Origin of the sequence: Virgibacillus siamensis, from assembly GCF_900162695.1 — a bacterium.
Lineage (GTDB): Bacteria > Bacillota > Bacilli > Bacillales > Amphibacillaceae > Lentibacillus > Lentibacillus siamensis_A.
Window position 1 is genome coordinate 1608592 of sequence record NZ_FUIH01000007.1, and the last position, 57671, is coordinate 1666262.

General features: G+C 40.9%; 59 protein-coding genes, 2 tRNA genes, 1 pseudogene and 2 other annotated features (2 of these 64 only partly in view). Of the genes and pseudogenes, 7 read left to right on the forward strand and 55 right to left on the reverse strand.

What is annotated here, in order from left to right; genetic code table 11:
* On the forward strand, positions 1-1184 hold the 3' portion of the coding sequence (gene spoVB / locus B1K71_RS11915) for a stage V sporulation protein B (protein ID WP_077327182.1). Its footprint begins 370 nt before the window's first position; the window shows 1184 of its 1554 coding nt (coding positions 371-1554); its start codon lies beyond the left edge, outside the window; the stop codon is at positions 1182-1184.
* Positions 1185-1618: 434 nt separating this feature from the next.
* On the opposite strand, the gene B1K71_RS11920 is transcribed toward spoVB, so the two are convergent.
* On the reverse strand, positions 1619-2920 hold the full coding sequence (locus tag B1K71_RS11920) for an ArsB/NhaD family transporter (RefSeq protein WP_077327184.1): 1302 nt from the start codon (positions 2918-2920) through the stop codon (positions 1619-1621).
* A gap of 225 nt (positions 2921-3145) precedes the next feature.
* On the opposite strand from B1K71_RS11920, the gene B1K71_RS11925 reads away from it, so the two are divergent.
* Positions 3146-3499, forward strand: a complete 354-nt coding sequence (locus tag B1K71_RS11925) for a TIGR04086 family membrane protein (protein ID WP_245799260.1) — start codon at positions 3146-3148, stop codon at positions 3497-3499.
* A 102-nt stretch (positions 3500-3601) separates the two neighbouring features.
* Here the strand turns inward: B1K71_RS11925 and yajC are convergent, their stop codons facing one another.
* From yajC to B1K71_RS12055, 26 genes are all read right to left on the reverse strand, one after another.
* Entirely contained in the window at positions 3602-3862 is a 261-nt protein-coding gene (yajC, locus tag B1K71_RS11930) for a preprotein translocase subunit YajC (protein WP_077327187.1), read from the reverse strand.
* An 18-nt stretch (positions 3863-3880) separates the two neighbouring features.
* Positions 3881-5020 carry a tRNA guanosine(34) transglycosylase Tgt gene (tgt, locus tag B1K71_RS11935; protein WP_077327189.1) on the reverse strand — a complete coding sequence of 380 codons (1140 nt, stop codon included), beginning with the start codon at positions 5018-5020 and terminating at the stop codon, positions 3881-3883.
* A 22-nt stretch (positions 5021-5042) separates the two neighbouring features.
* The gene (gene queA / locus B1K71_RS11940; RefSeq protein ID WP_077327191.1) at positions 5043-6071 is read right to left on the reverse strand and encodes a tRNA preQ1(34) S-adenosylmethionine ribosyltransferase-isomerase QueA; all 1029 of its coding nucleotides are present in this window, start codon (positions 6069-6071) and stop codon (positions 5043-5045) included.
* 17 nt (positions 6072-6088) lie between these two features.
* Positions 6089-6286, reverse strand: a complete 198-nt coding sequence (locus B1K71_RS11945) for a DUF2905 domain-containing protein (protein ID WP_077327193.1) — start codon at positions 6284-6286, stop codon at positions 6089-6091.
* A complete protein-coding gene (gene ruvB, locus B1K71_RS11950) occupies positions 6286-7287 on the reverse strand; it encodes a Holliday junction branch migration DNA helicase RuvB (protein ID WP_077327195.1) in 1002 nt (333 codons plus the stop codon). The genes B1K71_RS11945 and ruvB overlap by 1 nt, the downstream gene beginning before the upstream one ends.
* Positions 7288-7303: 16 nt before the next feature.
* Positions 7304-7909 carry a Holliday junction branch migration protein RuvA gene (gene ruvA / locus B1K71_RS11955; RefSeq protein WP_077327197.1) on the reverse strand — a complete coding sequence of 202 codons (606 nt, stop codon included), beginning with the start codon at positions 7907-7909 and terminating at the stop codon, positions 7304-7306.
* A gap of 118 nt (positions 7910-8027) precedes the next feature.
* Positions 8028-8759: a YebC/PmpR family DNA-binding transcriptional regulator gene (locus tag B1K71_RS11960; protein WP_077327199.1), complete on the reverse strand. Its 732-nt coding sequence runs from the start codon at positions 8757-8759 to the stop codon at positions 8028-8030.
* 68 nt (positions 8760-8827) lie between these two features.
* Entirely contained in the window at positions 8828-9379 is a 552-nt protein-coding gene (locus tag B1K71_RS11965; protein WP_175631901.1) for a YhcN/YlaJ family sporulation lipoprotein, read from the reverse strand.
* A 66-nt stretch (positions 9380-9445) separates the two neighbouring features.
* On the reverse strand, positions 9446-10192 hold the full coding sequence (nadE, locus tag B1K71_RS11970; protein ID WP_077327203.1) for an NAD(+) synthase: 747 nt from the start codon (positions 10190-10192) through the stop codon (positions 9446-9448).
* A 126-nt stretch (positions 10193-10318) separates the two neighbouring features.
* Complete coding sequence (gene safA / locus B1K71_RS11975) at positions 10319-11197, reverse strand: SafA/ExsA family spore coat assembly protein (RefSeq protein ID WP_139343327.1); 879 nt, start codon at positions 11195-11197, stop codon at positions 10319-10321.
* A gap of 143 nt (positions 11198-11340) precedes the next feature.
* Positions 11341-12192 carry a prephenate dehydratase gene (gene pheA, locus B1K71_RS11980; RefSeq protein WP_077327207.1) on the reverse strand — a complete coding sequence of 284 codons (852 nt, stop codon included), beginning with the start codon at positions 12190-12192 and terminating at the stop codon, positions 11341-11343.
* A 28-nt stretch (positions 12193-12220) separates the two neighbouring features.
* The gene (gene obgE / locus B1K71_RS11985) at positions 12221-13501 is read right to left on the reverse strand and encodes a GTPase ObgE (protein WP_077327209.1); all 1281 of its coding nucleotides are present in this window, start codon (positions 13499-13501) and stop codon (positions 12221-12223) included.
* A gap of 11 nt (positions 13502-13512) precedes the next feature.
* The gene (locus tag B1K71_RS11990; protein ID WP_077327211.1) at positions 13513-14040 is read right to left on the reverse strand and encodes a Spo0B domain-containing protein; all 528 of its coding nucleotides are present in this window, start codon (positions 14038-14040) and stop codon (positions 13513-13515) included.
* Between the two features lie 91 nt (positions 14041-14131).
* On the reverse strand, positions 14132-14422 hold the full coding sequence (gene rpmA / locus B1K71_RS11995; protein WP_077327213.1) for a 50S ribosomal protein L27: 291 nt from the start codon (positions 14420-14422) through the stop codon (positions 14132-14134).
* 13 nt (positions 14423-14435) lie between these two features.
* The gene (locus B1K71_RS12000; RefSeq protein ID WP_077327215.1) at positions 14436-14765 is read right to left on the reverse strand and encodes a ribosomal-processing cysteine protease Prp; all 330 of its coding nucleotides are present in this window, start codon (positions 14763-14765) and stop codon (positions 14436-14438) included.
* Positions 14766-14776: 11 nt separating this feature from the next.
* Positions 14777-15085, reverse strand: a complete 309-nt coding sequence (rplU, locus tag B1K71_RS12005) for a 50S ribosomal protein L21 (RefSeq protein ID WP_077327217.1) — start codon at positions 15083-15085, stop codon at positions 14777-14779.
* A gap of 13 nt (positions 15086-15098) precedes the next feature.
* Positions 15099-15174, reverse strand: a sequence feature (ribosomal protein L21 leader region).
* Positions 15175-15244: 70 nt separating this feature from the next.
* On the reverse strand, positions 15245-16105 hold the full coding sequence (locus B1K71_RS12010; protein WP_077327219.1) for a site-2 protease family protein: 861 nt from the start codon (positions 16103-16105) through the stop codon (positions 15245-15247).
* The gene (locus B1K71_RS12015) at positions 16095-16871 is read right to left on the reverse strand and encodes a M23 family metallopeptidase (protein WP_077327220.1); all 777 of its coding nucleotides are present in this window, start codon (positions 16869-16871) and stop codon (positions 16095-16097) included. Before B1K71_RS12015 ends, B1K71_RS12010 begins: the two co-directional genes overlap by 11 nt.
* 141 nt (positions 16872-17012) lie before the next feature.
* The gene (gene minD / locus B1K71_RS12020; RefSeq protein WP_077327222.1) at positions 17013-17810 is read right to left on the reverse strand and encodes a septum site-determining protein MinD; all 798 of its coding nucleotides are present in this window, start codon (positions 17808-17810) and stop codon (positions 17013-17015) included.
* On the reverse strand, positions 17803-18489 hold the full coding sequence (gene minC, locus B1K71_RS12025; protein WP_077327224.1) for a septum site-determining protein MinC: 687 nt from the start codon (positions 18487-18489) through the stop codon (positions 17803-17805). The genes minD and minC overlap by 8 nt, the downstream gene beginning before the upstream one ends.
* Positions 18490-18527: 38 nt before the next feature.
* Positions 18528-19073, reverse strand: a complete 546-nt coding sequence (gene mreD, locus B1K71_RS12030) for a rod shape-determining protein MreD (protein WP_175631902.1) — start codon at positions 19071-19073, stop codon at positions 18528-18530.
* The gene (gene mreC / locus B1K71_RS12035) at positions 19073-19960 is read right to left on the reverse strand and encodes a rod shape-determining protein MreC (protein WP_077327227.1); all 888 of its coding nucleotides are present in this window, start codon (positions 19958-19960) and stop codon (positions 19073-19075) included. Before mreC ends, mreD begins: the two co-directional genes overlap by 1 nt.
* Before the next feature lie 12 nt (positions 19961-19972).
* On the reverse strand, positions 19973-21010 hold the full coding sequence (locus tag B1K71_RS12040) for a rod shape-determining protein (RefSeq protein ID WP_077327229.1): 1038 nt from the start codon (positions 21008-21010) through the stop codon (positions 19973-19975).
* 240 nt (positions 21011-21250) lie between these two features.
* Entirely contained in the window at positions 21251-21940 is a 690-nt protein-coding gene (gene radC, locus B1K71_RS12045) for a RadC family protein (protein WP_077327230.1), read from the reverse strand.
* A gap of 168 nt (positions 21941-22108) precedes the next feature.
* On the reverse strand, positions 22109-23032 hold the full coding sequence (locus tag B1K71_RS12050) for an SPOR domain-containing protein (protein ID WP_077327232.1): 924 nt from the start codon (positions 23030-23032) through the stop codon (positions 22109-22111).
* Between the two features lie 117 nt (positions 23033-23149).
* Positions 23150-24463 (reverse strand): bifunctional folylpolyglutamate synthase/dihydrofolate synthase, encoded by a 1314-nt coding sequence (locus tag B1K71_RS12055; protein ID WP_077327234.1) that lies wholly within the window; start codon positions 24461-24463, stop codon positions 23150-23152.
* 94 nt (positions 24464-24557) lie between these two features.
* Between B1K71_RS12055 and B1K71_RS12060 the strand changes: the two genes are divergently transcribed.
* Both B1K71_RS12060 and B1K71_RS12065 read left to right on the forward strand, forming a co-directional pair.
* Positions 24558-25469 (forward strand): ATP-grasp domain-containing protein, encoded by a 912-nt coding sequence (locus B1K71_RS12060; RefSeq protein WP_077327236.1) that lies wholly within the window; start codon positions 24558-24560, stop codon positions 25467-25469.
* Complete coding sequence (locus B1K71_RS12065; RefSeq protein ID WP_077327238.1) at positions 25462-26325, forward strand: ATP-grasp domain-containing protein; 864 nt, start codon at positions 25462-25464, stop codon at positions 26323-26325. Before B1K71_RS12060 ends, B1K71_RS12065 begins: the two co-directional genes overlap by 8 nt.
* A gap of 31 nt (positions 26326-26356) precedes the next feature.
* Here B1K71_RS12065 and B1K71_RS12070 read toward each other — a convergent pair whose 3' ends face one another.
* On the reverse strand, positions 26357-28999 hold the full coding sequence (locus tag B1K71_RS12070) for a valine--tRNA ligase (RefSeq protein WP_077327240.1): 2643 nt from the start codon (positions 28997-28999) through the stop codon (positions 26357-26359).
* A 100-nt stretch (positions 29000-29099) separates the two neighbouring features.
* Positions 29100-29333 (reverse strand) — a binding site (T-box leader).
* Between the two features lie 113 nt (positions 29334-29446).
* On the opposite strand from B1K71_RS12070, the gene B1K71_RS12075 reads away from it, so the two are divergent.
* Entirely contained in the window at positions 29447-29635 is a 189-nt protein-coding gene (locus tag B1K71_RS12075; protein WP_077327242.1) for a hypothetical protein, read from the forward strand.
* On the opposite strand, the gene B1K71_RS12080 is transcribed toward B1K71_RS12075, so the two are convergent.
* From B1K71_RS12080 to hemA, 8 genes are all read right to left on the reverse strand, one after another.
* Positions 29632-30639, reverse strand: a complete 1008-nt coding sequence (locus tag B1K71_RS12080; protein ID WP_077327244.1) for a phosphotransferase — start codon at positions 30637-30639, stop codon at positions 29632-29634. The genes B1K71_RS12075 and B1K71_RS12080 overlap by 4 nt on opposite strands.
* A 99-nt stretch (positions 30640-30738) precedes the next feature.
* Positions 30739-31740, reverse strand: coding sequence for a stage VI sporulation protein D (spoVID, locus tag B1K71_RS12085; protein WP_077327246.1), 1002 nt, complete (start codon positions 31738-31740; stop codon positions 30739-30741).
* Between the two features lie 169 nt (positions 31741-31909).
* Complete coding sequence (gene hemL / locus B1K71_RS12090; protein ID WP_428848873.1) at positions 31910-33148, reverse strand: glutamate-1-semialdehyde 2,1-aminomutase; 1239 nt, start codon at positions 33146-33148, stop codon at positions 31910-31912.
* A gap of 77 nt (positions 33149-33225) precedes the next feature.
* Positions 33226-34209: a porphobilinogen synthase gene (gene hemB / locus B1K71_RS12095; RefSeq protein ID WP_077327250.1), complete on the reverse strand. Its 984-nt coding sequence runs from the start codon at positions 34207-34209 to the stop codon at positions 33226-33228.
* A gap of 6 nt (positions 34210-34215) precedes the next feature.
* On the reverse strand, positions 34216-34977 hold the full coding sequence (locus tag B1K71_RS12100; protein WP_077327252.1) for a uroporphyrinogen-III synthase: 762 nt from the start codon (positions 34975-34977) through the stop codon (positions 34216-34218).
* Positions 34977-35906 (reverse strand): hydroxymethylbilane synthase, encoded by a 930-nt coding sequence (hemC, locus tag B1K71_RS12105; RefSeq protein WP_077327254.1) that lies wholly within the window; start codon positions 35904-35906, stop codon positions 34977-34979. Before hemC ends, B1K71_RS12100 begins: the two co-directional genes overlap by 1 nt.
* 10 nt (positions 35907-35916) lie before the next feature.
* Positions 35917-36747, reverse strand: a complete 831-nt coding sequence (locus B1K71_RS12110) for a cytochrome C assembly family protein (protein WP_077327256.1) — start codon at positions 36745-36747, stop codon at positions 35917-35919.
* A gap of 13 nt (positions 36748-36760) precedes the next feature.
* Positions 36761-38125 carry a glutamyl-tRNA reductase gene (gene hemA / locus B1K71_RS12115; RefSeq protein WP_077327258.1) on the reverse strand — a complete coding sequence of 455 codons (1365 nt, stop codon included), beginning with the start codon at positions 38123-38125 and terminating at the stop codon, positions 36761-36763.
* Positions 38126-38330: 205 nt separating this feature from the next.
* On the opposite strand from hemA, the gene B1K71_RS12120 reads away from it, so the two are divergent.
* Positions 38331-38813 carry a LiaI-LiaF-like domain-containing protein gene (locus B1K71_RS12120; RefSeq protein WP_077327260.1) on the forward strand — a complete coding sequence of 161 codons (483 nt, stop codon included), beginning with the start codon at positions 38331-38333 and terminating at the stop codon, positions 38811-38813.
* Positions 38814-38852: 39 nt separating this feature from the next.
* Here the strand turns inward: B1K71_RS12120 and B1K71_RS12125 are convergent, their stop codons facing one another.
* The 17 genes and pseudogenes from B1K71_RS12125 to B1K71_RS12205 all read right to left on the reverse strand — a co-directional run bounded on the left by B1K71_RS12125 (position 38853) and on the right by B1K71_RS12205 (position 55925).
* Positions 38853-39593 (reverse strand): amino acid ABC transporter ATP-binding protein, encoded by a 741-nt coding sequence (locus tag B1K71_RS12125; protein WP_077327262.1) that lies wholly within the window; start codon positions 39591-39593, stop codon positions 38853-38855.
* 15 nt (positions 39594-39608) lie between these two features.
* Positions 39609-40262: an amino acid ABC transporter permease gene (locus B1K71_RS12130; RefSeq protein WP_245799262.1), complete on the reverse strand. Its 654-nt coding sequence runs from the start codon at positions 40260-40262 to the stop codon at positions 39609-39611.
* Positions 40263-40323: 61 nt separating this feature from the next.
* Positions 40324-41124, reverse strand: coding sequence for a transporter substrate-binding domain-containing protein (locus tag B1K71_RS12135; protein ID WP_175631903.1), 801 nt, complete (start codon positions 41122-41124; stop codon positions 40324-40326).
* 317 nt (positions 41125-41441) lie between these two features.
* The gene (yihA, locus tag B1K71_RS12140; protein ID WP_077327266.1) at positions 41442-42023 is read right to left on the reverse strand and encodes a ribosome biogenesis GTP-binding protein YihA/YsxC; all 582 of its coding nucleotides are present in this window, start codon (positions 42021-42023) and stop codon (positions 41442-41444) included.
* Complete coding sequence (gene lon, locus B1K71_RS12145) at positions 42010-44340, reverse strand: endopeptidase La (protein ID WP_077327268.1); 2331 nt, start codon at positions 44338-44340, stop codon at positions 42010-42012. The genes yihA and lon overlap by 14 nt, the downstream gene beginning before the upstream one ends.
* 236 nt (positions 44341-44576) lie before the next feature.
* Complete coding sequence (clpX, locus tag B1K71_RS12150; RefSeq protein WP_077327269.1) at positions 44577-45854, reverse strand: ATP-dependent protease ATP-binding subunit ClpX; 1278 nt, start codon at positions 45852-45854, stop codon at positions 44577-44579.
* A gap of 366 nt (positions 45855-46220) precedes the next feature.
* Positions 46221-47513: a trigger factor gene (tig, locus tag B1K71_RS12155; protein ID WP_077327272.1), complete on the reverse strand. Its 1293-nt coding sequence runs from the start codon at positions 47511-47513 to the stop codon at positions 46221-46223.
* A gap of 138 nt (positions 47514-47651) precedes the next feature.
* Positions 47652-48632 carry a tetratricopeptide repeat protein gene (locus tag B1K71_RS12160; protein WP_077327274.1) on the reverse strand — a complete coding sequence of 327 codons (981 nt, stop codon included), beginning with the start codon at positions 48630-48632 and terminating at the stop codon, positions 47652-47654.
* Between the two features lie 322 nt (positions 48633-48954).
* Positions 48955-50751: pseudogene (ggt, locus tag B1K71_RS12165) on the reverse strand (gamma-glutamyltransferase).
* 325 nt (positions 50752-51076) lie between these two features.
* Positions 51077-51150 (reverse strand) — tRNA-Arg (locus tag B1K71_RS12170).
* A gap of 3 nt (positions 51151-51153) precedes the next feature.
* A tRNA-Gly gene (locus tag B1K71_RS12175) sits at positions 51154-51224 on the reverse strand.
* 130 nt (positions 51225-51354) lie between these two features.
* Positions 51355-51873 (reverse strand): metallophosphoesterase, encoded by a 519-nt coding sequence (locus B1K71_RS12180; protein WP_077327276.1) that lies wholly within the window; start codon positions 51871-51873, stop codon positions 51355-51357.
* Between the two features lie 20 nt (positions 51874-51893).
* Entirely contained in the window at positions 51894-52481 is a 588-nt protein-coding gene (locus B1K71_RS12185; RefSeq protein WP_077327278.1) for an XTP/dITP diphosphatase, read from the reverse strand.
* 6 nt (positions 52482-52487) lie between these two features.
* Positions 52488-53246, reverse strand: coding sequence for a ribonuclease PH (gene rph / locus B1K71_RS12190; RefSeq protein WP_077327280.1), 759 nt, complete (start codon positions 53244-53246; stop codon positions 52488-52490).
* 198 nt (positions 53247-53444) lie between these two features.
* Entirely contained in the window at positions 53445-54530 is a 1086-nt protein-coding gene (locus B1K71_RS12195) for a GerMN domain-containing protein (RefSeq protein ID WP_077327282.1), read from the reverse strand.
* Between the two features lie 104 nt (positions 54531-54634).
* The gene (gene racE, locus B1K71_RS12200; protein WP_077327284.1) at positions 54635-55450 is read right to left on the reverse strand and encodes a glutamate racemase; all 816 of its coding nucleotides are present in this window, start codon (positions 55448-55450) and stop codon (positions 54635-54637) included.
* A gap of 22 nt (positions 55451-55472) precedes the next feature.
* Complete coding sequence (locus tag B1K71_RS12205; RefSeq protein ID WP_077327286.1) at positions 55473-55925, reverse strand: MarR family winged helix-turn-helix transcriptional regulator; 453 nt, start codon at positions 55923-55925, stop codon at positions 55473-55475.
* 330 nt (positions 55926-56255) lie between these two features.
* Between B1K71_RS12205 and B1K71_RS12210 the strand changes: the two genes are divergently transcribed.
* Positions 56256-56480 (forward strand): helix-turn-helix domain-containing protein, encoded by a 225-nt coding sequence (locus B1K71_RS12210; RefSeq protein WP_010651078.1) that lies wholly within the window; start codon positions 56256-56258, stop codon positions 56478-56480.
* Positions 56481-56564: 84 nt separating this feature from the next.
* On the opposite strand, the gene B1K71_RS12215 is transcribed toward B1K71_RS12210, so the two are convergent.
* Together B1K71_RS12215 and sdhB are read right to left on the reverse strand one after the other, a co-directional pair.
* The gene (locus B1K71_RS12215; protein WP_077327288.1) at positions 56565-57008 is read right to left on the reverse strand and encodes an acyl-CoA thioesterase; all 444 of its coding nucleotides are present in this window, start codon (positions 57006-57008) and stop codon (positions 56565-56567) included.
* An 89-nt stretch (positions 57009-57097) separates the two neighbouring features.
* Positions 57098-57671, reverse strand: partial view of a succinate dehydrogenase iron-sulfur subunit gene (sdhB, locus tag B1K71_RS12220; protein ID WP_077327290.1) — the 3' portion only. Its footprint extends 191 nt past the window's final position; only the last 574 of its 765 coding nucleotides appear in the window; the start codon falls outside the window, past its right edge — the gene reads right to left on this strand; it ends in the stop codon at positions 57098-57100.

The following is a 57671-nucleotide window of genomic DNA, read 5'->3' on the forward strand; positions in this document are numbered from 1 at the left end:
TAATTGCAATCAGCCCCATTATTCCAATCATTGCTGTCTCTTCCGTGCTGAAGGGGTATTTTCAGGGAAGACAAAATATGAAACCCCAAAGCTATGCACTTGTGATTGAACAGGTTGTCCGGATAACATGTGTTGCCCTTTTTATAAAATTACTGCTGCCATTCGGGATTGAATATGCGGCAGCTGGTGCAATGTTTAGTGTCATTATGGGGGAACTTGCCTCATTACTGTTCCTTGTATTCCTTTTTAAACGAAAGAAAATCGTTAAAGTCCGCCATAAATTTTTGGGTTATGTGAAATCAAGCAAAAACACTGTAAAAGAACTCTTTTCGATTGCACTTCCAAGCACCGGCAGCAGAATAATCGGTTCGATTTCGTATTTTCTGGAACCGATCATTGTTGCGCAAAGTCTGATGCTGGCAGGGATATCAAGCAGTATGGCAACGAAACAATACGGTGAATTAACAGGTTACGTCATGCCATTATTGTTATTACCGACTTTCATAACACAGTCACTTTCCATCGCCTTAGTACCTGCTATTTCGGAGGCGGATGCTCAATATAATAAAAAATTGATCCATTACCGGATACACCAGTCAATTCGCATCTCATTTGCTTCAGGAGGCATCGCAACAATTGTTTTGACATTATTTTCTGTTCCAATCCTAACATTTATGTATGGAACCGATGATGCAAGCAAAATGATGATCCTAATGGCACCATTTTTTATTTTATTATACCTTCAACCTCCGCTGCAATCAGCACTTCAAGCACTTGATCTTGCAAAACCGGCAATGTGGAACAGTCTGATTGGTGCAGCTATTAAATTTTCTGTCCTGTTCTTCCTAGCTTCCAACCCGAAATTTGGGATAATGGGTGCAGCTATTGCCATGTCAGTCGGTGTTGTTCTCGTAACACTTCTGCATTTGGCAAGTCTTTATAAAGAAATAGGATTTAAGATTCCACTAACAGATTTATTAAAAATGGGCTCATTGCTTTTTCTGACCTGGCTTGCAGGTGATACTCTCAAAAATCTGTATAACGGTTTTAATTCAAATTTGTTTCTGCTCATATTTATCATTTTAATATTAGGTGTCCTCTATATCGGATTTCTTTTTATTTTAAAGTTTATTACAAAAGAAGAACTGAAACAAATTCCATTTCTGCAAAAATGGCTAACGTGAAAAGAAGCTGGGAGATATCAAAAAATGTAATACAAAAGATGAACAATTCGAACATGCGGAGGGAAAGTCTGAAATTAATTGTTGGAAGGTTGATTTCTTCCGGGGGACGGTTGATTCCTTTGTCTTGAAGGTTGATTTCATTTTGGGACGGTTGATTCCTCATCTTGAAGGTTGATTTCTCCCGGGGGACGGTTGATTCCTCATCTTGAAGGTTGATTTCTCCCGGGGGACGGTTGATTCCTCATCTTGAAGGTTGATTTCTCCCGGTAGACGGTTGCCCCATCTTGAAGATTGATAGAACGATTTTTGCCTCCATGTAAGCTTGAGAAAGAAGAAATTTTTCCTGTTCGCCTATAAATCCTCATGAGTGGTTTAATAACCGCAGTATCACCCCTGCTTGTTCTGGCGAAATAAAGCCATCCATGGCAAGTTCCTCATAAACTTTCGGACATATACGGAATTAAGTAACGGATAAAAATATAGATCGTCGATATGACAAGTGAAAAGATGACAAATGGAATCCCATAAAGCATAAACCTGATAAATGGAATTTTTTCCCCCTCACCTTCTGCAAGCCCTGCCACAACAATATTGGCGGATGCGCCCACAAGCGTTGCATTCCCCCCAAGACACGCCCCAAGTGCCAATGACCACCAGATGGGATCAAGATAGACAAGGCCATACGACTCAAATTCCTTAATCACGGGAATCATGGCTGCTACAAATGGAATATTATCGATAACTCCTGAAAACAATCCCGAAACCCATAAAATCAGTAGCGCCGTTTTGGAAAAGTCCCCATCTGTAAACAAAACAATCACACGTGCCATTTCATCAATAATTCCTACTTCGCGAAGACCTCCAACTAATGCAAACAATCCAATAAAGAAAAATAATGTTACCCATTCCACCCTGCTTAAAATTTGTTCCGTTGAGATTTCTTTCTCTGTAAGCAGCAATAGCAGCACTGCACCGCTGATAGCAATAATAGTTAAATTCACATGGAGGAAAGAATGCAATAAAAAGCCGAGCAATGTCATTGCCAATACAGCGATGGACTGGTAAAGCATCGGGGTTCTGACAAGATAACCAGCTGCATCCAGTTCAAGCAAGTTTCTGACATTTGATTGTCCCGCCTTCAACGATTTTCGGAACAGAAAAAGTAACATTCCGACCATCGACACAAAAATCACAAGAGCAACAGGTGCTAAATGATTCACAAACGATAAAAAAGTTAAATGATCAACAGCCTGTCCAATCATAATATTTGGCGGATCACCAATCAACGTCGCTGTACCGCCTATGTTTGAACTGAAAATAATCATAAGCAAATAAGGGAATGATTGCAATTTTAATTGTTTCGTAATTTTTAGGATGATCGGCACAAAAATCAGGACTGTTGTGACATTATCTAATAAAGCAGAACCAAACGCCGTTAAACACCCAACCCCCACGAGCAATGGTACAGGCGCGCCTCCAACTTTTTGGGCAAATCGGATTGCAATAAATGAAAAAAGTCCGGTCCGCTCTGTAATTGAAATTAGAACCATCATGGAAAACAACAATGCAATCGTGTTCCAATCAATATATGTTTGAAACATATCATGAAGGGAGTAAACTCCCGAAATAAGCAACAGGACACCGCCAAGCATTGCTATAACTGCCCGATTATACTTCTCCATCATAATAAATACATAACTTATTAAAAATATGATTGTTGCCAGCAGAACATCCATAAGACACCCTCTTTCGATAATAAGGGAATTGCTTCATACATATATATGCGTGGAATCTTGAAATAATTTCAGTCTATTTTTCACTTGTCCGAATAGAATTTAATAAATAGGCAGGACAACTAGGCTGAAAGTTCAGGATTAGTTTCTGTCTCTTGGCAGTTCAAAAATTTATTTAACCGGCTGAAGGGGGTAAGCACAATTCGAAAACAGCAGTTCACAGCACTAATGTATGGATGGATTGTTATTCTTGGCCTGATTCTTTTAACGAGTGTGATTCTTGCATTGCTTCTTCGCTTTACAGGAATGGACGGAGCTGCATTGTCATGGTCAACACTAATAGCGGGATTAATTTCATTGTTCATTGGGGGAATTGTTTCCGGTATTAAAAGTAAACAAAGAGGATGGGTAATTGGCGGGATTACCGGTCTCGGATTCACTGTTTTCACGTTCCTGATCCAGTACCTGGGATATGAACAGGCATTTTCGCTGGAGCAAACACTTCATCACCTCGGCTATATTCTGGCAGCACTTGTTGGGGGTGTAATCGGGGTTAATGTAACCTCCAGAGAAGAAGAATAAAAAGCATCGGGAACAGAAGAAAAGCGCAAAGCTGTTTACGAATTTCGTACAACATGCTTTGCGCTTTTTGTTTTACCTTTATGTATCATCATCCATAAAGTGTTAGTTTTTAACCTCTCTGATGGCAGATCGGTCATACGTAAGTTTAGCGTTGTCTCCTGCTGCCTGAATAACTACTGTATTTTCATCAATTGCATGTACAACACCATGAAAACCGCCAATTGTAATAACCTCGTCACCTTTTTTCAGGTCAGTTTGCATTTGCTTTACCTGCTTCTGCCGCTTTTGCTGCGGACGAATCAGCAGGAAATAAAAAATAACAAACATCAAAATAATTGGTGCCAATGATACGAGCATATCCATTGTATTAACTCCCCCCTTCTAAAAATTTTTTGCATCCGGCCGATTGAGGCCGTATTGTTCAAAAAATGTTTCTTTAAAGTCGCCAAGACGATCATCAGAAATAGCTGTTCGTACTTGCTCCATTAATTTTAACAGAAAATATAAATTATGGTAAGTGGTAAGCCTGAATCCGAACGTTTCATTACATTTAATCAAATGGCGGATGTAAGCACGAGTGTAATTTTTACAAACGTGACAATCACAATACTCATCAATCGGCGTGAAATCACGTGCATATTTCGCATTTCGTACAACAAGCCTGCCATTTGAAGTCATGCATGTGCCATTTCGGGCAATACGTGTCGGCAGCACACAGTCGAACATATCGATGCCCCGGATAGCCCCATCAATTAGAGAATCCGGAGATCCGACACCCATTAAATATCTTGGCTTGTCCGCCGGCATAAGCGGCGTTGTAAACTCCAGCATACGGTTCATGACATCCTTTGGTTCCCCAACCGACAGACCGCCGATTGCGTAACCGGGAAAATCCATGGATGTTAAATCAGCAACACTCTGCCTGCGTAATTCCTCATACTCACCACCCTGAATAATCCCAAAAAGACCTTGATCTTCCGTCCGCTGATGCGCCTTCAGACATCGTTCGGCCCACCTTGACGTCCTTTCCACAGATGCCTTCATATAATCATATGATGCAGGGTATGGTGGACATTCATCAAATGCCATCATAATATCAGAACCGAGTGCATTTTGAATTTCCATTGCCTTTTCCGGTGACAGGAATAGTTTCTCACCACTTAGATGATTTCGAAAATGAACACCTTCTTCTTTAATGTCACGCATTTCACTTAGACTGAAAACCTGAAAACCGCCGGAATCGGTTAAGATAGCACCGTCCCAGTTCATAAATTGATGGAGACCGCCTGCCTCCCGGATTATATCCTCACCTGGACGCAGCCAAAGATGATACGTATTAGACAAAATAATATTTGCGTTCATCTGATGTAAATCTTCCGGACTCATCGTTTTTACAGTGGCCAATGTCCCCACAGGCATAAATGTCGGTGTATCAAATGATCCGTGTGGTGTATGGACTTTTCCGAGTCTGGCTCCCGTCTGTTTGCATGTTTTTATATGTTCATACGTAATTGCTGTCATGATAATTTTTCGTCCCTTTTCCTTATAAAATTAACATGGCATCTCCGAAACTGAAAAAACGGTATCGTTCCTGTACTGCTTCGTTATATGCCTTTAGAATACTGTCTCTGTCAGCCAGTGCGCTGACCATCATAATCAATGTTGACTTTGGCAAATGAAAATTGGTAATCAACCCATCAATTGCCTGAAATTCATATGGTGGATATATGAAAATATCTGTCCATCCACTGGATTCAACAAATTTCCCATTGTTATCACGGGTTATTGTCTCAAGCGTCCTTGTCGAAGTTGTACCAACTGAGATAATCCTGCCATTGTTCTCCTTAACCTTTGTCAACGTGTCTGCTGTTTCGTGTGTCATATGGTAAAACTCAGCGTGCATGGTGTGTTCATCAATGTTGTCAACACTGACCGGCCGAAATGTCCCTAGTCCGACATGGAGGGTGATAAACGTTATAATGACCCCCATTTCTTTCAGCTCATCCAACAATTCATTCGTAAAGTGTAAACCGGCTGTTGGAGCCGCTGCAGATCCTTCTTCTTTAGCGTATACGGTCTGATACCTTTCTTTTTCCGGCAGTTGTTTCTTAATATAAGGCGGCAGCGGCATCTCCCCAAGTTCGTCAAGTACTTCGTAAAAAATACCTTCATATTCGAAGTCGAGAAGACGCCCGCCATGTTCTTTAATCCCTGTACATGTTGCACGTATTTTTCCATCGCCAAATAGGATGGTCGTTCCTTCTTTCACCTTTCTGGCGGGTTTCGCAAGTACTTCCCATGTGTCATTTTCCTGCTGATGGAGAAGTAATATTTCTATTTTTGCGCCAGTGTCCTGCTTTACCCCGTATAATCTTGCTGGTAAAACACGTGTGTCATTCAACACAAGACAATCCCCGGCTTTAAAATAGTTACGGATATCCTTGAAGTGCTGATGTTCAATGCTGTTGTCATCACGGTTCAAAACCAGAAGGCGTGATGCAGCACGATCTTTTAATGGTGTTTGTGCAATCAGTTCTTCAGGCAAATCAAAATCAAAATCTTCTATGTTCATGATGTTCCCCTTACTTTCTATCGAATTTTTCCCCATATGAAAAAGATCAGCGACAGGATAATACTGACCACAATTGAAGTCATAATCGGAAAATGAAACGAAAAATTACCTTTTTTAAAGCTGATATCCCCCGGTAACCTGCCAACAAACGTCCACAGAATACCGATCAATAGAAATACAATACCAAGGATAATAAATAATTTTCCTGCCTGCATTATGCATCGTTCCTTTGAATTCCAAGGTGTTCATACACCTTGTGTGTTACCTTTCTCCCTCTTGGTGTCCGCTGTAAAAAGCCGATTTGCAGAAGATACGGCTCATATACATCCTCAATCGTTTGCGATTCTTCTCCTATAGTCGCCGCAATGGTATCTAAACCAACCGGACCGCCCTGAAAACCTTCAATAATGCTTTTAAGTAATTTATGGTCAATATGATCCAACCCTGCTTTATCCACCTGCAACATCTCCAGTGCGCGGTTCGTCGTTTCGAAACTGATTTCCGATTCACCCTTCACCTGGGAGATGTCACGGATTCTCTTTAACAGTCGATTTGCAATTCTTGGCGTCCCTCTTGATCTACGGGCAATTTCAGCAGCAGCATCTTTCGATATCGTCGTATTGAATATATCAGCAGTACGTTCCACAATAGCACATAAATCAATTGTTTCGTAAAATTCAAGACGGCTCAGCACACCAAAACGATCCCGCAATGGAGCCGATAATAAACCTGCACGTGTTGTAGCACCAACCAGTGTAAATGGAGGCAGGTCGATACGAACAGAACGAGCACTCGGGCCAGTTCCGATTACAATATCAAGAAAGAAATCTTCCATTGCCGGGTATAATATTTCCTCTACAGATCTTGGGAGTCTGTGTACCTCATCAATAAACAGTACATCTCCCGGTTCAAGCGAGGAAAGAATCGCTGCTAAATCGCCCGCGCGTTCAATAGCCGGACCGGAAGTTGATCGGAATTGAACACCCATCTCATTGGCAATAATTGCAGCGAGGGTTGTTTTTCCAAGTCCCGGTGGTCCATACAGCAGTACATGATCGAGGGGCTCTTCCCGCATACGGGCAGCCTGGATAAAAATACTTAAATTTTCCTTAACCTTTTGCTGTCCAATGTATTGATTCAGATTGACCGGACGGAGACTTAGTTCAACAGTTGAATCCTCGCTTTGCAGTTCGCCTGTTACCATTCGCTCATCCATCATGATCCCCTCTTTGTTAATTTTTCATTAAAAGTGCCAACCCTTTTCGGATTAGTTCATCTGTATTAGCACTCTTTTCTTTCTGCAATTTAGGCAGTACCGCATTTACTTCCTTGTCAGTGTACCCTAACGTTTTTAATGCATCACGAGCCTCCATGATGCCTTGAGAAACTGATTCTCCCGGGGTCTCCTCTGAAACAGGCTGTACAGGTGCAGTTATGAAGGAGTCCAGTTTCCCCTTTAAATCAAGAATGATTTGCCGGGCTGTTTTTTTACCTATTCCCGGAAAGCCGGTCAGGAATTTGTCATCTTCCCGTTCAATTGCTCCAGCGAACCCGCTGACATCAACACTTCCCAAAATCGCCAATGCACCTTTTGGGCCAATGCCGGAAACAGAGATTAGTTTAGTAAACAGAAATTTTTCGTCTTCATTTTTAAATCCGTAAAGCATCTGACTATCTTCACGGACATAATGATATGTACAAATTGTTATTTCATTATTCATTTCATGTTGAAAAACAAATGGATTAGGACATACGATTTCATATCCAACCCCTTGAACATCCAAAATTACAGACGCATCTTGGACAGCCGATAATATGCCTCGAATATATGCTATCATTACATACCTTCCCCTTTACATTCCTTTCCCTATCTTAACATAACTATCCCTGTCAATCATGGAAAACGAAAACTTCCATCTTCTATCGGGCGATAAAAAATGGAAGTCTTGATCAGATTTATTCTGCATCCTCCAAATTATGATAAATATCCTGGACATCTTCACTATCTTCCAGCATATCGATCAGGTTAAGCATCTTTTTCAAATCATCTTCGGCAGGATTACTTAACGTTTGTGGAAAGAAGGTAATTTCGGATTCCTCCAATTCATACCCGCTTTCCCGTAAATCATCACACACATTTGTGAAATTTTCGGGCGCTGTATAAATTTCATATGCATCATCCTGTGTGACGATGTCATCCGCTCCGGCCTCAATAGCTTCCAGACTTATCTCATCTTCATCGATGGAACCATCTTCATTTGTGACAACAATATACCCTTTTCGATCAAACATAAAGGAAACACTGCCATTTTCACCCAAGTTGCCGTCATTCTTTTTAAATGCATGACGTACTTCTGCTGCAGTCCTATTTTTATTATCCGTTAATACCTGGACAATTACAGCAACCCCGCCAGGACCGTATCCCTCATAGGTGATCTCCTCAAAGCTCGCTCCATCAAGTGTCCCGGTCGCTTTTTTAACAGCACGATCAATATTATCATTCGGCATATTATCCCCTTTTGCCTTATCAATCGCTGTCCGGAGTGATGGATTGGTATCAGGATCTCCGCCACCCTGTTTTGCAGCCGTGTATATATCTTTTGCATGGCGCATGAAGATTTTGCCTTTTTTCGCATCCTGAGCATTTTTTCTTCTCTGTATATTCTTCCATTTAGAATGACCAGCCATAGGACATTCTCCTCTCTAATAATTTCCTTTTTTACTATACCAAAAAAAGGCTAATCAATAAAGGTCTGTCAATCGCGTTCCCGGTTGAAGAATTCGTCCAAAAACTCTTCCATATCCCCATTCAGCTGATCTGGTTCCGCATCTTCATCCCGCATTTTATCCCAGTAGATTCTGTCCGTATAAACGACTACTTTTCGTCCAGGCACCATTTGTTCCACTTCAGCTTTAATTTTTTTCTTCATGCCTTTTTGAGCATATTCATTTACCAAAACACCTACCACGATTTTATCATCGGTTGCTGCGACCTGGGCTTGCTTAACATCTTTCCGTTGTTTTAAATGTTTCGATATTGACATGGTCCATTCATTCGTATAAAGGTCTGTCTTGGCATCTTCATCCCCAACATTTAACCGGTCCCGGTCACTTTGAGGATAACCACCCTTTTCCGCAATATTTTCAGGGTGATCATCAATCCGATCATTGTGTTCTTTGTCTGTTTCATAATGGATTGGGTCAGAATTTAATTGATCATGAGAATCTGTCGCTGAATCCCTGTTTTCAGAACACGCGACAAGAAAAACCCCACATAACAACAAACAAAATATTTTAGCGAAACGCATTAAAAAAACCTCCCTTATGTTCAGTTTGCATAAGAGAAGTTTTTTCATACGTTATTTAACGCTGATTCATTTATTTCTGAAACGGAATTGTTTTGCGCCATGGCGTTTGTGTTCGGTACGTTTATGCATGCGTTCAATGATTTCCTTATCCTGTTCAGGAATTGTTTCCCCTTCCAAATAGGCATCAATTCTATCATATGATGTGCCCATTTCATCTTCATCTGTCTGACCATCCCACAAATCAGCGCTGGGCTTTTTGTTGACCACATCAGCAGGCACCCCAAGATACGCTGCCATTTCCCGAATTTCCTGCTTCGTAAATTCAACAATTGGCAGTATATCAACCCCGCCGTCACCGTATTTGGTAAAATATCCGGTATACCATTCCGATGCATTATCTGTTCCAACTACAAGATAATTATAATTGGTTGCCAGTGTATAAAGTGTGCTCATCCGTAATCTTGCTCTTAAGTTTGCATCAGCCAGTTGAGCATTTTTTTCCTGAAATTCGTTTTTAGCTTTCAGCTGCTCTTTAACCGTCGAATATAAAACATTGTGCGTTTCTTCAAGATCAATGGTCATATGGCTTATACCACAACTTTCCACCACCTTTTGGCTGTGGTCAAGACTTTCCCGGCTGCTCTTCAACGGCATAATTACACCAAGTGAATGATCCGGGGCAGCACACTTGATCAGATGAGCCACGACAGCTGAATCCAACCCGCCGCTAACGCCGACAAGTAATCCTTTTACACCAGTCTCATGAATTTGTTCCTGCAGCCATTTTACAATTGCTTCTACGTTTTGTTTCATTTTCTATTCTCCTTGTCTACACCGATATTCGTTCCATACCTATATCCATCTTACCATCGACGTCACGGATTTAAAAACACAAAAAAGGAGACGATTCATATACACTACGTCTCCTTAGCTATTCCTCTAGTCTTCCGGTTCATTCGAATCCTCTCGGAAGTTATATGCCGGTTCCGTTCCAAAATCCGGTGGTTCCGGAGCTGGCGTATGATCCAAATCTGCTGCAATGTCTTCCGCAAAATTCCCGGAATTTGCATGCTGATTTATATTCGTATCAAAACGACCGTCTGAAGAAGTAAATGGAACACCATAAAACCCTGGCTGCGTCATGTATGGATTATCTTTCGGTCTGACAGGCATCTCCCTTTCCATTGGAGGCTCAAAAGGTTCCATTTGCCTAAAATGAGGCGGTTTTGGTCCTCCACAGCCACAATCGCCTTTTTTAGGTCCATGCTGCATTCCATGATGCATAGGAGGTGGCGGCGGTGGTGCGCAGCAAGGCTTGTGACAATGACAACAGACTGGAATCATTTGCATTGGCATTGGTTGCGGAGGCATTTGCATCTTGTGATTCATGTGCGGTTTAGTCGGCTGGGGAGATTGCTGCATTTGTGGAAAATTGATCATGGTATAATTGATAAGATCCTGGTCCATCACTGGCATCTGCGGCATTGGCTGCATCGGCATCTCAGGCATTTTCATCTCTTCAGGTTTCTTTTCCATTTTCTTCTCTGGCTTCTTTTCCTCCTTTTCCATAACAGGCTTTGGTTCCGGCGATGTATCTTTATACGGGTGTTCTGCTTTAGGCATTTTCATTTCTTTTGGAGCCGTACTTTCGTTTTTCACCGTTTTCGATGTTCCGGGGATTTTAATTTTCATACCAGGCATAATCATATCAGGACTTGACAATTGCGGGTTCATCTCTTTTACCTGCTCGAAATCAACACCATACTGCTGTGAAATTTCCCACAATGTATCTCCCTTTTGAACGATGTGAATCTTCAAATTTAACCATACTCCTTTCATAATCTATTAACAAATGGGCTAAACACTCATTATCAACATATGCATTGTTTTATAAATGTTGAACTTAAATTTAATCCATATACAAAAGCCGTTTGTCCCAAAAGAAACAAACGGCTTTCTGCTTACAGCTTAATCTCATACACTGGATATGTACCGAGAATTTGTACCTTGCAGCCTAACGCTTCCAGTTCAGCTTTGACGCCCGGAAAAAGTACATCATCAAAAGGCTGATTAACATCCACAATGAAAAAATAATTACCAAGACCGGTTTTCATCGGCCGTGATTCAATTTTGGACAAATTCATCTTGCGCCATGCGAATGCTGCAAGTACCTGGTACAGTGCCCCTGCATAATCGCTTGGGAGTGTTATCAGCAAGCTGGTTTTTTCGGTATTCACTTGATGATTCAACTGAACAAGACTTTCATCTTTGGCAATTACTGCAAATCGGGTATGGTTGTTGGGATAGTCGTGAATATCTTCCTTCCAAATCTGAAGATCATATTCCTCAGCGGCAAGTTTATTTCCGATTGCTGCAATATTCCCATCGCCGGATCCAACCAATTCAGCTGCTCTTCCGGTTGACGTTGTAAAATTTATGTCAGCATCAGGTAAATATTTATGAATAAACTGATGACATTGTGCAATGGCGTGACTATGTGAATGAATTTCTTTAATATCACCCATATCACCAGTAAATGCTTTATTTACAAGTAAATGCTGCTGTATTGGTACAACAATTTCTGCAATTACTGGCAACCGTACCTGATGGACCAGATAATCCACCGTTAATTGAACTGTACCCTCGATTGCATTCTCAAGCGGTACAACGCCAATATCGATCTGATCATTACCGACTGCATCAATACATTCCGGAATGGTATCAAAACTGTGTTTATCTCCACCGTTAAATACTGAATCAACTGCTAATTTTGTAAACGTCCCTTTTGGACCTAAGTATCCTATGCTTCCCACTATGTTCCCCTCTTTACCATGTGTTGTATTACTCAATAAACTCGAATTCAAAATCCATCAACCTGATAATATCTCCATCTTTTGCTCCACGTTTACGAAGTGCATCATCCACTCCCATGCCACGAATCTGTCTGGAGAATCGCTGTACACCTTCATCCCTTGAAAAATCAGTCATTTTAAACAACTTTTCAATTTTTGGACCGGACAATACAAAAGCACCATCTGAATCCCGTGATATGACAAAGGGTACTTCCTCTTTTTTAAAGCGGTAAACTACTTCTTCCTCCGCATTATCCGGTTCAGATGCTTGTTTAGGGATTTTATCCAAGGTATCTGCTAATTCAAATAATATATCATTTAATCCCTGCTTTGTCAGAGCCGAAATGGCAAAAACGGGGTATTTCCCTGACACCTTAGCTTGAAATTCTTTTAAATTCTCTTCCGCACCGGGCATTTCCATTTTATTGGCTGCAATTATTTGCGGGCGTTCCACCAGCTTTGAGTCATATGCTTTTAATTCTTCATTGATATTCAAAAAGTCATCATAAGGATCTCTGCCCTCTGTTGCCGCCATATCAACCACGTGAAGAATCACCCTTGTCCGTTCCACATGCCGCAAAAACTGATACCCAAGGCCAACGCCTTCGTGTGCACCTTCTATTAGTCCGGGGAGATCAGCAATCACGAAACTTCGCTGATCACCGGTTTCAACAACACCAAGATTAGGTGCCAATGTAGTGAAATGATAATCAGCAATTTTAGGTTTTGCTGCACTAATAACGGAAAGCAGTGTTGATTTTCCGACACTTGGAAATCCTACCAGCCCAACATCCGCAATTAATTTCAGTTCAACCTTTATATGACGTTCAATTCCCGGTTCCCCATTTTCGGCAAAGGCCGGTGCCGGATTTTTTGGACTGGCAAATCTTGAATTCCCTCTGCCTCCTCGTCCACCTTGGGCTATAACCGCTTCCTGATTATGCAAGGTCAAATCGGCAATAACTTCACCGGTATTCTCATCGTGCACGGTTGTCCCCGGCGGCACTGAAACAATCAGCGGTTCCGCATTTTTACCATGCTGGTTCTTGCTCATCCCATTTTCACCGCGTTTTGCTTTATAATGTTTTTTATAACGAAAGTCCATTAATGTATTTAAGCCTTCGTCCACTTTAAAAATGACATTCCCGCCATTTCCTCCGTCTCCGCCGGCAGGACCGCCCTTAGGCACGTATTTTTCACGACGATAACCAACTAAGCCATTACCGCCATCCCCTGCTTTAACAAAAACACTAACCTGATCGACAAACATGGTTGTTCACCTCACTTGCATGGAACCTCAAAGTTACATTCGATACCATTTTCACAATGGCTCACTTGTACAGGCATATCCATGCTTTCCTTACCATTTAATTTAAATTCTGTAGCAAAAGTTCCTTCAATAAAAATATCAACGTTCATTCCTGAATGATCCGGCTTGTCACCCAACTGCAGGTGTATCGTATAAAGATTCATTTTATCAGTTATTTCCGATACGTGCATCATAATCTGTTCACATTGCCTGACAAGTAGATTATCAGCCTTTTGTAAATCCCGCTGATTCGTATGTATTGTGTAGGAAAGTCTCACGTTCTCATAATACGTATTAAACTGCAAAATATAAAGAGCAAACGCTGGTGCATTTAAATTAACAAGCTTCCGTTCTTCATCAAGAAATTCCATCAGTGCGTTCATTTTATTCTTTGCTTTTTCCGGTTTTTGCATGCTCAAATAACCTTGTACGACCTGCAAATGATTCAATAAATCATGCCGGTAGTGCCGTAAAAGATTAATCACATCTTCTTCGTTCATTATTCATCCCCCAATAGTAAGATGAGTATAGCAGAAAATATAGTAAAATAAAAACTCCAGCCACCCGGGCTGGAGTTTTTTTAAGCTAAAACTATGCTTCTTTGGCAACCGGATAAACACTGACCTTTTTACGATCGCGTCCGTACCGTTCATATTTTACAACACCGTCAATTTTGGAGAACAACGTGTCATCTCCACCGCGGCCAACGTTTGTACCTGGATAAATTTTTGTACCGCGCTGACGGAACAAAATAGATCCACCTGTAACAAACTGGCCGTCTCCGCGTTTGGCACCAAGACGTTTTGACTCAGAGTCACGGCCGTTCTTTGTACTACCGGCACCTTTTTTCTGTGAGAAAAACTGCAAATCAAGACGTAGCATTGACTGCACCTCCTTATTTATGTTCAATCTCTATAAACTGACGATACTCCTGTACAATCGTTTCCAGCGAAATGATCATGCCCTCAAATAAGAGTTGGATTTGTTCCATCTTATCCTGCGCTACCGCTTCAGGTATCGTTACCCGAAGATAGCCGCCTTCTGATCCCTGATCAATTGCCAGTTTCGTATCCGTCAATTCCATAACTGCATTGACTGCACCAAATGATACCGCCGAAACACCGGCACACACCAGATCGTAGCCGTATGGACCACTATCCGCATGTCCCGATAATTCAAAACCTGTTATTTGATTGTTTTTCCGATATACAGTTACATTAATCATACGAAAAACCTTTACGCATTAATTTTATCAATTACTAATTTCGTATATGGCTGACGATGACCTTGTTTGCGATGATAATTCTTTCTGCGCTTATACTTGAAAACAGTAACCTTTTTCTGACGGCCATGTTTTTCAACTTTAGCTGTAACAGTTGCGCCGCTTACGTATGGAGCGCCAACTTTCACATCATCTCCACCAACAAAAAGCACTTTGTCGAATGTAACAGCGTCATTTTCATTTGCTGCAACTTTTTCAATGTAAATTTCCTGACCTTCTTCAACCTTTACCTGCTTACCGCCTGTTTCAATAATTGCGTACATACCTGCACCTCCTTAATTAACTAAGACTCGCCATCACAGGTATTCAAATTTTGAATTTCAAAACCTGATCTGCGCGGTTGTAGCACTGGTGCTACGATGAATAACGTATTGATATTATCATGATTGTTCAGTACTTGTCAAGATGTGTCACGTAATCCATTATGATGGACCACTGCCTACTTCTCCGATTGTCTTTTGGACATCCCGTTCATGGAAATAACTGTGCAGACAATCCATCTCATCAATTGACCTTCTTTGTGTTCCCGGATATTTAATATAAATAGGATGTTTCTTTTCACGATGAAATTTGCTGAAGACATGCATTAAAACACTTTCATGTGATACCTCAATCGGCAATAGTCCCTTTACATATGTCTGACCATAATATCTCCTGAGCAAAAAACGAATAAATACATAATAGCGCTGCTTCCAGTCTGTTCTATTCTCCATCAGCAGAAAAAGAAACAACATAAAAGAACTGAGTGTAAATGACATGAAAAATAACTGAACGATCAACCCAATTATACATGCTGCCATGGAGAATAGAATAACCTGGTCATACGCTTTCCTGTACGGGAGTTTATATGACAGAAGGAGAAATAAAAGCTTTCCCCCATCGAGCGGCCAAACCGGAAGTAAATTAAATACAAGAATAACCGTATTATAAAAAAGAGCCAAGTCAATAAGTGACAATGGAATGAATTCACCCTGTGCAAGCAATAGGAGAACCAAATAAATCAGCACATGTTGCAAAGGACCTGCAATTGTTACAAGTATTTCCTCATACAACGGTCTTGTACCATGCTCATCCGTATCCATTACCCCGCCGAAAATCCAGATCATAATCCTTCTAATCCGCCACCTGAAATAAACAGCCATTACATAGTGCCCCAGTTCATGCACCATTACAATAGCTAATATAATAAATAGCGATACAAATGTCCCGGTTAAAAAAGAAATGACAAGAAAAACCATCAAAATCGGATGCAGTCGTATTTCCGGCAAGGCATTACGAAGCATCGTCAACTTTAATCACCTGAACCGGGTCAATAAATGTATGATTCTTTTCGATTGCAAAATAAACTGTCTTTTTCTCGGTTGTCGGTTTGAACGTTCCCAGCTTTTGTTTGGCATTCACGGGCTCGTACAAATGAATATTTATGTTGCTTAAATAGCCATAAGTTGTTTTACTGTTGTCAGCATGCTGGATAATTACCGTTTTACCGGTATCGGGAAGATTGCCGGCGAAGATGACTACACCGTCACGCAAAGCGGTCACACTTGTCTGTTCTCCCGGTCTGATCATGATGCCTGTCCCATTTTCCTGAAAAGATTCTGAAACGCTTCCGGCAACAGGCATTGCGAGCGGTATTGCATCCTGTGTGGACGGCTCCTGATTAGGGGATATTGCCATTGGCTTCCCAAATGTATCCTGATACCACTTATTGACGCTGGCAAATGGAAACTCCTCCGTTAGAACACTGCCTGTCCATTTTTTAGGTTTCGTCAACCATTCCCCATCAGCCTGGAATAATAATGCGACCGCAATAAACAACGTTACAGACAGTAGTGCTTTCACAACAAGGGAGGAAATCCGTTTATCCTTTCTGCCGGAGGTGCCATTGAATGCACTGCTGTCGTGAAACATGGGAACATACCCATGCTTTTCTTCCTCCTGTGGGAATTCGGGAAAAACCTGTTTGGAAGTGCTGCCATGCTGACTTAAACCCCGCATCCGTTTCCGCTCATTGATTGACTTTCTTACTTGTTTAATTCCTTTGCTCATATCCCTCACAACCCTCACCAAGCTTTTGTAAATTGTATGAGACTTGATAAAAAGATATGAATAAAAGCATTTAACACCGTAACCGTCAAAAAAAAACATGCAACAAGTTTATGCCAAACTTGCTGCATGCCTGTAAGCAATTTATGAACGTATTCCAAAAAACTCTTTCACTTTTTTAAATACACCTTTTTCCTCTTCCAAAGACTGAAGCGGAACAGTTTCCCCCAAAATCCTTCGTGCAATATTCCGATATGCTAACGAAGGCTTTGAGTTAGGCTGGAATGCAATTGGTTCGCCGCTATTTGATGCCTTAATCACTTGATCATCGTCAATGACAATACCAATCAGATCAATTGCCAAAATTTGAATAATATCATCAATTGACAGCATATCCCCGCTTTTCATCATGTGGTTTCGGATTCGGTTGATTACCAGTTTAGGAGATTCAATTTCTTCATTCTCAAGTAATCCTATAATGCGATCCGCATCGCGCACACTTGACTTTTCAGGAGTCGTTACGACGATAGCTTTATCAGCGCCGGCGATTGCATTTTGAAAACCTTGCTCAATTCCCGCAGGACAGTCAATGACAATGTAATCATATTCCTGTTTAAGCTCTTCAATAATATGCAGCATTCCATCTTTTGTTACCGCGGATTTATCACTCGTCTGTGCCGCCGGAAGCAATGATAGATATTCAAATCGTTTATCCTTAATTAACGCCTGTTTCAGCCTGCACCGCTCTTCAATAACATCAACAATATCATAGATTATCCGGTTTTCCAGTCCCATCACAACATCCAGATTCCGCAGTCCGATATCTGTATCAATCAGGCAAACTTTTTTCTCCATCAATGCCAGTGCTGTACCTATATTTGCTGTCGTCGTTGTTTTACCAACTCCACCCTTGCCGGAAGTAACTACAATTGCTTCACCCATTTTGAATTCTCCTTTCAAACCCGCTTAGGTCTTTTCGTTTATGTGAAAGAGCCTGTAGACGATCAATAACAATTTTATCCTGTTCCCCATCAATAAGGCCGCATTCCATATAAACGCCGTCAGCTTCATAGTCAGGCGCACGGCTAATATAATCTGCAATGCGCAGTTGTCCCGGTTTCATGTAGGAAGCGGCTATAACGGCATCTGTATCACCATTTGAGCCTGCGTGCGCAATCCCAAGCAGACTCCCCATAACAAAAACATTGCCTGTTGTCACCACTGTTCCACCGGGGTTAACATCACCAATCAATAATAAATCTCCTGTAACCTCCAAAACCTGTCCCGACCTGACGATACGGTGTATTGTTTTTACGTCACTTTCTTCTTTCCAGCTAATTGCATCCTGCTTTCGAATTACATCCGAATCGAACGTCTGGACCGTAAAATAGTTGTTATTGCTGATAAATTCGTCCAGTTGTGATTTTTGCTGTTCATTCAGATAACGATTCCCGAGTTTTACAGTAACTGCTACTTCGGGCTCATCACTGTTCGGCTTATAAACCGACAGTTTTTCTTGCAGCTCATCCAGCACTTCATCAAATGAACATGCATCATTAATAAATAATGTGAGCCCCTCTTTCGTTCCTTTTATGGTAATCAATTGTTTGTTGTCCGGCATTTCCATTTCACCTCGTTAAGACCTGGTCAATTTGAATGTTATAAGTACACAGATTTACTTCGCAGGTTGCTATCGTCCCGCCAATCAACAAGCCACCGTTTCATAAAAGGATACAAGAGCAGCATAAACAATAAATTCGCCAACACTGTTGGAAGCATCCGGTGTAACCAGTAAGTACCCCACTCCATTTCAGATAACCCCACCACAGAGAAAATCAGATTTATGGAGGCTTCGGCCAACACAAGTCCTGTTAACCCCAGAACAATGGTGCCGAATATATTTGCATGCAGTACTTTTGTCAGACCGTGAATAATATAGATAACCAATGCGTACGTGAACATATAAACTCCCAAAACACCTGTATACACAACGTCAATAAGCAAACCAAATACCAAGCCATATAATATTGACATATATGTATCTTCCCGATCATAAAAGATAGCCATCATAACCAGGAATGCCAGCACCCAGTGAGGGACAATAACCAAGTTCCCTTTTACAAGTGTGGCCGGAAGAAGTTCCAATGCTACCCCTTCCAGTATCAGAAACAGGAATAAAATAAGTGGTATAATAAGCCGCTTCATTATTTTTCTTCCTCCTTATCTTTTTTGGAGGATTCCTGTTCTTTTAGAACACGGTCAACCACAATAACATTATTGATTTCGTACATATCTGCTGCAGGTTCCACCAATGCAGTTCGTGTTAATCCGTATTTATCCGGTTTCACTTCTTTAACCGTTCCAATCAGGAGACCGGCGGGGAATACACCGCCCATTCCAGAGGAAACAACAAGTTCCCCTTCTTTTAAATTCTTATCGGACTCCTCGATTATTTTAAACAATAAATTACCGGACTCTTTATCATATCCCTCGATAAGTCCAAAAATATCGTTACCTTTTTTCCGTGATATCGTCGCTGATATCCGGTTAAATTGATCAAATCCGGTCAAAAGCTGTACAGTAGATGTAAATTGCGATGCGGATTGGATTTTTCCAATCATTCCTTCAGCCGTAATTACAGCCATGTTTTCCCTTACACCATCCTGTTTTCCCTTGTTAATGGTAACATGCTCAATCCAGCGTTCAGGTGAACGGGATAGAACAGTTGCCTGAATCGGATTAAACTCACGGATTGATCCCGTTTCTGTTTTATCAAGCATTTTACGCAGTTCTTCATTTTCTTCTTTTAGTTCCTGCACTTCATAGATCAGCGTTTTATATTGTGCCAGTTTTTCACGCAATATCTGATTTTCTGTAAATGTATCTTTCAGATCATCAATATTGGTAAAAACATTCGTTACAAAAGTCACCGGAGTATGTATTACAGTTTGTGCCCATCCAACAGTATCTTTTACAAACTGTTCCGGAGTTGTCAGATTCTTCCTGTCTTGTAAGGAATATCCGATTAATGCAACAAGTACAATAATCCCGATCAGCAGGATAAATAGTCGTTTTTTTTGGAAAAATGGCATACGAACACCTTCCTACTCAGTTGAACGGGATGATACATTCGGATGGGAGCGGAAGTGCTGAATGTATTCCAAAGATTTGCCGGTTCCAATAGCTACACTGTCCAGCGGATTATCAGTAACAAACACCGGCATTTCTGTCTCTTCACTGATGACTTTGTCCAAATTCCGCAATAAAGCACCACCGCCTGATAATACAATACCCCGTTCGACGACATCTGCTGAAAGTTCAGGTGGTGTCTTCTCGAGGGTGGACTTGACTGCATTTACAATGGAATCCACCGTATCCCGTAATGACACTGCGATTTCCTTTGCGGTAATAGTGATGGTTTTCGGAAGGCCCGTAAGCAGATCGCGGCCTCTAATATCCATCTCAATATCCTCTTTAACCTCGCCGGCGGCTCCAAGATCCATTTTAATAGACTCTGCTGACCTTTCCCCAATCATTAAGTTATAATGTTTACGAATATAGTAGGTAATTGCTTCATCCATATTATCACCAGCCTTACGAATTGACTGGCTTGTCACAATACCGCCAAGCGAAATGATGGCAACCTCCGTCGTTCCTCCGCCAATATCAACAATCATGCTTCCGGTCGGTTCCCAAACAGGCAATCCTGCACCAATTGCCGCTGCAAAGGGTTCAGCAATCGGATATGCATCCTTTGCCCCTGCCTGTTTGGTGGCATCTATAACAGCGCGTTCCTCAACCATTGTTATGCCTGATGGAACACATATCATAACATTCGGTTTTTTGGCGAAAAATGAACGGTTCTTCATCGCTTTTTTTATATAATACTTCATCAAAACCGCTGTCGTATCATAGTCAGCTATGACACCATCTTTCATAGGACGCACAACTGAAATATTCCCCGGTGTCCGTCCGATCATATTCCGTGCATCACTGCCCACTGCTTCAACATCACCAGTTTGCAGATTTTTGGCAACTACTGTTGGTTCACGTACAACAACACCTTTGTTTTTCACAAAAACAAGTGTATTGGCCGTTCCCAAATCTATCCCCAAGTCCTGTGATAAACTGAATCTTCCCAAAAAGAATCTTCCTTTCCAAACAACGAATTCGTCTCTATATTTATGTAATAATACTATATCTATTTATCCTTTATGTTTCAATCAGGCATCAAAATATAACATTTTTTCCCTGTAATGTAAATTTATAAAAGATACAATATCAATCATAATAAGCGCCAATTTCATGGAAAATCGGAAACTGGCGCCAACATGTTCATCACTCTATACAATTATACGAAAAAATAAATAAAATAGATAGTGTTATAAGTATCCTTTTTCTTTTAGTGATACAAATTTACGGTCACCTATTACTAAATGGTCCAATAATTCGATTCCAATCATTTTTCCGGATTCAACCAAACGCCGGGTAACATGAATATCTTCCTGTGAAGGGCTTGGATCGCCTGAGGGGTGATTGTGTGCGCAAATAATGGAAGCTGCGGATCGCTTTACTGCCTCTCTGTAGACCTCGCGAGGATGGACAATGGAAGCATTCAAACTTCCGATGAATATTGTCTGCCGGTGGATAATTTGATTTTTAGTATTTAGAAACAATACAACAAAATGCTCCTGGTTCAGGTGCCGCATTTCCTCCATTACATAATCCGCACCATCTTCAGGCGAACGAATAACATACCTTTCACTCGGTTTATACTGGCTCATTCTCCGTCCCAGTTCCAACGAAGACAAAAGCAGAACTCCCTTGGCCGTTCCTATCCCTTTTATGGAAGTCAATTCCTCAATCGTAGCATCCTTTAATAAATTCAATCCTTCAAAATGCATCAGCAGCCGATTGGACAGTGTCATCACTGATTCTTCTCTTGTTCCACTGCCAAGCAGGATGGCAAGCAGTTCCTGGTTGGACAGGTGACCTGCTCCCAGCTTGAGCATTCGTTCCCGGGGACGGTCCTCCTTTGGTACATCCTTAATCATAATGGTTGATGAAGCCATAATTTATCCTCCTTGAATAAAGTTAGCTTCATCTTACCCACTTTACAGTTGCTGGACAAATCCCCATAATTCCATTTTTACATCGCCTGCACGTCAAAAAACAAGAAAATCACTAGAAGGAAAGATATTTTTCACCCTTCTCTTGCCGTGTAAAATCAAAAAAGTAAATTATTTCGCGGATAAATCAGATAAGTCTTTCCACAATTGCAGCATTGCAATGTTTTTGTTCCAATAATTATCTGAAACAGCGCTCAGCTCCTTATCGAGCTGATCAGCAAACACTCCTACTTCTGTTGTTGTTTCCAAATCCGCCTCGACCAACTGGTTCCAATCCTCCATTGATATGGACTCCCCTGAACTGAGTGAACCAACAGCCTGCTGCCATTGTTTCTGAAACTGCTGCATCCACTTTTCCGCATCACCATTCATCTTTAATTGAAATGACTCCGTCGACCACGCTTTTACGTATACGTCAAGATCCGCTTTGGAAAATTGGTTTGCAAGCTTTTTCGCCTCAGCCTCTGAGCTGGCTACACCCGCAAACACATAAAATTGGTTATCCTTTTGCCAAAGCATTGCAGAAAACCCGGCGTTTTTGAATGAATCAGCCATTTCCGAGGCGTTTTGCTCACCGCTGAAAACTCCTGCTTGTAGAACAAACGCCTGGATTGGTGCAACTGTACCGCTTATACCGGGTGTATTTTCATTGTCTTCTTTATCAGTATTTTCGCCATCAATGGATGACGTGGCAATGCCATTATTTTGTTGTGCCAAACTATCATCAATATCGACAAACATATTCAGCATGAAAACTCCCATGACAGTTCCAATCAGCAATGCGCTCAATATAGCAATCAGTAATGGCTTAAATACATTAAATTTGCCTGTCGGCCGAAAACTATCCCCATCTTTTGTATCGTGCCGGCGAACAAGGGCAGGTATTTGTTCTTCATCATCTGTATCCTCAAAAGCCGCAGCAGCATATTTTTGATGAAGCTGAGAATCTGATTGCTTTTTCAAGGAATCATCATTTCGATTCATTCGTGTCTTTTTTCCATTCATCCATACGATTATTGGTTTATCTTTGCCCAATCAATTCCCCTCCATATGCCAATTTGTTTCACTCTAGCACAGAAGGTATAAAAAGTAAGACGATAATTGTCACCCTATCGAAAAAACTTTTCAACAGAATCTGATTTCATTGGACAATCATCCATTTCGCTGTTCTTCCTGTTCTCTCCGAAAATGGATGTATTTTCGAACTTCATCAATAAAATTCAATGAACCTGTAACATACCAGCATAAAGAGGATGAGCTGTTTTCCGGGATTAATTGAATTGCTTCTTTCCAATCCCTTATCACTTTTATATTTTTATTTGAATCGGGGGCAGCTGCCATCAATTCATCACAGGATGCTGCCCTTGGATGATCAAAGCTCGTTAATGTAACAGTGGAAAAACGGTCACAGAGAAGCCGTAGCATTTTCTCAAGATCTTTATCCCGAAATGCAGCAAAAATCAAATGTTTCGTCTCGGTTTGATCATTCCCAAGTGTTTTGATAAAGGCATTTACGCCAGCCGGATTATGGGCACCGTCTAGAATAAGTGAAGGGCCGATGCGTTCAAACCTTCCCGGGATAACGGTTTGATACAGGGCATCAAGACATCTGTTCCAATCAAGTACATAGCCGCGTTTCCGAAGAAGCCTCAATACCATGATGGCAAGGGAAGCGTTTTTAACCTGGTGGATACCATGCATATTCAGAGTAACCCTTAGCAGCAGACCCCTATCGCCCAACGTCCATTCAAACGACTGGCTGATTTCAGACTGTATTGGCAAGCTATATTGAAACTCGTGCGATAAGTGGTAAACTGGTGCATCTCTCTCTGCCGCTTCTTCACGGATCACATTTAGTGCTCCGGTTTCCATTTCTCCCACTATAACCGGTTTATCCTTCTTAATAATACCTGCCTTGTGATACGCAATAGAGGTTTTTGTGTTACCTAAAAAAGCAATATGGTCCTTTTCCACATTCGTGATGACAGACAATAATGGTGAAAAGCAATTTGTTGTATCTTCTCTTCCTCCCATACCCGCCTCAATCAGTGCTATTTCTACATTGTCAGCAAAATACAGGAATGCTGCAGCGGTTATAATCTCGAACTCTGTCGGGTGATTCGCATCATGATCTAGTTCGCTGATACACGGCAGCATTCTGTTCAAAATGGCAATCCACTCAGATTGCTGAAGCATCTTATCATTTTTCAAAATATGTCCTGTTATCCCTTCCAGACTTGGAGACGTAAACACTCCTACAGAATATCCATTTGCAATTAAAGCATTTCTAAGATAGTAAACTGTAGATCCTTTACCATTTGTTCCTGCCACATGGACGGCATTAATTTTATCTTGCGGATTTCCAAGCATTTGAAGCAATTTGTGTATCCGATCGAGACCAGGTTTCATTCCGTACAATTTTCTTGAATTAAAAAAGTCCTCTACTTGTGCAAAGTTGCTAAACATAAAAAGTACACCGCTTTTCTTTTATTATCATAAACACTAGAATAAGTATATCAATTAAAAAAATCAAATTGTACGTAAGAAAGGAACTTTTAAAATGAACCCAAAAGGATGGATTATATATAACGGACACTTACCGGGTAATAAATTTTTGGATTTTGCCGAATGGATACAAGCGGCAACTGAGCGTCAAAACGTTCAAACAAAAATCGTCAAAAATAATGAACTGCTGTCATATTTAACGGAGACTTCACTGGACCTGCTTCGAAATAACGGTATGGGCTTACCCGATTTCGCTGTTTTCACAGATAAAGACATCTATTTGGCACGTCAGCTTGAATTTCTGGGAGTCCAGGTATTCAACAGTGCTCGGACAATTGAAATTAGTGATGATAAAATCGCATCTTATCAGGCTTTGGCTTTTCACGGTCTGCCTATACCAAGAACAGTTGCCGCACCAAAAATGTTTGCTTCATCTCCATCATTCAATCCGGATGATTATCAAGCGGCCATTGATAAATTCGGCTTTCCAATGATTATTAAAGAAGCATTTGGATCATTTGGAGAACAGGTCTATCTTGTTCAAAATAAAGACGAAATGTATATCAAACTAAAGGAGTTGCAAGGAAAACCTTTTGTATTGCAAGAATTTGTCTCAACCAGCTATGGCAGGGATATTCGTCTCCATGTTACTGGTGAAAAAGTAGTTGCATCCATGATGCGACATGCGCCAAATGATTTTCGGGCAAATGTGACAGCTGGGGGTGCCATGCAGCCGTATGGGCCATCAGAATATGAAATGAACTTGGCGATTGCCGCAACAAAGGCTATCGGTGCTGAATTTGCAGGGGTTGATTTATTGTTGGGACCAAATGAAAAACGGCTCGTATGTGAAATTAATTCAAATGCCCATATACGAAATATTTATAATTGTACCGGTATAAATGTTGCTGAATCGATCATTGGCCATATTATGAAAATCATGCAAAACGGAGGATACCATGAATAAACACGGGTGGCTGATTTATCAAAAACAGGATGCGGAACAGAATAATTCGTTCATAAAATGGTTTATCGATGAAGCTGAAAAACAAAACCTGAAATTATCCTTGATCTTGCGCGAGGAAATGACTGCAGGCATTATCGATAACAAACGAACCGTATTGATTAATCATAAACAGGTATCTTTACCAGATTTCGCAATCGTTCGCACAATTGACCAAATGCTGAGCCATTTCCTCGAAGCTTTAGAAATACGTGTTTTTAATAGGGCAGCAATCTCTGAAATGTGCAATAACAAAGCACGCACTCATTTTCATTTGAACGAACTGTCCATACCAATGGTTGATACCATCTTTCTCGGGAATGAAATAAAGCGGATTGATCCCCCCATACCATATCCTGTTGTTTTAAAAGAGGCGGCTGGACGCGGCGGACAACAGGTATATATGATCCATAACCGGCAGGAATGGGAGTCCCGCCTTATGACTGCTGCTTCCGGCGATCTGGTTATCCAGTCAATCGATTCTATACAACTTGGAAAGGATGTCCGGGTGTTTATTGTCGGGAAAGAAATTGTTGGAGCAGTATTACGGAATAGCACAACAGATTTTCGCTCCAACTATAAATTGGGCGGTACTGCATCATGGTACCCGTTAAATCACACCGAACGAAAAATGATTCAATCCATCATCAACCATTTTGATTTTGGCATGGTCGGAATCGATTTTCTGCTCGACAATGATGGAAGATTACTTTTAAATGAAATAGAAGATGTCGTCGGTTCACGTACCCTCAGCGCAGTCAGTAATATTAACATTCTGGAAAAGTATGTGTCACATATCAAAAGCGGAAATCCATCTTAAAATGAATTTCCGCTTTGTTCTGTTTTTCCGATTATGACTTTAGTTCTTCCAGCCTTGCTTTTACTTTTGACTGCTTTTCTTTATAGTCCTGCTCTTTTTTTCGTTCTTCTTCTACAACTGCTTCCGGTGCCTTATTCACAAATCCTGCATTCGCAAGTTTCTTCTGAACACGATCAACCTCTTTATTCCACTTTTCAAGCTTTTTTTCGAGGCGGTTGATTTCTTTATCAAAATCAATCAGACCTTCGAGCGGCAGGAATAATTCAGCACCTGTTACAACTGCTGACATTGCTTTGTCAGGAGCATCCACAGAAGTGCTAATGGTTAACACATCCGGATTACAGAATCTTTCCAAATAATGTCTGTTAGTTTCCAATTCAGCCGTGATTTCTTCATTTTCGGTCTGGATCATCAGTTTAATTTGTTTCGACATTGGTGTATCTACCTCTGCACGAATATTCCGTACTGCCTTGATGATGGAAACAAGTCGTTTCATTTCATTGGAAGCTGCTTCATCATGGAATTCCGTTTTCACCTGTGGCCAAGCTGCAACCGTAATGGATTCACCTTGGTGTGGCAGCTGCTGCCAAATTTCCTCCGTTATAAATGGCATATATGGATGAAGCATGCGCATCGTGTTATCAAGAACATAGGCAAGAACAGACTGTGTTGTTCGTTTCTGTTTCTCATCATCTCCATATAACGGCAACTTGGCCATTTCGATATACCAATCACACAATTCATCCCAGATAAAATTATACAGATAACGACCGGCTTCACCGAATTCATATTTATTCGTATTCTTCGTAACCTGTTCAATGGTTTCATTCAGCCGGGTCAAAATCCATTTATCAGCCAATGACATGTCACCGCTTAAATCAATATCCCGGTAAGTGAAACCTTCCATATTCATCAGTGAAAAACGTGAGGCATTCCACACTTTGTTGGCAAAGTTCCAAGTTGATTCAATTTTTTCCCAGTGGAATCGCAAATCCTGACCAGGGGTTGATCCGGTAAGTAAAAAGTAACGCAATGAATCTGCACCATATTTTTCAATAACATCCATTGGATCAACACCATTGCCGAGTGATTTACTCATTTTTCTGCCTTCCGCGTCGCGAATCAGGCCATGAATCAGCACATCCTTAAAAGGCCGTTCATCCGTAAATTGTTTCGACTGAAAAATCATCCGTGCCACCCAGAAGAAAATAATGTCATATCCTGTTACAAGAACATCCGTTGGAAAATAACGTTTGAAATCATCGGTATCTTCCGGCCACCCCATCGTTGAAAATGGCCAAAGTGCGGATGAAAACCACGTATCCAGTACATCTTCATCCTGTTCCCAATTTTCCAAATCCGCTGGCGCTTCCTTACCGACATAAATCTCATTTGTTTCTTTATGATACCAGGCCGGAATACGGTGCCCCCACCACAATTGCCGGGATATACACCAATCACGAATATTTTCCATCCAATGAAGATAGGTCCGTTCAAATCGTTCCGGCACAAAATTAACCTTTCCATCTCCCTTTTGCATGTCAATAACCGCATCAGCAAGCGGCTGCATATTGACAAACCATTGAGTGGACAAATACGGTTCAACAACAGCCCCGCTGCGTTCCGAATGGCCAACTTGATGTGTATGATCCTCAATGTCAAATAGTACACCCTGTTCCTGAAGATCCTTCACAATTTGCTTACGGCACTCAAAACGATCCAGCCCCTGATATTTCCCGGCATTCTCGTTCATTGATCCATCTTCATTCATCACTAAAATTCGTTCAAGATTATGACGATTGCCGATTGCAAAGTCATTTGGATCATGTGCCGGTGTAATTTTAACAGCTCCGGAACCCATTTCCATATCGACATAATCATCTGCAACAATTTCCATTTCACGACCAACAATAGGCAATACAACCGTTTTTCCGATCAGGTGCTTATAACGCTCATCTTCCGGGTGTACAGCAACAGCCGTGTCACCGAGCATCGTTTCCGGACGGGTTGTGGCGATTTCAATCGTTTCATCACTGTCTTTAATCGGGTACCGCATGTGATAGAATTTGCCATGGACTTCTTCATAGATAACTTCAATATCGGATAGGGCTGTTTTCGTATCCGGATCCCAGTTAATGATATATTCTCCACGATAAATTAACCCTTTTTCATAAAGCGTGACAAAAACCTCACGAACTGCTTTTGACAATCCTTCATCAAGCGTGAAACGTTCCCGGGAATAGTCCAGGCCCAAGCCGAGCTTCTCCCACTGTGAGCGGATAAACGCGGCATATTCCCCTTTCCAGTCCCATGCCGTTTCCAGAAATTTGTCGCGGCCGAGATCATAACGTGAAGTGCCCTGTTCCTTTAATTTTGCTTCAACTTTTGCCTGAGTGGCAATCCCCGCATGATCCATTCCGGGCAGCCACAACACATCATAGCCCTGCATGCGTTTCATTCTGGAAATCGTATCTTGCATCGTCGTATCCCAGGCGTGGCCCAAATGCAGCTTTCCTGTAACATTCGGCGGCGGAATTACAATTGAAAATGGTTCCTTTTCCGGATCTCCTGTTGCTTCAAAAAATTTACCATCAACCCAAAACTTATAACGGCCTTTTTCAATTTCCTGCGGGTTATACTTGGATGACATCGATGTATTTGCTTCATCCTTCATTTGATTTTCCTCCTTTTTAAATAAATTGGCTTTCCAAAGGTCCTGGCCAAATGCGGACTTCTCATCTGCCTGGAAAAATAAAAAATCCTTTTCATCCCGATAAAAGGACGAAAAGGATATATTTCCGTGGTACCACCTTTGTTCACAAACATTGTCTGTGCACTTCATTCATGGATAACGGTCAACAGCCGGCACTCTTCTACTGATTTGTCAATCTTTCAAAGAGGCTGCGTCAAGGGCGACCTTCCAAAACAATGATACCTGGGAAACTTCCACCACGTGTTTCCCTCTCTTAAAGGCATTATTTTGTACTCTTCCCTGTCACTGCATTTTCATATTACATCTTATTCTATCGCTTATACCTTGTAAAATCAACTGTTTTTATGGTGCACGAATAAACCAGTTCTTATCATATACTATTATACACATAAGAAAGAGGTGATAAACATGTCAAGGTATTATCGATACAAACTGCCTTCATGGTGTCGAAAATGCATTATCGTTTGCGAAAGAGTAACACTTCCCCTTCTCATTTTTCAATTGATTCGCACATTGCTGTTTCCAACTTCACTTGATGTATTTCTGCTTGGCATTTTTGTAGGCATTTTTATTGCATTCTATCTGGAATGGATTTAGTCATCAGCCTGTGAAAGGTCGGAATATTGTTCCTCCAGATATTTGGAACAATACAGTCCGAATTTAATCTGACGTAGAGCGGACTCCAACTGAATCGTCCGGGAAGTCATAGTATCATCAGATCCCCTCAAATAAGCGTCCAAAGTCGTTATGTATCTTTGTGGATCAAGCATTTGTAAAGAAAGCAGATTAATTTCCGCCTGATTCAATGAATTTCTTGAAGCATAGACTGAAAAATGTTCCATCAATTTGTCGGATGTTTGATACCAATGACACAGCTGGTGTTTGAAAAAAACCACCAGATCCGTTATTGCATTATTAATTGATGCCTTTTCCCAATTTATTAAATACGGTTCATCCCCATGCAAAATATGGGACGACTTCAAATTTCCGTGGCACAAACAGACATTCCATTTGTTTGTAGCCCCAAGTTCGAAATTGAAGTCCCCGATTTTTCGATCAAGTTCCGCAAATGCATCATTTAATATGTGAAAGTGTGTACAAACCTGCAGCTCCAGCGGTGACATATACCGCCTTTGCTCAAACAACTCAACAGATTCCAGCAATTTATTCTGCTTGGCTGCACACCTTTTTTGGTAATTCGCAAATTTTTCTATAACAGGTGATGTATCCATATGGGAGACTTTTTTTGTTTTGGCATGTGTATCCGCAATGGATTTATAAATGGATTGTATGACCTGCTCATTATTGTTTACGTCATCTGAAATCCAAGGCGTCACATAATAAATCTGACCGTTTTGTTCCGTGTATAATCCGGCATGCCTTGTTAAATATACCGGCAGGATTGATGTAATGGTATGTTTGGCGGCTCGTCGATAAACCTCTTCAAATACCGGTAATGCCTTTGCCTTTTTGCCGAGACTGCTCCTTTTTATGGCATATTGGTGCTGACCGGTATCAATCTGATATACCCGATCCGTTATTTGCTCCATTTTGACCGGAAAGAGGTTAAATGCCCCAGCTGCCTTTTCAATGTTTTCCATTTTAATCACCACCAAAAATAGTAAAAGATGTTATCACAGCCAATAATATGCTCCAGAAACAGAACCCCTTACAGGATCAGCAAGGGGCACAGGTTAATTCTAATTAAGCTTCTTATATGGAATATACAGTAATTGTCCTTCTGTCAAATCTTCGTTGCTTAACCGGTTCTTTTTAAGCAGCTGGCCGGCTGATATTTCATAGCGTTCCGCAATTGTTTCGACTGTATCTGTCTCCTGAACAATACACAACCGCATACTGACATATTCTTCGCCTTCTTCTGAGCGAAACATGTCAGAGAGATAACGGACATCCTCCGCTTCGCTATCCATTTGGTCTTCAGTTGTTTCGACCATTTCTTCCGATTCGCTAATTTCCACCTCTGGAGATGCATCTTCCTCGCTTGTTTCCATTTCCGGTTCTTCTTTGGCATCCTTATTAAAAAACTCTGTCAGTGACTGGGATTTCTTATATTTCCAACGACCATCTTCCTCATCGGCTGGTTCAGATTCTCCCATCTGCGGTAATTCAGCGGCGGGCTCTTCCTCTGCCTCGGGGGTATCCTCGTCTTGGGCTTCCTCTTTTATGTCAAATTCAAATTCCTCATCTTCCCGCTGCATAAATGCAGGTTCGCTCTCATCCGACTGAACCGGAACTTCCTGTGTCTGTTCATCAATTCCATGGATTTCAATTGTTGAACTTAACTTCATCTGGCTTTGATTTGGTATCTCATAATCAAATGATCCAATATCAACGGTTACTTGATTCAGGTCATTTACCCGATGAACAGGAATGGAGATTTCAACCGGAAATCGGTGAGTAAATTCTAATTGTTCATCATCCAATTCAACCACTTTCTCAACATACCGCCTTGAATGATAATCTTCCAAATCATTTGTATCCTCATTTTCTGTGGAAGTTGGAACCCTTTTATATGCACCTTGAAGTTCAATTACTCCCCGAATGGAAATATAGTCATGAAACGGCTGGATAGAAATTTCCGGCTCAAGGGAAATACCCATCATCTCTGAAACTTCCTGTCCTTTTTCAAAATAAAGCGATTCATTTAAATCAAACCGAAATACTGCCTGATCATCAGTCAAGTGATTTCCTCCCTTCAACATATATTCCATATGCTTATGTCTTATTCATCTATATGAAACACATCACACAGTTATTCATTTTGCACGGAAGAAACCACAATTCATGCCAAAAACAAAAAAGACTACTCCAACTAAACCGGGAATAGTCTTTTTGTTATTTACAGTAACTTTATTTTTTAATCGCTTCAAAAGCCTTTCGGACAGCGGCAATTGTTTTTTCAATTTCTTCATCGGTATGGGCAGTTGATAAAAACATACCTTCAAATTGGGAAGGAGGAAGGAATATTCCCTCTTCAATCATATTGCGATAATACTGAGCAAAATAATCCAGATTGGATGTTTGTGCTGTTTCAAAGTTAATCACCGGCTGATTGGTAAAGAAAAATCCGACCATTGAACCTGCACGATTAATATGCAGTGGAATATCGAAATCAATTGCAGCCTGTTTGTATCCCGCAACAAGCTGATCCACTTTATCGTTAATTTTTTCATACGACGTTTCATCCAAAGCACGTAACGTTTCATAACCAGCAGTCATGGCAAGCGGATTTCCGGATAATGTCCCTGCCTGGTAAATTGAACCGGTGGGGGCAACCTTTTCCATTATCTCCCGTTTCCCGCCATACGCTCCAACAGGCAGTCCGCCACCGATAACTTTTCCGAGACACGTTAAATCAGGTGTCACACCAAAGAAGCCCTGTGCACAATTATAGCCAACACGGAAACCTGTCATTACTTCATCAAAGATAAGCAATGAACCATATTCCTCTGTTACTTTCCGTAAATTCTGCAGGAAATCTTCCTGTGGAGGGACAACTCCCATATTGCCGGAAACCGGTTCTACAATAACAGCGGCCAGCTTATTACCGAAACGTTCGAAGGCATAGCGCACACTTTCCATATCATTATATGGAACGGTAATCGTATTTTGAGCAATCGACTCAGGTACTCCCGGACTATCCGGCAAACCAAGTGTGGCAACCCCGGAACCTGCTTTAATCAGTAGGGAATCCCCATGACCATGATAGTTCCCCTCGAATTTTAAAATTTTGTCACGACCGGTATATCCCCGTGCAACACGGATAGCACTCATCGTTGCTTCTGTACCAGAGTTTACCATACGAACCATCTCGATGGATGGCACACGATCAATTACGAGCTGTGCCAATTTATTTTCAATTAAAGTAGGCGTACCAAAGCTTGTCCCGTTATCAACCGCTTCTTTCAAAGCAGCAGTTACACGATCATCCGCATGTCCCAAAATCAGCGGACCCCAGCTGAGAACATAATCGATGTATTCATGTTTTTCAATATCATAAATTTTTGATCCTTTACCGGATTCCATAAAGATAGGTGTCAAATCAACTGATTTAAATGCCCGTACAGGTGAGTTCACCCCTCCTGGCATTAAATCAACGGCTTCCTGATAAGCATCTTTCGACTTCTCAAAGCTTTTCACGATTCATCACTCCAAATCAGTTATGATTAATTATTCTCCATCCATTTAGCAACATCTTTGGCAAAATACGTAATTATCAAATCAGCTCCAGCTCGTTTCATGGCGGTCAATTTTTCCATTACAAGTTCCTGCTCATTAATCCACCCGTTTTGTGCAGCTGCTTTTACCATGGAATATTCCCCGCTGACATTGTACGCAACAACTGGGGCATTGAAGTTGTTTTTTACATCACGAACAATATCCAAATATGACATCGCCGGTTTTACAATTAGAAAGTCTGCACCCTCATTCATATCAGACTCTGCTTCTCTTAATGCTTCAAGCCGATTAGCTGGATCCATTTGATATGTTCTGCGGTCGCCAAACTGCGGTGTGCTATCAGCAGCATCACGGAACGGACCATAATACGCTGAAGCATACTTAACGGCATAGGACATAATTGGTATATTTGTATATCCTGCTTGATCCAATGCCTTTCGAATAACAATGACGAAACCATCCATCATGTTTGACGGAGCAATGATATCAGCGCCTGCTTCTGCCTGTGATACAGCTGTTTTGGCAAGCAATTCCAGTGACGCATCATTATCAACGTCATGATTATGGATGACACCGCAATGTCCATGTGACGTATATTCACACAAACATGTATCTGCAACAACAAGCATTTCCGGAACTTCCCGCTTTATGAGCCGTGTTGCTTCCTGAACAATTCCCTTTTCGATAAATGCGCCGGTACCTTGTTCATCTTTTTCCGAAGGGACGCCAAAAACCATAACAGCCTTAATTCCAAGCGTTCGCAATTCTTCCATTTCAGCTTTCACATGATCCAATGAAACTTGATAGACACCAGGCATGGATGACACTTCATTTTTAACGTTGGTGCCTTCTACCACAAAAATAGGGTAAATAAAATCATCCGTATGCAAATGCGTTTCGCGTACTAGTGAACGCATCGCATTTGAGGAACGCAGCTTTCTGTGACGTTTAAAATCATAGTTATCAGTCATCTTCATCTATCCTTTCACAGCTAAATAATCACTCATACATTGTATCATTCCATCAATTGTAAATTCATCTGCCGTTAAAATATGTCCAAATCCTAAATCATTCGCATGTTGGGCCGTTGTTGATCCAATACCGACAAATGTACAATCCGGCTGGCCAACTTCTTGACTCATTTCCACAAATGCATCAATTGTTGATGGACTTGTAAACGTGATAAAGTCAGGATTTTCATGATGCAATGCCTTAATTAATTTTCCTTTATTTTCATAATGGAATAAAGACTCATATACAACAGCAGTATCAAATAACACATTTTGTTCAGTCAGCCATTTAGGCAAGACATCCCTCGATTTGCTTCCTTGTACAAGCAAAATTCGCATGTCAGGCAACCGATTTTGTTCGGGAAATTCATTCGTCATTGCCTCCGCATGGTAGGTGGAGGGAATAAATTCAACAGTATAACCGTACTCCTCCAATTTAGCGGCTGTTTTATGGCCAACTGCAGCAATCCGGGCGCCCGATGCTATTTTTTTGCTGTTTTCACATGTAAAGAAACAATCTACACCATTTGTACTTGTAAAAAAGAGCCAATCATAATGCCTTCCATTAAACTGCTCTTGTTGAGCACAGGAGTTTTCGATGCATGAAATTTTTAAAAGTGGAACTTCAAGCGGTATTCCTCCGTAACGCAGTACTTTTTCGGAAAACTCTTTTGCCTGTTTTTGCTCCCTTGTTATTAAAATCTTTTTTCCATGCAAATCGACTGGCATCAGTCATCCATCTCCTCTTTTACAGTATCGACGATGTCCTTCGCCCCGCGGCTGATCATTTTATCCGCCGCTTCTTTGCCTACTGCTATGGGATCAGTCCCGCGCACAGTCTCTTTCAAGACTGTATTTCCATCAGGGGTTGCTACGAGAGCTGTTAAGACAACTTCATCTTCTTCCATATGTGCGTAACCGCCAATCGGCACCTGACATCCGCCTTCAAGCAAATGCAAGAAAGTCCGTTCCGCCTCCACAGTTGTTGTCGTTAAGGAATCATTAATGACATTCAACAATTCGTGAAGTTCCGTATCATCTTCACGGCACTCAATGGCCAATGCACCTTGACCCACTGCCGGAATACATACATCCGGTTCAAGGTATTCCGTAATAAGCTCTTCGCTCAAGCCGACACGTTTCAGTCCGGATACCGCCAGAATAATAGCGTCATAATCTTCTTCTTCCAGCTTACGCAGCCTTGTTTCAATATTTCCGCGGATCCATTTAATTTCCACATCCGGTCTTGCGGCAAGAATCTGTGCAGAACGTCTGAGACTGCTTGTCCCGACAATAGCCCCTTCTGGCAGATCTTTCAATGCGACATTACCTTTCGCGATATATGCATCCCGATGATCCTCCCGCAAAGGAATTGTAGAGATAACCAACCCCTCTGGCATTTCTGAAGGCATGTCTTTCATACTGTGAACGGCAAAATCAATTTCTTTATCATACATTGCCTGTTCGATTTCTTTTACAAACAAGCCTTTGCCGCCTACTTTTGATAATGTGACATCCAGAATCTTGTCACCCTTCGTTACAATTTTTTTTACATCAAATTCGTTTTCGACTCCAGCCTTTTTCAACTGCTCAATGACCCAGTTGGTCTGTGTCAATGCCAAATTGCTCTTTCGTGATCCGACGACTATTTTACGCATGAAAATCCTCCTAAAGAAAACTATTAAAATGAAAATTGGATAGCACATTAAATAAAAAGAAATTGACTAATAGTATTAAGAATGCTGCGGTATTGTACAGGGAAATGGATTTCCCCTGCTGCCCTTTTCCAAGCCGCAAGAACAAATAAAGCGTATAGGCAGCCAATACAATCAACGACCCGATTGTCTTCATATCAAACCAGTAGAATTCAGAATTGGAAACATATGCCCAAACAACACCAAGTGTTATTGCAATCGTCAAAAGCGGTACACCTAGTGTGACAGCAATAAATGAGAATGAATCAAGACGCTGCAAATCTCCAAACCTCCACATCCAATTCAATCCCTTTTTCTCTTTCAGAAATTTATACTGAATCAAATACATCATGGAAAAAAGAAATGACAACGTAAAAAAGCCATATGAAATAATTGCCAATGTAATATGGGTAATCAGTATCTCATGCACAAGCTGAATACCCTGGTCCTGCAAATACGTTTGTGCTCTCGTTGAAACATACAACAGAAAGACAAAAAAACCAAGTAAATTGGTAAAGAACAAGATAAATTGCACGCGGAATAACCGGTTAATAACAACAGAAAATGTCACCAGAACCCATGCATAAAAAAACAAACCATCATATATCGTTAATACTGGAAAATTATTTTCTAAAAATATATTATTCAACAAAAAAATGGTCTGAAAAAGCCAAACCATACTAAGTAACCAGAAGGCAATTCTGTTGGCCCTCCGGTTACGCTGAATAAAATCGATAAAGTATCCAACCAAACTCAATCCATAAATAATTAGAATGATTTCATATATCCACTTCGATTCAATCATAGTTGGAATCCTTTCATTTTACTGTGCTTGGTTTCTGTTCCGAACCAGGAAAGGATACTTTGTCCATCGTCTTGGTATTTTTTTGAGTCTGTTTAATGATTTCCGCTTCCACTTCGGACTCAATACCGAAAATTTTCACGAAAAGGTCTAATGACTCGTCTTTGTTTTTATCAGCTGCGAGTTCCTTAGCCTGTGTCACCGGTTCTTTAAGCAACTGATTAATTATGCTTTTTGTATGCTTATTCAGCACTTTCTTCTCCCGCTTGTTCAAATCAGGGATTTTGCGTTCGATGCTCTTCATCGTTTCCGCCTGAATGGATAGTGCTTTTTGACGAAGTGCCGAGATTACAGGCACAACCCCAAGAGTCTGCAGCCAATCATTAAATTGCACAATTTCTTCTTCCAGCATTAATTCAATCGTTGACGCTGCTTTTTTCCTAGCTTTCAGATTCTCATCCACAATATGCTGCAAATCGTCAATATCATAAAGGAAAACATTATCCAGTTCACCAATCGCCGAATCCAAATCGCGCGGCACAGCAATGTCCACGAGAAATAGCGGTTTTCCCTTACGCTGCTTTTGAATAGTTTCTATTGTCGCTTTGTCCAGCACCACAGAATCTGATCCTGTTGAACTGATTAAAATATCAGCATCCTTCAATATATCCTGTAAACGTTCCATTCCCTCAGCTTTCGCATGAAACTTTCCGGCCAGTTCCTGTGCTTTCGTATACGTACGGTTAACTACAGTAATCCGATTTGCACCTGAACCATGCAAATTTTTGGCAGCCAGTTCACCCATTTTCCCAGCACCGAGAATAACAACATGTTTATCCTGCAAATCACTGAAAATTTTCTTGGCAAGTTCTACGGCTGCATAGCTTACCGACACAGCATGTTCACCAATTGCTGTATCCTTATGCGAACGTTTGGCAAATGTAATCGATTGTTTAAACATTTCATTAAATACAGTACCCGTTGTCTGCATTTCTTGGGCAGTTAAAAAAGATTGTTTCACTTGCCCCAAAATTTGTGTTTCCCCAAGAACCATTGAATCCAAACCAGTTGATACACGCAAAAGATGTTCAATCGCGCCATCACTCTCTGCAATCCGCAAGTAATCAACAAATTCTGCTTTATCAATTTGGAACCAATCTTCCAGAAATTGCTTTATATAATACCGACCTGTATGAACCTGATCCACTACCGCATAAATTTCGGTTCGGTTACAAGTGGAAACAATAACATTTTCCAGAATACTCTTCTGTTCCTTTAACATTAGCATCGCCTGATCGAGTGATTCTTCGGAAAAAGTAAGTTTCTCCCTTATTTCAACAGGGGTTGATTTGTAATTGATTCCGACTTTAAGTATGTGCAAAGTAATACCCCCAAGGATTTAAACATTCATTTCCTATTATAACATGTGCGTTTCATTACTTCTTCCATAAATGTGAACAAGATTGAAACATTTATGATAGGATATCCGTATAACATGTAGTATAACTCGTATGTACTCTATCATACGTATATTGTCGAAGCAAACATTCTGACTGCTGCTTGACACCAGGAAGAGAGGTTTAAAAATGAAAAAACAAAATACTTTTGCTGCCTACATATTAATTGGCGTTGGGATATATTTCCTGCTTCGAAAACTGCAAATCCCAATCATCACCGATTTTTATTCATGGCCGACGTTACTGATTATTATAGGCATTGCACTCTTAATATACAGTTATACTGCCAGGGATTATCAGCATTTATTCAGCGGAACTGTCGTTCTTGGAATCGGCATTCATTTCCATGGGCTCGAACACTATGGATTCTGGATTGATCATTGGGCTGTCTATCTGCTTATAGTGGGGATTGCATTTATTGTAAGGGCAATCCGAACAAAAAAAGGATTTATGATGGGATTACTTCTGATAGGTCTGGCGATTCTTTTTATTTTCTCCTTTAAATTGCCTGGTCTGTTCGATTGGGTATACGATGCAACAGATTTCTTTGAAAATTTTTGGCCGCTGCTCCTAATTGTAATTGGTATAATCTGGCTGAAGAAGAAAAAATAAACCTGCCGGAATGGCAAGGTTCATTTTTTGTTCAATCTTTTAGAGGATTGAGCTTAGGAATGCTTTTGTTCGTTCTTGTTTTGGATAATCGAATAGGTCATCCGGAGGTCCTGCTTCGACAACTTTGCCATCATGCATATATACGACCCAGTCACCGACTTCTCGTGCGAATCCCATTTCATGTGTTACGACAACCATTGTCATCCCATCTTCAGCTAGTTCCTTCATTGTTGCAAGAACTTCTCCAACCAGCTCCGGATCAAGTGCCGAAGTTGGTTCATCAAACAACATAACATCCGGTTTCATGGCCAATGCACGGGCAATAGCAACCCGCTGCTTCTGACCGCCGGATAAAGTTGATGGAAAGACATCGCATTTATCACCAAGCCCGACCTTTTCCAGCAATGCTTTTCCTTCTTTGATGGCCTGTTCTTTTTTGATGCCCTTAACTTGTGTAGGCGCCTCAATAATATTACCGATGACTGTTTTATGCGGAAACAGATTAAAATGCTGGAAAACCATCCCCACCCTCTCCCGCACTTTATTAAGATTATGGGTGTCCGCTTCAATTTGCTCACCTTCAACAATAATCTCCCCGCTATTTTTCAACTCAAGGAAATTCAGACACCTTAGCAGCGTACTTTTCCCGGATCCGCTTGCCCCAATTAGTACAACAACATCGCTTTCATTCACTTTCAGGTCTATATCTTTCAGCACATGCAGATCCCCGAATGATTTATTTAATTTATCAACCCTGATCATTTCCTGTACTTCACTCATTTTTGTCCCCCTCGCTTAATCACTGCGCGCCATCTTCTTTTCAAGCAAATTCACTAGTAATGTCAAAATTAAAACAATAAACAAGTAATAAACAGCAACAGTTAAGTAGTATGGAAGATAGTCAAAATTATTGGATCCCTGTGTGCTCGCAACCCCAAACAACTCCTGCATTCCTATAAATGAAACAAGCGACGAATCCTTAATACCAATAATAAACTGATTCCCCAAGGAAGGCACCGCACGACGAAACGCCTGCGGGAGAATAATCCGCCGCATTGTAAGCCCCTTGGACATCCCCAGGGTACGGCCAGCCTCCCGCTGTCCTTTATCAATGGATTGGATCGCACCACGAATAATTTCAGCGATGTACGCACCACTGTGAAAGGCCAGACCGGCTACACCTGCCCAAAACATTGGAATTAATAATATTTCCGCGAGACCGTAATAAAGTACAAAAATTTGTACAATAAGCGGGGTACCCCGGACAACCCATATGTATGCATCAGCAATCCACTCAAGTATTTTAATATTAGATATTTTCAAGATTGCAAAGAACAAACCAATAATAAATGCAATCAACAGTGAAGCAGCCGATAATTCAAAGGTTAGCCACAACCCTTTTAAAAATAAATCATAACTGCCAATAAATACGTCCAAAAAATGCGACAAGAGACCAACTCCTTTTGAAGGCACAAATGTGCGCAGTGGTTGCGCACATTATTAGCCGAACTTATTCATTTGATTTATCCGGTTTTTGAGTGATGTCAGCACCGACCCATTTCATAGAAAGTTCTTTCAGTTTTCCACTTTCTTTTAGTTCCTTTAATGCTTTGTTGATATCCTTCAGCAATTTGTCGTGGTCTTTCGGAACCGCGACTGCCTGCTTACTGACACCCAACTGTGTCCGTTTTTCGATTTCCAGCCCGTTTTCAATGGCTGTACTTCCAGTAACCGCATCTGTTATCACCGCGTCATGATGCCCTTTAGCAAGTGATTGCAATGCAACAACATCACTGTCAACCTGTGGAATGTTATTGGTATACTGTTTTGCCATTTCAACATAAGTTGAGCCCCGCGAAACCGAAACTTTCTTCCCCTTCAAATCATCAGCTGCTTTAACATCGCTGTCAGGACGTGTATACACTACCGGCCCCGAATAATAATACGGGTCTGAAAAATTGACCTGTTTCAAACGTTTTTCCGTAATGGTATGACTTGCAACTGCAATGTCATACCGGCCTTGTTTAACGCCGGTCACAATTCCGGAAAACTTTGCTTTTTTCTGCACAGGTTCAAGTCCAAGTTTTTCGGCAATCGCTTCTGCCACAGCAATATCATAACCGACCATCTTTCCGCCTTCCATATAACTGAATGGTTTAAATTCACCGGAAGCAGCGAAAACAAGCTTACCTTCTTCCATCAAATCATATTTACCTGTACCTTCAGATGATGAACCTTCAGAAGTACCGCCACATGCGGATAAAACAACCATTAAAATGCCGATAAATAATGTAATTTTCAGTTTTCTCAATTTCTATTCCATCCTCTCCTTTTGTAATTTGGACTTCTTTGATAATCGTGATTAAAGCTGATTTTTAAAACGAGGAATATAAAGAATTATACCAATATTTAATAAGATATACGAATCGTCTGAATCCCAATTAAGGCCGAAAAATCCGCTTATAATAACTTTCCTGTGTTATAGCTTGTATATGCTTATATATACCTTCTGATCCTTATAATTACTAACCTATACAAAAAGACACCACCCCGGCGCTGCATAATTAAGGTGGTGTCTTGTTTATTCTTATTGTAAACTATACAATTCTTTAAATCTTGCATAATCAGTCATAAATACCGTTTCATATTACTCCAGACCGCTTCTTTTCCCTCACCGGTTTCCGCGGAAAATGGAAGCACAATGTCTTCGTCTTCCAAATCCAGCACCTTCCTTGTCCGGTTTACATGTTTAACACGTTTTCCTTTGGGGATTTTATCCAGCTTGGTAGCAATAATCATTACAGGCAGTTCAAAATACTTCAGAAAATCATACATTTGCTGATCATCTTGGGTCGGTTCATGACGGATGTCCGTAATCAGTGCAACAGCCTTCAATGGTTTCCTTGTTTCAAAATACGTCTCCATCATGCCGCCCCACTTTTCCCGCTCTTTCTTGGACACTTTGGCATAGCCATAACCAGGTACGTCGACAAAATAAAATGACTGATTTATTTTATAAAAGTTCAATGTTTGCGTTTTACCAGGTTTTGAAGAGGTTCTGGCAAGGTTTTTCCGGTTAATCAATTTATTAATGAATGACGATTTCCCGACATTAGACCGTCCTGCCAGCGCGATTTCCGGCAGCTGGTCGGACGGATATTGCTTCTGACTGACGGCGCTAATCACAATTTCTGCATCAGTTACCTTCATTTTTCTCCTCCATAAGTGCATGTTCCAGTACCTGGTCCAGATGTTTAACTGTTATAAATGTTAAATCATCGCGGACACTTCTCGGAATGTCTTCAATATCTTTCTCATTATCTTCCGGTATAATAATTGTTGTAATCCCTGCTCTATGCGCACTAAGGGACTTTTCCTTCAATCCACCGATTGGTAATACGCGCCCCCTAAGTGTAATTTCACCGGTCATGGCGACTTCTTTTTTCACTGCCCTCCCAGACAATGCAGAAACCAGAGCGGTAGCCATGGTGATCCCTGCAGACGGGCCATCTTTAGGTGTTGCACCTTCGGGAACGTGAATATGGATATCATATTTTTCATGAAAATCAGGTTCAATATTCAATTCCTCAGCACGTGAACGAATATAACTGAACGCTGCCTGCGCGGACTCCTGCATTACATCACCAAGTTTACCCGTTAATGTCAACTTCCCTTTACCGGGATAGTGCGAAACCTCAATTGACAATGTATCCCCGCCTGCTGCTGTATAAGCAAGTCCGGTAGCAGCCCCGATCTGGTTTTCTTCCTCCATTCTTCCATACCGAAAGATCGTTTTTCCAAGCATATCTTCAATGCTTTTTTCCGTAACGATAACGCGTTTTTTATCACCCGAAATAATTATTTTAGCTGCTTTGCGGCATAACGTAGCAAGCTGCCGCTCTAAGCCCCGAACCCCTGCTTCCCGTGTGTAGGTACGGATTAATTTCAACAGTGCGTCATCCCGGATTTGCAAATTACCTTTTTTCAAACCATTTTCCTTAAGCTGCTTTGGAAGCAGATGCTCCTTGGCAATGTGTAATTTTTCCACCTCTGTGTAACCAGCTATGGAAATCAGTTCCATCCGGTCCAAGAGAGGGCCAGGAATATTGTTAACGTAATTTGCCGTTGCAACAAAAAGTACATTGGATAAATCATATGTTTCCTCAATAAAGTGGTCGCTGAAATTACTGTTTTGTTCCGGATCCAGAACTTCCAGCATTGCTGACGAAGGATCACCGCGAAAATCACTGGCCATTTTATCGATTTCATCCAAAAGGAAAACAGGATTAACGGTTTCAGCTTTTTTCATTCCCTGAATAATCCTTCCCGGCATTGCACCAATATAAGTTCTGCGATGTCCCCGAATTTCGGCTTCATCCCGAATGCCTCCGAGTGAAATCCGGACGAAGTTACGATTAATTGACCTTGCTATGGACTTGGCCAATGAAGTTTTCCCCACTCCAGGCGGACCGACAAGACAAAGAATTGGCCCTTTAATGGACTTTGTCAGCTTTTGCACAGCAAGGTATTCCAAAATGCGTTCTTTAACTTTTTCAAGACCGTAATGATCAGCATCAAGTATTTTATTTGCCTGTTTAATTTCAATCGTATCCTGCGTTTTCTTTGTCCATGGCAATGCAAGCAGCCATTCAATATAGTTCCGGATTACAGAACTTTCTGCAGAACTTTGCGGTACCTTTTCATAACGTCCCAATTCCTTCAATGCAACTTCCACAATCCGTTCCGGCATATCGGAATTCTCTACTTTGTCGCGAAGCTGTCCTACCTCACTGGTTTTCCCATCTTTTTCGCCAAGCTCTTTCTGGATGGCCTTTAGTTGTTCCCGCAAATAGTACTCTTTTTGGGTTTTTTCCATCGATGTTTTGACACGCTGTCCGATTTTCTTTTCTAAATCCAGTACTTTTTTCTCATTGGAAATCAGCTTAACCAGGTGCTGCAGTCGTTCTTTTACATTAATAATTTCAAGCAGTTCCTGTTTATCCTTTAATTTCAGAGACAAATGGGATGTGATCAGATCAGCGAGTCTCCCCGGTTCATCAATATCCGATACGGTTGCAAGTGTTTCCTTCGTAATTTTATGTGACACCTTTATGTATTGTTCAAACTGACTTAATAAGGAACGCATTAAAGCCTCTTCTTCATTTTTTTGCCCATGCTGTTCCTCAATTTCCTGAATTTCAACAGTAACTGCATCTTCCTCATCAATAAATTGTGTTATTTCGCCACGTTGCAGTCCCTCAACCAACACGCGAATCGTACCATTGGGAAGTTTCAGCATTTGTTTAACCTTAGCCAGTGTCCCAATCCGGTATATATCTTTCGGTTCAGGATTGTCAAGACTCACTTTCTTTTGGGCTGCCAGAAAAATAATCTGATCATCCATCATTGCTTTTTCAAGCGCTGCTACAGACTTGTCCCTGCCAACATCCAAATGCAGCACCATAGACGGAAATACGAGCAGTCCGCGCAATGGAAGAAGTGGCAGCTGTTTCGTTTCGTTTGTCATTATATGTACCTCCATAATATATGAAATGGAATATTTATGTATGTTTTATTAGTTTATAGAAATCATGCCCAATTGTAAATGAATTCATTTTCAGCTGTATTTAGTATTACCCGTCAAGCGGATACTAATCATTTGCATTACAAAAGAAAGAGACTGACATCAGCAATAACATCACTTTAAAAGCAGTTCAAGCTAAGTCAGCCTCTTCATATTAAATTTTGGTTGTCAATTCATTCTTATGCACTTTCTTTTGGAATTTCTTTATTTCCTTCTTTAACAGTGCCGTCTCTGAAAACGAGTTTCGGACTGCCGTCTTCTTTGATTACCGTATCTTTCGTAATAATACATTTTTCTATATCATCACGTGAAGGCAGTTCAAACATGACATCAAGCATGATACCCTCAATGATTGAACGCAGTCCGCGTGCACCGGTTTTCCGTTCAATTGCTTTTTTGGATATTTCAATCAGCGCTTCTTCTTCAAATTCAAGTTCAACATCGTCCATCTGGAAGAGTTTCACATATTGTTTAACCAATGCATTTTTTGGCTTTGTTAAAATTTCAACAAGCGCATCTTCATCCAATGGTGTAAGGCTTCCTACGACAGGGATTCGGCCGATAAACTCCGGAATCAGGCCATATCGCAGTAAATCTTCCGGCAGCACTTTCGTCAGAAGTTCAGCCTTATCCATATCCTGCTGAGATTCATTAGCTCCGAAGCCAATTACCTTTTTACCGAGGCGGCGTTTAATAATCTGATCAATTCCATCAAACGCACCACCCACAATAAACAGGACATTGGTTGTATCGATTTGAATGAATTCCTGATGCGGGTGCTTACGTCCTCCCTGAGGCGGAACACTTGCTACCGTACCTTCAAGAATTTTCAGAAGTGCCTGCTGCACACCTTCACCGGATACATCACGGGTAATCGATGGATTTTCTGACTTACGGGCAACTTTATCAATTTCATCAATATATATAATTCCTTTTTCAGCTTTTTCCACATCATAATCAGCTGCCTGAATCAATTTTAATAAGATGTTCTCCACATCTTCACCAACATAACCGGCTTCTGTAAGAGATGTAGCATCTGCCATTGCAAATGGGACATTCAGAATGCGTGCCAATGTTTGTGCGAGCAATGTTTTACCGCTTCCGGTCGGTCCAAGCATCGCAATATTACTTTTGGCCAGTTCCACATCGTCCGCATTTCTTGGTGAGTTAATTCGTTTATAGTGATTGTATACTGCAACTGACAGATTTTTCTTTGCCTGATCCTGACCAATGACATAATCATTCAGGGTCTCGCAAATTTCCTTTGGCTTGGGAATTTCCTTGAATTCTGTTTCCTCTTCTGTACCTAGTTCTTCTTCAACTATTTCTGTACAGAGTTCAATACATTCATCACATATATAAACGCCTGGTCCGGCTACAAGTTTACGAACCTGATCCTGGCTTTTTCCACAAAATGAACATTTTAATTGTCCTTTTTCTTCGTTAAACTTAAACATTCAATTCACTCCTAAAGTTTAAATCTGCCTTTTACAAATTAACCTCATTCACTTTAACTTTCATAGTCATCATATCAAATCAATATAAGAAAACAAAACAAAAACCTCTGCATTATTTACCATTTAATTATGAGGAATTTAATGAAAAAGTCAAATCATAACTATTGCTTTGTCCTCTTCCTATCCTATGATGTAATTGCAAATAAGATAACATATAAAGACTGATTCGCCGGAAACTCAGCATACCACCATGCTTGCCATCAACACAGTTTTTATTCAATATTATTTCCAGCTTTATCCACAATAGTGAAACAAGGTGCGAATAATCGCACCTTGTCAATTTTAATTTTATATGGTAACTCTTATCTACGCTTCAACTGTTTTACTGTTATCTACAAGAAACTCAATGGCTTTCTTCATTTTGAGGTCTTCCTTGATAGCATCAGTATTTCCGCCAAGCATTTGCTTTAGCTGGTCAACCTCAGTTCCATACATGGATGCCATATTGCTAAGTTCCTCATCAACATCTTCATCAGATACTTCAAGGTTTTCAGCATTTACAATTGCTTCCAATGTAAGGTTTGTTTTAACCCGTTTCTCAGCATCTTCTTTCATTTGCTCTTTCAATGCATTTTCGTCCTGACCTGAGAATTGGAAATACATTTCCATTGTCATGCCCTGCATTTGCAGACGCTGTTCAAATTCTTTCAGCATGCGATCAAGTTCGGTATTCACCATCGCTTCTGGAATATCAACCTCCGCATTATCGGAAGCCTGCTCAATCAGCGATTCACGTTTCTGGTTTTCAGCATCCTGTTTGCGCTGTGTTTCCAGTTCTTCTTTTTTCTTCGTTTTCAACTCATCAAGTGACTCTACTTCTTCATCCACATCTTTTGCGAATTCGTCATCAAGTTCAGGCAGCTCTTTTGTTTTGATATCATGGATTTTAACCTTAAACTGTGCTTTCTTACCAGCCAGATCTGCTGCATGATAATCTTCCGGGAAGGTAACTTCTACTTCCGTATCTTCACCGGCGGATTTGCCAACCAACTGTTCCTCGAATCCAGGAATAAATTGTCCGGAACCAATTTCCAGTGAGTGGTCTTCACCTTTTCCGCCATCAAAAGCTTCACCATCCATGAATCCTTCAAAATCCATGACAACAGTATCGCCTTCTTCAATAGTTCCTTCTTCCTTAATAACCAATTCTGCCTGATGCTCACGCTGATGTTCAATTTCATGGTCCACATCTTCATCCGTAACTTCCACAGATTGTTCTTCCACTTCAAGACCTTTGTATTCACCAAGTGTGACTTCCGGTTTCACAGTAACCTTAGCTGTGAAAACAAGCGGTTTGCCGCGTTCAATTTCCTCGATATCAACTTCAGGTTGTTCGATTGGCTCAATACCTGTTTCATCAACCGCATTTACATATGCATCCGGAAGCACAATATCAACTGCATCCTGATACAAAGATTCAACGCCGAAACGTTTTTCAAAGATTTTGCGTGGTACCTTTCCTTTACGGAAGCCTGGAATCTGAACATCTTTAACTACTTTCTTAAATGCCTGATCTAGTCCTTTTTCGAATTCGTCTGTACTGACTTCAAATGTCAATACTCCTTCATTGCCTTCTTGTTTTTCCCATTTTGCCGACATGTTATTCCCTCCAAAATCTAAATATCATAATAATGCCGCGTTCATTAATATAAACTGGTATACTTAATGATCAAATTTACAACCATCTCATTATAACATAATTACGAAGCCTTTCAACAATTATAGACATATGAATAACTAAGCTTCTATTATACTGAGATAAAGTGCTTCACACAGTTTGATTTCTTCCATCATTTGCATGAGCTGTCCATCATTTTCCGCGACATAATCTGTATGTATTTCCATATTCGATTCACCTATTATTTTCAAAGCGTCTGCAAGCATTATTATTTCTTCTCCATCGGGCATCACTGGATAGCGGACATAGCAGTATCGGTAAAGCAGCGTCTCGACCAATTTATACAATGACGGGTTGTTCTGTTCCAAATCATTGATCAAAAGCATTGTCCGTTTCATAGCCGGATGTGCATCGATTTTTGCCACCGATGTCGGAATCACAGACATATAGAAATCGAACTTTTTCACTTCGATTTCCTCGGAAACATTCATTTCCTGAAACCAATTAAAAATGGCGGTTTTAACAACTGGATGAATCCCGCCATTAACGAGCAGTTTTTTCACAGATGGTACCGGAACCGCCTCAACCTTTCGCAATTCCTCAATAATACGCCATTGATGCAAATGATTTTCATTTTTAACAGCCTGCATCAGTTCTTCTATGTATTCAACAGATTTTTCGGTCCGCAGTTCATGCTTCATTTTCTTACTCATTTCATACAACTGCTGGAACTGTTCACGGATCATTTCCGGAATTCCAGACTGCTCGAATTCAAACTCCACCTGCTCCATCAGCATTGAATACTGGCTTGTCTGAAATAATATTGTCAGGTAAATATGTACATAATGATAATAATTTTCATCTTTATCAGCCATCAATTCCTCGCACAATTCCTGTGCATCCTCATAACGGTCTAATTCCATAAGACAGATAAGTTTTCCAATAACAATCTCATGTGTATTTATATTGTAGCTTATCAGTTTATCCAATTTGGACAGCGCCTCGTGATACCGTTTTTCTTTAAGGGCAATGAGACTCTCTTCTTCCAAGGTTTCTTTCCACTTCGGAAATAGAACGACCTTTTCTCTTTTATTCAGCATGTATCCACTCCTTTCCTGGCAGTATATTCATACCCTTAATTTAATATCATACCCGATTATTAAAAATGTAAACTTCACATAAAAAAGGACCTATTCATAATAGATCCTTCAACATCCTGGTAGTGCTTGGAAGGCTGTTGGAATTACCAAGACCTTAACAGACATTTCATATGAAGGTTCTTAAGGCTTTTATTATACACTAATCTGATACGTCATGATAGGATACAAGTACTTCTTTATAATGTACCGGGTTTCGTATTTAAGAGCAAAAAAATGCCTTAACTTCCGAATTGGAGGTCAAGGCATTCATTATCATAAATTATTAATCATCGTGTTCATTATGATGGCCATGGTGATTTCCTTTAACGTGATCAATCCCTAATGCACGCCCCTGGCGAGTCGAGTCAGCTGCACCAAGATAAAAATTTGGGTGGACCATAATCATTTGCACATTGCCAATATCTCTGGACTTCTTATCAAAATCGTAGCCCAATTGTTCGAGCTCGCTTCGGGTTTCTTTTGGAATCCCCTTTTCCCATCGGATGCCTGGATAATTGGGGCTATAGATCCGCGGCTCTTCAATCGCCTGCTTTGGATCCATGCCGTAATCAATAACATTAATGATTGTTTGCGCTACAGATGTGATAATTGTTTTACCCCCAGGCGATCCGACAGTCATGAATGGATTGCCATTTTTATCGAAGACAATCGTCGGACTCATACTGCTCATCGGTCGCTTATTTGGTTTAACTTGATTGGCACCGCCCGGCACAGCATCAAAATCCGTCATTTCGTTATTGAGCATGAAGCCATAACCAGGAACCATGATCCCCGTACCAAATTCCTGCTCGATTGTCGTTGTATAGGAAACAAGATTTCCCCATTGGTCGGCCACTGTAAAATGCGTTGTTTGCCCAGTCTTTTTACCGTTTGGCTGTTCAACATAACCCGGGTTCTCACCCTCTTGATAAGCCCATGGGTTACCAGGCTTCACATTTTTGTTAGCTTTACCAAGCTCAATTAGCTGCCGGCGCTGATCAAGATAGTCATCATCCAGCATACCTTTCATGGGGACATCCACAAATTTCGGATCACCAATGTATGCCCCCCGATCCGCATACGCAAGATGCATCGCTTCAGCAAGAAGGTTATATTTTTCAGGGGAACGCGGACCGTATTGTTTCATCTTATAGCCTTCAAGCAAGTTTAAAATTTGCAGTACAGTTAAACCGCCTGAGCTTGGCGGGGGCATTGTTGCTAGTTTATAGCCACGATAGGTTCCCATTAAAGGTTGATCAACAGTAACATCGTAATTTGCCAGGTCTTCTTGGGTTATTGTACCTCCAAATTTTTGGACTGTTGAGGATAAGGCCTCGGCGACTGGCCCCTTATAAAGGGCATCAGATTTATGTTTAGCAATCATTTTTAATGTATGAGTCAGGTCATTCTGAATAAGGATGTCGCCCTCTTGAAGCGGCTCTCCATTTGGAAGAAAAACATCCTTTGCAGCACTTCTTGACAGCTTTTTCTGATTGTCTTCTATAGCATCAGCAAGGACCCAATTTACTTCAACACCATGCTTGGCCAATTTCACTGCAGGCTTAACAAGTTTTTTCCACCGCACTGTTCCCCATTTTTCGTAAGCTGTTTCAAGTCCTTTTAGAGTACCGGGAATACCAACTGCGTCTCCCATCATTACCCTTTGATCAAAGGGGATTGGATTTCCATTCTCATCCAGAAACATATCCGGCTCCGCACCGGATGAGGCTTTTTCACGGCTGTCAATGATAGTAGTTTTGTCCTTCTTTGCATCATAAACCATCATGAAACCACCACCGCCAATCCCCGACATCATCGGTTCGCTAACATTCAAAGCAAATTGTATAGCGATTGCGGCATCAACTGCATTACCACCACGTTACAGGACCCTTGCCCCTATTTTGGTCGCTTCCGGATGGGATGTTGCAACCATGCCTTTTCTCCCTACATCAACCTGATACTTTGGCAGATCATCTTTAGGCGGCTTGCCATGTCCATCCGCTTGAATGAAAGGGAAGTATACACCAAGCAGTAGGCACAAAGCTAACAAAACAGAAAGAAACTTTAATAGATTGCGCATTATATCTCCCTCCTAATTAATTATTTACAAATGATAGCACAATAATCGAAATATTTTGAGTGCCGTTCTTCCTATTTATACCAATAGAATTTGGGTTTCAAATCGTTGGATATGAACAAAAAGCGATTTCTGCATATATCGTTCAATATTACTGATTCCGAATTAAGTGTATGTAATTGAATGGAGGTTCCAGAAAAGAGGTGGAATTACGTGAAGAATACAATACTATTAGACGCTCAATAAATGACCAACAAAAACCTGAAATAGCTCAACCAAAAAGCCCAACCCCTTGCCATGCAAAGGATTAGGCTTTTCTATCAGATAACGTCCCAGGCAGGATTCGAACCTGCGACCCACAGCTTAGAAGGCTGTTGCTCTATCCAGCTGAGCTACTGGGACAAGAGCGGGTGATGGGAATCGAACCCACATCATCAGCTTGGAAGGCTGAGGTTTTACCACTAAACTACACCCGCATATTTAATTTACTATGTAATATCAACCATCAACGTTTTTAACGGACAAGATTCATTATATGTATAATGAAAAAATTTGTCAATACTTACAGAGAGAAAAAGCATTTCATCCGGAAAAAACCGGATGAAATCATGTTCTGTCCAGCGATGTTTTAATGGAAATTTCCTCAACTGCTTCCCCGTCCAACGTATAGAAATGAACTGAAACGTGTTCGGGTGTATCCCATTCAAGAATCGCGTATGTCTTCATATTCCTTATTCGTGGCAGCCTTATGCTTCCCGGATTGATCAATAATAGGTTACCGCTTTTTTCCGCTCCGGCAATATGTGTATGACCAAAACAAACCACATCAGCGTTTTCCTCCATTGCCCGGTATGCTATGGTCATCAAACCACTCTTAACCCGATGCAAATGTCCATGTGCAATAAAAAAGCGCAGACCATTGATTTCAACTGTTTCTTCTTGCGGATATCTGGAATCAAAGTCACAATTGCCACCAACCTTTACAAATCCTTCAAGCTCCGGTGCATCGATATCAAGTTCTGAATCACCGCAATGAATCATATGCACATCTGGATGACGGCTTTTAATATCTGTCAATTCTGTTGTTAGTCCATGACTGTCACTGATGATTAAAACTTTATTCATGCTTAACCCCACAATCTTTTCTATTGCTGTTTGATCCAGTCCTCCAGTTTATCAATCGCATGTTTCCGATGACTGATCTGGTTTTTTTCTTCAGCCGACAGCTGTGCCATCGTTTTCGTATAACCTTCTGGAACAAAAATGGGATCATATCCAAATCCATTTTCACCTTTAGGTTCAGTGGTCAGGTTACCTTCGCATTCTCCCCGCTTAAAAAAGGTGTCCTGACCGGGTATCTTAACCGCCAATACACATACAAAGCGTGCTGTTCGATCTTCAACTCCGTCCAGTTCATCCAACACCTTTTCCAAATTCGCCTGATCGTTTTTTGGTTCACCGGCATACCTGGCTGAATAAATTCCCGGGTGGCCATCAAGGGCATCAATCATTAATCCGGAATCATCAGCCAAAACGGGTGTATTCATTCGGTTGGAAATTGTTTCTGCCTTCAGTGCTGCATTTTCCTCAAATGTCGATCCGGTTTCTTCAACATCTTCCATTGATTCCGTTAAATCCAACAATGAGACAGCTTTAACATCGTATTTCGCAAAAAATGTTTTAAATTCCTTCGCTTTTCCGGCATTTTTAGTAGCTATTATAATATCCTTCATATATTTTTAGTCCTCTTTCTTCTTAGTTTCCCCGATTCGACTTGCAACTTCTCCGATACTCTTGTACTGCATTGCCGTAATTTCCTGAATGCCTTCTTTTGCAAGGCTCAGCATTTTAAGTAATTGGTCATTTGTAAAGGTAGCTTCTTCACCGGTTCCCTGAATTTCCACAAATTCGCCGTTTCCGGTCATGACAATATTCATATCAACATCTGCCTCGGAGTCTTCGGCATAATTTAAATCCAGTGCCTCTGTACCATCCGGCAATACCCCGACAGAGATAGCAGCCAAAAAGTCAGTAACTGGCATTTTATTGATTGTTTTATTTTGCAGCATTTTACCGAAAGCCAGTACAACTGCAACAAAGGCACCTGTAATGGAAGCGGTCCTTGTTCCGCCATCTGCTTGTATAACATCACAATCGACCCAAATTGTCCGCTCGCCTATTTGGTCTAAATCGACAACGGATCGAAGTGCTCTTCCGATTAACCGCTGAATTTCCATTGTTCGTCCACTCACCTTGCCTTTTGACGATTCCCGGATATTTCGCTGGTCGGTAGCTCGCGGCAACATAGCATACTCGGCAGTAATCCAGCCTTTTCCTTGTCCGCGCATAAATGGAGGCACCCTATCTTCCACACTGGCATTGCAGATTACTTTCGTATCGCCCGCCTGTATAAGCACTGAACCTTCCGGATGTTTTACAAAATCAGTTGTGATGACGATTTCTCGTAATTGATTGTTATTTCTCTGATCATTTCTCACTTGCTAAAGTCCTCCTTATCGACCATTCGCTAGAGTAATCCTAACATATTTTGCACGAAAGAAACATGAAAATACATTTCGAAAGGTGTCCTATTTTCAGCTTTATTAATATGAAAAAAGCCTTGTATCAAAACCTAAAGCGCTTCAAGCAAAAAATACATACAAAAAGGCTGCTTCACACAGCCTTTTCATAATGCTTTATAATTTTTCTGTTGGCACAAACATTTGTGTTGTTACCGGTTTGGTATAAGGTTTGCCTTCTTCATTGAACAAGGTCTTTACATCTTTCACTTTTACCTCAACAGCTTCAACAGATTCATCAGCTGTCAGAGTTCTCACAAGTGTTTCCATCACTTTATCCGGAATGACGGCTTTATCGGAATTCTTCAAAACCCCCTGGCTAAACTCGAGTTCCAAAACACCATCGTTTATACTCGGACTGCTAACCAGTTCGGCTTGTTCGTTAAATACATGCTGCAGATTTGTGCTGACCCCGGGACCTTCAACCAGCTCCTGTACAATCGAACTGTATACATCACCTTCCGAAACATTAACATACTTGGTAACCGGAACGAAGTACTGATTTTCTCCCTGTACAGATGGGAAAAACAGTGTAACTGGCTTGCTTTCCATTAGATCAACCGTATCGGATTGAACAAGGTTGATACCATTTGCACGGGAATAACCATTCCCAATCGGTGTTCCGTTTACCGGCATCGCATTCTGCATTTTTCCGTTAATTTCCAGTTTGATGTTTTTTACATTATCAAATTGCGTCAGTGTGAATGTCATTGCCTGGAGGATTTTCGCTTCATTTTTCTTTTTATAGTTTTTGAAGTCCTTTGATACATTTACAACAAGCGTTCCATTTTTTTTCAGATTCATTCCCAATACTTTCGTTCCCTGCGGCAAGACACCTTGAAAACCGTTCGGAAGCAGTTGTGTAACCGGGCCTCCTTTAACAAGGTATTCCAAAGCTTGTGCAGCAACTTCTTTTGATTCCGGTACTGGGAGCTCCAGGGTTTGTGAGGCTACCATGCCATTGGAATCAATTAAATATAGTTGTCTTGAAACAGTTTCGGAAGTTTTATCATCCGATTTACTTACGGCTTTTTCCTCACCCTTGCCAGCTTTCTCCAGATCATTTACAGCTTCAGCGTTTTCTTTTGGCGGGTCAATCTCCTCGTTCTTATTATTTAATGACTGTTCCCCCTGAAAGCATCCAGTCAGTATAATGGCCAGACTAACAGGTATAATCGGCAGCATTATTCTGCGCTTCTTCATGTCCTTCCCTCCCACGATGGTTTGTACTATTATATATACGAGCTCATCGCGAAATTAGACCATCCAATCCTTAAAAAATTGGAATCCCTTTAATGGGATTCCAATTAACAAATAACTGCTTTTTCAATTGTAACGGATTCAAAATGATTAACAGGTTTTGTAAAAATACTCTGCGCAATACGACTGAATATTTCCATTTCCCCCGTAGTATAAAACTGGTGTCTTGGTGGATCAGCTTCCTGACGTAACATGTTATGAAATTCCAGAATCGTACTTGCCTCACGTGCTGTTTCTTCACTGGACGAAATAATGGTAACATGCTTTCCAATAACGTTCTGGATTGTATCCCTCAATAACGGATAATGGGTACATCCCAGAATCAGTGTATCAATATGGTTATTCGCCTTCATCGGATGAAGCATCTCCTGAACTACCTGTTCGGCATGTTCACCATGCAATATTCCTTTTTCAACCATTGGTACAAAAAGCGGACAAGCAAGGGCATTTACATGAATGCCTGCATTTATACCTTTTAGTGCTTTCGTATATGCCTCACTTCGGATCGTCCCCTCGGTGCCAATAACCCCGACATGGTTATTCTGCGTAAACTTTATCGCCGCTCTCGCTCCCGGCTGTATCACGCCAATGACCGGAAAGTCCAGTTTCTGCTGCAGATCCTCCAGTGCAAATGCAGTAGCCGTATTGCATGCAACAACAAGCATTTTAATATCTTTCTCAAGCAAAAACTCAACCATTTCCCAAGTGAAACTCCTAACTTCTTCCTGAGACCTTGGACCGTATGGACATCGTAATGTATCACCAAGATATATTAATTTTTCCTTAGGAAGCTGGCGCATCAGTTCATGTGCAACTGTCAGTCCGCCAACACCCGAATCGATAACTCCTATTGCTTTTTCCAACGAAACCGCCTCTTCTATGCTGTTATTTTTCATTTACCATTTTCATTTGCTCATGGAGAAAGGCAAGTAATTCATTCATATTTTCTGTTTGTTCACTTGAAAAATTCGCAAATACTTCCCCTAAATACTCCTGGCGTTTCTTAATAACTTCTTTAATAATTGTCTTTCCTTTATCCAACACTTGAATACGCACGACCCTGCGATCCTTTTCGTCCCGGATTCGCTTCACCAGCTCATTTTTCTCCATCCGGTCCACCAGATCGGTTGTCGTACTGAATGCAAGCCCGTTTTTATTGGATAATTCACCTATCGTCAAATCCCCATATTCCAAAAGCCATTGCAATGCAACAAATTGGGGTGCCGTTATCGGATAATTATTTAATATTTTGCGCCCATTCTGTTTGATAACACCGGATATGTAGCGAAGTCTTTTCTCGATGTCTGCTATTGTCTCTTGTGAAAGTTCCTTTTCCAACCGGGTAACCCCCTACAATTTTCTATTTTTACATCATAACACAAGCATCTGTTTTGTACGTTTATTTTCTGTTGCCTGATATTGTATCTTATTCAATCCGTTCTATATTTGTTTTAGCGAATGCTTCAGCAAATTAGCCTCCATATCGGTAATGACATGGCAGTTAACCTAGATTATACCAAAAAAGACAGCTGATGTATTGAAAATGTGCTTGCTTCGCAGATTTTACGCGGATTTGTGCTCACTGATTAATAATTCTTTCATAAGCTATAGTGACTAAATAATTTCCCTTCAATCTGCAGCTCTATGACAGCAAGGAGGGGTTAACATTTGAAGGACAACGAGTACAAACCGAAGCAATTATTAACCAAACGTGAAAAAGAAGTATTTGAACTCCTAGTACAAGACAAGACAACGAAAGAAATTGCCCAGGAATTGTTCATATCGGAAAAGACTGTCCGGAACCATATTTCAAATGCTATGCAAAAGTTAGGAGTCAAGGGGCGATCACAAGCTGTAGTAGAGCTCCTTCGTATGGGGGAATTAAAGCTCTAAATAAACCCGGCATTCATATAACCATAGCCGGGTTTATTGCCAAAAGCATTTATAGGCTTTGTCTTTCTAAGTGAAGGCAGAGCCCTATAGTGCTGCCAGTATTTCTTTCATAGATTCACCTATGGAAACAGGCTTGCCGGTTTGCGGATTTATGTATACCATTCTGCCTCGTCCGGTCAGACAAAGCTCTTCCCGATCATTTAATGCCATATAGTGAACATCAAGGGAAGTATTTCCGACATAATTTACCTTTACATACAATTTTAAATTGTCATTGAAAAACATTTGTTTATGATAATCACATTGCAGATCAGCTACGATGGGCATACCGTCCCCTATATTGCTGCTGTCAAATAACCCGGCTGCCTTTAAAAACTCGATACGTGCTTCCTCAAAATAAATAAACGGTGAAACATTGTTCACATGTCCAAACATATCCGTTTCGGAAAACCTTACTTTTATTGGGGTATAAAATGAAAATTCTGATTTCCATTTGTCTATGTCATCAATATAGGCTATTTTAGGCAAATGCTCAGCTCCTTATCATTATATGCTTTTAAAAATGACCCTTACCGTATAACTGGTAAGGGTCATGGTAAACGGAAATCCATCCGATATTAATGAGCGTGGTCACTTCCAAAGAAGTTTTTGAACGACTGAATATTCGTTGCCCGGTTCATGGCAGCAATGGATGTCGTTAATGGAATCCCTTTCGGACATACTTGCACACAGTTCTGCGCGTTTCCGCAGCCTGAAATGCCGCCTTCTTCCATTAAACCGTCCAATCGTTCTTTCTTGTTCATTTCTCCTGTTGGATGTGCATTGAACAGTCGCGCCTGAGATAATGGAGCAGGTCCGATAAAGTTTGATTTATCGTTAACATTCGGACAAGCTTCCAGGCAAACACCACATGTCATACATTTAGACAATTCATATGCCCACTGACGCTTTTTCTCCGGCATACGAGGTCCGGGTCCCAAGTCATACGTTCCATCAATTGGAATCCATGCTTTGACCTGTTTCAATGCATCAAACATTTGCTCCCGGTCGACAAGAAGGTCACGAACAATAGGGAATGTGCTCATTGGTTCCAGCCGGATAGGCTGTTCCAATTTGTCAACCAGCGCAGCACATGATTGCCTTGCTGTTCCATTAATAACCATTGAACAAGCCCCGCAAACTTCCTCGAGA

Excerpts from the sequence above, each read along its gene's own strand:
- hemC (WP_077327254.1), bottom strand. The coding sequence starts at position 35,906 with ATGCGTAAAATAGTCGTCGGATCACGAAAGAGCAATTTGGCATTGACA.
- tig (WP_077327272.1), bottom strand. The coding sequence starts at position 47,513 with ATGTCGGCAAAATGGGAAAAACAAGAAGGCAATGAAGGAGTATTGACA.
- ruvB (WP_077327195.1), bottom strand. The coding sequence starts at position 7,287 with ATGGATGAGCGAATGGTAACAGGCGAACTGCAAAGCGAGGATTCAACT.
- B1K71_RS12055 (WP_077327234.1), bottom strand. The coding sequence starts at position 24,463 with ATGTTTAGCAACTTTGCACAAGTAGAGGACTTTTTTAATTCAAGAAAA.
- obgE (WP_077327209.1), bottom strand. The coding sequence starts at position 13,501 with ATGTTTGTCGATCAGGTTAGTGTTTTTGTTAAAGCAGGGGATGGCGGT.
- B1K71_RS12015 (WP_077327220.1), bottom strand. The coding sequence starts at position 16,871 with ATGAGCAAAGGAATTAAACAAGTAAGAAAGTCAATCAATGAGCGGAAA.
- B1K71_RS12080 (WP_077327244.1), bottom strand. The coding sequence starts at position 30,639 with ATGGAAAACATTGAAAAGGCAGCTGGGGCATTTAACCTCTTTCCGGTC.
- queA (WP_077327191.1), bottom strand. The coding sequence starts at position 6,071 with ATGAACATAGAAGATTTTGATTTTGATTTGCCTGAAGAACTGATTGCA.
- B1K71_RS11945 (WP_077327193.1), bottom strand. The coding sequence starts at position 6,286 with ATGCAGGCAGGAAAATTATTTATTATCCTTGGTATTGTATTTCTATTG.
- yihA (WP_077327266.1), bottom strand. The coding sequence starts at position 42,023 with ATGAAGGTAACTGATGCAGAAATTGTGATTAGCGCCGTCAGTCAGAAG.
- rpmA (WP_077327213.1), bottom strand. The coding sequence starts at position 14,422 with ATGCTACGTCTTGATTTGCAGTTTTTCTCACAGAAAAAAGGTGCCGGT.
- minD (WP_077327222.1), bottom strand. The coding sequence starts at position 17,810 with ATGGGTGAAGCAATTGTAGTTACTTCCGGCAAGGGTGGAGTTGGTAAA.
- ruvA (WP_077327197.1), bottom strand. The coding sequence starts at position 7,909 with ATGATAGCATATATTCGAGGCATATTATCGGCTGTCCAAGATGCGTCT.
- B1K71_RS12180 (WP_077327276.1), bottom strand. The coding sequence starts at position 51,873 with ATGAATAAAGTTTTAATCATCAGTGACAGTCATGGACTAACAACAGAA.
- nadE (WP_077327203.1), bottom strand. The coding sequence starts at position 10,192 with ATGAAACAAAACGTAGAAGCAATTGTAAAATGGCTGCAGGAACAAATT.
- B1K71_RS12000 (WP_077327215.1), bottom strand. The coding sequence starts at position 14,765 with ATGATTAATGTAACTGTATATCGGAAAAACAATCAAATAACAGGTTTT.
- B1K71_RS12010 (WP_077327219.1), bottom strand. The coding sequence starts at position 16,105 with ATGCTTCGTAATGCCTTGCCGGAAATACGACTGCATCCGATTTTGATG.
- B1K71_RS12195 (WP_077327282.1), bottom strand. The coding sequence starts at position 54,530 with ATGAAGAAGCGCAGAATAATGCTGCCGATTATACCTGTTAGTCTGGCC.
- B1K71_RS12160 (WP_077327274.1), bottom strand. The coding sequence starts at position 48,632 with ATGCTGAATAAAAGAGAAAAGGTCGTTCTATTTCCGAAGTGGAAAGAA.
- radC (WP_077327230.1), bottom strand. The coding sequence starts at position 21,940 with ATGGCTTCATCAACCATTATGATTAAGGATGTACCAAAGGAGGACCGT.
- minC (WP_077327224.1), bottom strand. The coding sequence starts at position 18,489 with ATGCCGGACAACAAACAATTGATTACCATAAAAGGAACGAAAGAGGGG.
- B1K71_RS12120 (WP_077327260.1), top strand. The coding sequence starts at position 38,331 with ATGAAAAAACAAAATACTTTTGCTGCCTACATATTAATTGGCGTTGGG.
- rplU (WP_077327217.1), bottom strand. The coding sequence starts at position 15,085 with ATGTACGCAATTATTGAAACAGGCGGTAAGCAGGTAAAGGTTGAAGAA.
- B1K71_RS12125 (WP_077327262.1), bottom strand. The coding sequence starts at position 39,593 with ATGAGTGAAGTACAGGAAATGATCAGGGTTGATAAATTAAATAAATCA.
- mreC (WP_077327227.1), bottom strand. The coding sequence starts at position 19,960 with ATGCCATTTTTCCAAAAAAAACGACTATTTATCCTGCTGATCGGGATT.
- B1K71_RS12060 (WP_077327236.1), top strand. The coding sequence starts at position 24,558 with ATGAACCCAAAAGGATGGATTATATATAACGGACACTTACCGGGTAAT.
- B1K71_RS11925 (WP_245799260.1), top strand. The coding sequence starts at position 3,146 with ATGTATGGATGGATTGTTATTCTTGGCCTGATTCTTTTAACGAGTGTG.
- clpX (WP_077327269.1), bottom strand. The coding sequence starts at position 45,854 with ATGTTTAAGTTTAACGAAGAAAAAGGACAATTAAAATGTTCATTTTGT.
- hemL (WP_428848873.1), bottom strand. The coding sequence starts at position 33,148 with ATGCCAGGAGGGGTGAACTCACCTGTACGGGCATTTAAATCAGTTGAT.
- yajC (WP_077327187.1), bottom strand. The coding sequence starts at position 3,862 with ATGGATATGCTCGTATCATTGGCACCAATTATTTTGATGTTTGTTATT.
- B1K71_RS12100 (WP_077327252.1), bottom strand. The coding sequence starts at position 34,977 with ATGCCAGTCGATTTGCATGGAAAAAAGATTTTAATAACAAGGGAGCAA.
- mreD (WP_175631902.1), bottom strand. The coding sequence starts at position 19,073 with ATGAAGCGGCTTATTATACCACTTATTTTATTCCTGTTTCTGATACTG.
- tgt (WP_077327189.1), bottom strand. The coding sequence starts at position 5,020 with ATGACAGCAATTACGTATGAACATATAAAAACATGCAAACAGACGGGA.
- B1K71_RS12185 (WP_077327278.1), bottom strand. The coding sequence starts at position 52,481 with ATGAAGGATATTATAATAGCTACTAAAAATGCCGGAAAAGCGAAGGAA.
- B1K71_RS11920 (WP_077327184.1), bottom strand. The coding sequence starts at position 2,920 with ATGGATGTTCTGCTGGCAACAATCATATTTTTAATAAGTTATGTATTT.
- B1K71_RS11990 (WP_077327211.1), bottom strand. The coding sequence starts at position 14,040 with ATGAACGAAGAAGATGTGATTAATCTTTTACGGCACTACCGGCATGAT.
- B1K71_RS12075 (WP_077327242.1), top strand. The coding sequence starts at position 29,447 with ATGTCAAGGTATTATCGATACAAACTGCCTTCATGGTGTCGAAAATGC.
- lon (WP_077327268.1), bottom strand. The coding sequence starts at position 44,340 with ATGACAAACGAAACGAAACAGCTGCCACTTCTTCCATTGCGCGGACTG.
- hemB (WP_077327250.1), bottom strand. The coding sequence starts at position 34,209 with ATGACTGATAACTATGATTTTAAACGTCACAGAAAGCTGCGTTCCTCA.
- B1K71_RS12070 (WP_077327240.1), bottom strand. The coding sequence starts at position 28,999 with ATGAAGGATGAAGCAAATACATCGATGTCATCCAAGTATAACCCGCAG.
- B1K71_RS12110 (WP_077327256.1), bottom strand. The coding sequence starts at position 36,747 with ATGATTGAATCGAAGTGGATATATGAAATCATTCTAATTATTTATGGA.
- B1K71_RS12065 (WP_077327238.1), top strand. The coding sequence starts at position 25,462 with ATGAATAAACACGGGTGGCTGATTTATCAAAAACAGGATGCGGAACAG.
- B1K71_RS11965 (WP_175631901.1), bottom strand. The coding sequence starts at position 9,379 with ATGCGTTTCGCTAAAATATTTTGTTTGTTGTTATGTGGGGTTTTTCTT.
- B1K71_RS11960 (WP_077327199.1), bottom strand. The coding sequence starts at position 8,759 with ATGGCTGGTCATTCTAAATGGAAGAATATACAGAGAAGAAAAAATGCT.